The 56728-nt window shown below is 68.0% G+C and carries 58 protein-coding genes, 1 tRNA gene and 1 rRNA gene (1 of these 60 cut by a window edge); 16 read left to right on the top strand and 44 right to left on the bottom strand.

The genetic code is table 11. The features are described from left to right. From ACJJV7_RS01520 to ACJJV7_RS01490, 7 genes are all read right to left on the bottom strand, one after another. Positions 1-978, bottom strand: partial view of an aldo/keto reductase gene (locus tag ACJJV7_RS01520; RefSeq protein WP_405372341.1) — the 5' portion only. 12 nt of this gene lie to the left of the window's left edge; the window shows 978 of its 990 coding nt (coding positions 1-978); its start codon is at positions 976-978; its stop codon lies off the left edge, out of view. Between the two features lie 50 nt (positions 979-1028). After that, positions 1029-2696, bottom strand: a complete 1668-nt coding sequence (locus ACJJV7_RS01515) for a cation:proton antiporter (RefSeq protein WP_405372339.1) — start codon at positions 2694-2696, stop codon at positions 1029-1031. A gap of 95 nt (positions 2697-2791) precedes the next feature. Next, positions 2792-3733 carry an alpha/beta hydrolase gene (locus ACJJV7_RS01510; RefSeq protein ID WP_405372338.1) on the bottom strand — a complete coding sequence of 314 codons (942 nt, stop codon included), beginning with the start codon at positions 3731-3733 and terminating at the stop codon, positions 2792-2794. A 129-nt stretch (positions 3734-3862) separates the two neighbouring features. After that, on the bottom strand, positions 3863-4279 hold the full coding sequence (locus tag ACJJV7_RS01505; RefSeq protein WP_405372336.1) for an HIRAN domain-containing protein: 417 nt from the start codon (positions 4277-4279) through the stop codon (positions 3863-3865). Between the two features lie 106 nt (positions 4280-4385). Continuing rightward, the gene (locus tag ACJJV7_RS01500; RefSeq protein WP_405372335.1) at positions 4386-9662 is read right to left on the bottom strand and encodes a GDSL-type esterase/lipase family protein; all 5277 of its coding nucleotides are present in this window, start codon (positions 9660-9662) and stop codon (positions 4386-4388) included. 220 nt (positions 9663-9882) lie between these two features. Next, on the bottom strand, positions 9883-11133 hold the full coding sequence (locus ACJJV7_RS01495) for an MFS transporter (RefSeq protein ID WP_405372333.1): 1251 nt from the start codon (positions 11131-11133) through the stop codon (positions 9883-9885). A 63-nt stretch (positions 11134-11196) separates the two neighbouring features. Beyond that, complete coding sequence (locus ACJJV7_RS01490; RefSeq protein ID WP_405372331.1) at positions 11197-11703, bottom strand: DUF6301 family protein; 507 nt, start codon at positions 11701-11703, stop codon at positions 11197-11199. Positions 11704-11768: 65 nt separating this feature from the next. Here ACJJV7_RS01490 and ACJJV7_RS01485 point away from each other — a divergent pair, with 65 nt between their 5' ends. Further along, entirely contained in the window at positions 11769-12473 is a 705-nt protein-coding gene (locus ACJJV7_RS01485; protein ID WP_405372329.1) for a hypothetical protein, read from the top strand. Positions 12474-12518: 45 nt separating this feature from the next. Here the strand turns inward: ACJJV7_RS01485 and ACJJV7_RS01480 are convergent, their stop codons facing one another. The 7 genes from ACJJV7_RS01480 to ACJJV7_RS01450 form a co-directional block, all read right to left on the bottom strand. After that, positions 12519-13301, bottom strand: coding sequence for a polyprenol monophosphomannose synthase (locus ACJJV7_RS01480; protein WP_405372327.1), 783 nt, complete (start codon positions 13299-13301; stop codon positions 12519-12521). Positions 13302-13316: 15 nt separating this feature from the next. Continuing rightward, positions 13317-14933 (bottom strand): glycosyl hydrolase family 8, encoded by a 1617-nt coding sequence (locus tag ACJJV7_RS01475; RefSeq protein ID WP_405372326.1) that lies wholly within the window; start codon positions 14931-14933, stop codon positions 13317-13319. Then, entirely contained in the window at positions 14933-15832 is a 900-nt protein-coding gene (locus ACJJV7_RS01470) for a DUF4397 domain-containing protein (RefSeq protein ID WP_405372324.1), read from the bottom strand. The genes ACJJV7_RS01475 and ACJJV7_RS01470 overlap by 1 nt, the downstream gene beginning before the upstream one ends. Before the next feature lie 48 nt (positions 15833-15880). Continuing rightward, positions 15881-17893, bottom strand: coding sequence for an ArnT family glycosyltransferase (locus ACJJV7_RS01465; RefSeq protein ID WP_405372323.1), 2013 nt, complete (start codon positions 17891-17893; stop codon positions 15881-15883). Beyond that, positions 17890-19269: a glycosyltransferase gene (locus tag ACJJV7_RS01460; protein WP_405372321.1), complete on the bottom strand. Its 1380-nt coding sequence runs from the start codon at positions 19267-19269 to the stop codon at positions 17890-17892. Before ACJJV7_RS01460 ends, ACJJV7_RS01465 begins: the two co-directional genes overlap by 4 nt. A 125-nt stretch (positions 19270-19394) precedes the next feature. Beyond that, positions 19395-19868 (bottom strand): GtrA family protein, encoded by a 474-nt coding sequence (locus ACJJV7_RS01455; protein WP_405372320.1) that lies wholly within the window; start codon positions 19866-19868, stop codon positions 19395-19397. Between the two features lie 216 nt (positions 19869-20084). Next, on the bottom strand, positions 20085-20678 hold the full coding sequence (locus tag ACJJV7_RS01450; RefSeq protein WP_405372319.1) for a hypothetical protein: 594 nt from the start codon (positions 20676-20678) through the stop codon (positions 20085-20087). Between the two features lie 146 nt (positions 20679-20824). Here ACJJV7_RS01450 and ACJJV7_RS01445 point away from each other — a divergent pair, with 146 nt between their 5' ends. Continuing rightward, entirely contained in the window at positions 20825-21370 is a 546-nt protein-coding gene (locus ACJJV7_RS01445) for a hypothetical protein (RefSeq protein ID WP_405372317.1), read from the top strand. Positions 21371-21949: 579 nt separating this feature from the next. Here the strand turns inward: ACJJV7_RS01445 and ACJJV7_RS01440 are convergent. Further along, on the bottom strand, positions 21950-22411 hold the full coding sequence (locus ACJJV7_RS01440) for a hypothetical protein (protein ID WP_405372316.1): 462 nt from the start codon (positions 22409-22411) through the stop codon (positions 21950-21952). Positions 22412-22550: 139 nt separating this feature from the next. Between ACJJV7_RS01440 and ACJJV7_RS01435 the strand changes: the two genes are divergently transcribed. Next, positions 22551-23633, top strand: a complete 1083-nt coding sequence (locus ACJJV7_RS01435) for a type II toxin-antitoxin system HicB family antitoxin (RefSeq protein WP_405372315.1) — start codon at positions 22551-22553, stop codon at positions 23631-23633. Between the two features lie 185 nt (positions 23634-23818). After that, positions 23819-25056 (top strand): IS3 family transposase gene (locus ACJJV7_RS01430; protein WP_405372313.1). Its coding sequence is split into 2 segments (ribosomal slippage): positions 23819-24098 and positions 24098-25056, totalling 1239 coding nucleotides; the frame shifts between segments, so codons are not numbered across the junction. A gap of 172 nt (positions 25057-25228) precedes the next feature. Here ACJJV7_RS01430 and ACJJV7_RS01425 read toward each other — a convergent pair. Together ACJJV7_RS01425 and ACJJV7_RS01420 are read right to left on the bottom strand one after the other, a co-directional pair. Further along, positions 25229-25708, bottom strand: coding sequence for a TIGR02391 family protein (locus tag ACJJV7_RS01425; RefSeq protein WP_405372311.1), 480 nt, complete (start codon positions 25706-25708; stop codon positions 25229-25231). Then, on the bottom strand, positions 25701-26399 hold the full coding sequence (locus tag ACJJV7_RS01420) for a DUF5343 domain-containing protein (protein ID WP_405372309.1): 699 nt from the start codon (positions 26397-26399) through the stop codon (positions 25701-25703). Before ACJJV7_RS01420 ends, ACJJV7_RS01425 begins: the two co-directional genes overlap by 8 nt. A gap of 426 nt (positions 26400-26825) precedes the next feature. Between ACJJV7_RS01420 and ACJJV7_RS01415 the strand changes: the two genes are divergently transcribed. From ACJJV7_RS01415 to ACJJV7_RS01395, 5 genes are all read left to right on the top strand, one after another. Next, positions 26826-27098: a hypothetical protein gene (locus ACJJV7_RS01415; protein WP_405372307.1), complete on the top strand. Its 273-nt coding sequence runs from the start codon at positions 26826-26828 to the stop codon at positions 27096-27098. A 15-nt stretch (positions 27099-27113) separates the two neighbouring features. Further along, the gene (locus ACJJV7_RS01410) at positions 27114-27806 is read left to right on the top strand and encodes a hypothetical protein (protein WP_405372305.1); all 693 of its coding nucleotides are present in this window, start codon (positions 27114-27116) and stop codon (positions 27804-27806) included. Between the two features lie 53 nt (positions 27807-27859). Further along, positions 27860-28351 (top strand): hypothetical protein, encoded by a 492-nt coding sequence (locus ACJJV7_RS01405; protein WP_405372303.1) that lies wholly within the window; start codon positions 27860-27862, stop codon positions 28349-28351. Positions 28352-28422: 71 nt separating this feature from the next. Continuing rightward, positions 28423-29379: a DNA-methyltransferase gene (locus tag ACJJV7_RS01400; protein ID WP_405372302.1), complete on the top strand. Its 957-nt coding sequence runs from the start codon at positions 28423-28425 to the stop codon at positions 29377-29379. After that, positions 29376-30323 (top strand): hypothetical protein, encoded by a 948-nt coding sequence (locus ACJJV7_RS01395; protein WP_405372301.1) that lies wholly within the window; start codon positions 29376-29378, stop codon positions 30321-30323. The genes ACJJV7_RS01400 and ACJJV7_RS01395 overlap by 4 nt, the downstream gene beginning before the upstream one ends. A gap of 133 nt (positions 30324-30456) precedes the next feature. On the opposite strand, the gene ACJJV7_RS01390 is transcribed toward ACJJV7_RS01395, so the two are convergent. The 7 genes from ACJJV7_RS01390 to ACJJV7_RS01360 all read right to left on the bottom strand — a co-directional run bounded on the left by ACJJV7_RS01390 (position 30457) and on the right by ACJJV7_RS01360 (position 34751). Next, complete coding sequence (locus tag ACJJV7_RS01390) at positions 30457-31317, bottom strand: trypsin-like peptidase domain-containing protein (protein WP_405372300.1); 861 nt, start codon at positions 31315-31317, stop codon at positions 30457-30459. Positions 31318-31613: 296 nt separating this feature from the next. Beyond that, complete coding sequence (locus ACJJV7_RS01385; RefSeq protein ID WP_405372298.1) at positions 31614-32282, bottom strand: hypothetical protein; 669 nt, start codon at positions 32280-32282, stop codon at positions 31614-31616. Next, on the bottom strand, positions 32279-32767 hold the full coding sequence (locus ACJJV7_RS01380) for a hypothetical protein (protein WP_405372296.1): 489 nt from the start codon (positions 32765-32767) through the stop codon (positions 32279-32281). Before ACJJV7_RS01380 ends, ACJJV7_RS01385 begins: the two co-directional genes overlap by 4 nt. Beyond that, positions 32764-33219 carry a hypothetical protein gene (locus ACJJV7_RS01375; protein WP_405372294.1) on the bottom strand — a complete coding sequence of 152 codons (456 nt, stop codon included), beginning with the start codon at positions 33217-33219 and terminating at the stop codon, positions 32764-32766. Before ACJJV7_RS01375 ends, ACJJV7_RS01380 begins: the two co-directional genes overlap by 4 nt. Beyond that, positions 33216-33494, bottom strand: coding sequence for a hypothetical protein (locus tag ACJJV7_RS01370; RefSeq protein WP_405372292.1), 279 nt, complete (start codon positions 33492-33494; stop codon positions 33216-33218). Before ACJJV7_RS01370 ends, ACJJV7_RS01375 begins: the two co-directional genes overlap by 4 nt. A 142-nt stretch (positions 33495-33636) precedes the next feature. Further along, positions 33637-34449, bottom strand: coding sequence for a hypothetical protein (locus tag ACJJV7_RS01365; protein WP_405372290.1), 813 nt, complete (start codon positions 34447-34449; stop codon positions 33637-33639). A gap of 59 nt (positions 34450-34508) precedes the next feature. After that, positions 34509-34751: a helix-turn-helix domain-containing protein gene (locus ACJJV7_RS01360; RefSeq protein WP_405372289.1), complete on the bottom strand. Its 243-nt coding sequence runs from the start codon at positions 34749-34751 to the stop codon at positions 34509-34511. Between the two features lie 216 nt (positions 34752-34967). On the opposite strand from ACJJV7_RS01360, the gene ACJJV7_RS01355 reads away from it, so the two are divergent. Then, the gene (locus ACJJV7_RS01355) at positions 34968-35516 is read left to right on the top strand and encodes a hypothetical protein (RefSeq protein ID WP_405372288.1); all 549 of its coding nucleotides are present in this window, start codon (positions 34968-34970) and stop codon (positions 35514-35516) included. A gap of 28 nt (positions 35517-35544) precedes the next feature. Further along, positions 35545-36840 (top strand): tyrosine recombinase XerC, encoded by a 1296-nt coding sequence (xerC, locus tag ACJJV7_RS01350; protein ID WP_405372287.1) that lies wholly within the window; start codon positions 35545-35547, stop codon positions 36838-36840. Positions 36841-36858: 18 nt separating this feature from the next. On the opposite strand, the gene ACJJV7_RS01345 is transcribed toward xerC, so the two are convergent. Further along, positions 36859-36932 (bottom strand) — tRNA-Pro (locus tag ACJJV7_RS01345). Positions 36933-37036: 104 nt separating this feature from the next. On the opposite strand from ACJJV7_RS01345, the gene ACJJV7_RS01340 reads away from it, so the two are divergent. The 3 genes from ACJJV7_RS01340 to ACJJV7_RS01330 all read left to right on the top strand — a co-directional run bounded on the left by ACJJV7_RS01340 (position 37037) and on the right by ACJJV7_RS01330 (position 38546). Then, complete coding sequence (locus ACJJV7_RS01340; protein ID WP_405372286.1) at positions 37037-37612, top strand: GNAT family N-acetyltransferase; 576 nt, start codon at positions 37037-37039, stop codon at positions 37610-37612. Continuing rightward, entirely contained in the window at positions 37612-38115 is a 504-nt protein-coding gene (locus ACJJV7_RS01335; protein ID WP_405372285.1) for a macro domain-containing protein, read from the top strand. Before ACJJV7_RS01340 ends, ACJJV7_RS01335 begins: the two co-directional genes overlap by 1 nt. Positions 38116-38183: 68 nt before the next feature. Then, a complete protein-coding gene (locus tag ACJJV7_RS01330; protein ID WP_405372351.1) occupies positions 38184-38546 on the top strand; it encodes an RNA-binding S4 domain-containing protein in 363 nt (120 codons plus the stop codon). On the opposite strand, the gene ACJJV7_RS01325 is transcribed toward ACJJV7_RS01330, so the two are convergent. The 18 genes from ACJJV7_RS01325 to ACJJV7_RS01240 form a co-directional block, all read right to left on the bottom strand. Then, positions 38537-38965 (bottom strand): DUF2809 domain-containing protein, encoded by a 429-nt coding sequence (locus tag ACJJV7_RS01325; RefSeq protein ID WP_405372283.1) that lies wholly within the window; start codon positions 38963-38965, stop codon positions 38537-38539. The two genes, ACJJV7_RS01330 and ACJJV7_RS01325, sit on opposite strands and share 10 nt — an antisense overlap. Next, the gene (locus ACJJV7_RS01320) at positions 38944-39768 is read right to left on the bottom strand and encodes an NUDIX domain-containing protein (RefSeq protein ID WP_405372349.1); all 825 of its coding nucleotides are present in this window, start codon (positions 39766-39768) and stop codon (positions 38944-38946) included. Before ACJJV7_RS01320 ends, ACJJV7_RS01325 begins: the two co-directional genes overlap by 22 nt. Positions 39769-39911: 143 nt before the next feature. Beyond that, positions 39912-41435, bottom strand: coding sequence for a ribosome biogenesis GTPase Der (gene der / locus ACJJV7_RS01315; protein WP_405372281.1), 1524 nt, complete (start codon positions 41433-41435; stop codon positions 39912-39914). Further along, complete coding sequence (gene cmk / locus ACJJV7_RS01310) at positions 41432-42109, bottom strand: (d)CMP kinase (RefSeq protein WP_405372279.1); 678 nt, start codon at positions 42107-42109, stop codon at positions 41432-41434. The genes der and cmk overlap by 4 nt, the downstream gene beginning before the upstream one ends. Beyond that, positions 42102-43217: a prephenate dehydrogenase gene (locus ACJJV7_RS01305; RefSeq protein WP_405372277.1), complete on the bottom strand. Its 1116-nt coding sequence runs from the start codon at positions 43215-43217 to the stop codon at positions 42102-42104. Before ACJJV7_RS01305 ends, cmk begins: the two co-directional genes overlap by 8 nt. Further along, complete coding sequence (locus ACJJV7_RS01300) at positions 43214-43987, bottom strand: pseudouridine synthase (protein ID WP_405372275.1); 774 nt, start codon at positions 43985-43987, stop codon at positions 43214-43216. The genes ACJJV7_RS01305 and ACJJV7_RS01300 overlap by 4 nt, the downstream gene beginning before the upstream one ends. Next, entirely contained in the window at positions 43984-44589 is a 606-nt protein-coding gene (locus ACJJV7_RS01295) for an SMC-Scp complex subunit ScpB (protein WP_405372274.1), read from the bottom strand. The genes ACJJV7_RS01300 and ACJJV7_RS01295 overlap by 4 nt, the downstream gene beginning before the upstream one ends. Next, a complete protein-coding gene (locus ACJJV7_RS01290; RefSeq protein ID WP_405372347.1) occupies positions 44579-45415 on the bottom strand; it encodes a segregation and condensation protein A in 837 nt (278 codons plus the stop codon). Before ACJJV7_RS01290 ends, ACJJV7_RS01295 begins: the two co-directional genes overlap by 11 nt. Positions 45416-45440: 25 nt before the next feature. Further along, positions 45441-46274: a ParA family protein gene (locus ACJJV7_RS01285; RefSeq protein WP_405372345.1), complete on the bottom strand. Its 834-nt coding sequence runs from the start codon at positions 46272-46274 to the stop codon at positions 45441-45443. 160 nt (positions 46275-46434) lie between these two features. Further along, positions 46435-47358: a site-specific tyrosine recombinase XerD gene (gene xerD / locus ACJJV7_RS01280; protein ID WP_405372272.1), complete on the bottom strand. Its 924-nt coding sequence runs from the start codon at positions 47356-47358 to the stop codon at positions 46435-46437. A gap of 6 nt (positions 47359-47364) precedes the next feature. After that, positions 47365-48000, bottom strand: coding sequence for an NUDIX domain-containing protein (locus ACJJV7_RS01275; protein ID WP_405372270.1), 636 nt, complete (start codon positions 47998-48000; stop codon positions 47365-47367). 7 nt (positions 48001-48007) lie between these two features. Further along, entirely contained in the window at positions 48008-49702 is a 1695-nt protein-coding gene (locus tag ACJJV7_RS01270; RefSeq protein WP_405372268.1) for a CTP synthase, read from the bottom strand. A gap of 71 nt (positions 49703-49773) precedes the next feature. After that, positions 49774-51468 (bottom strand): DNA repair protein RecN, encoded by a 1695-nt coding sequence (gene recN, locus ACJJV7_RS01265; protein WP_405372266.1) that lies wholly within the window; start codon positions 51466-51468, stop codon positions 49774-49776. Further along, positions 51465-52382, bottom strand: coding sequence for an NAD kinase (locus ACJJV7_RS01260; RefSeq protein WP_405372264.1), 918 nt, complete (start codon positions 52380-52382; stop codon positions 51465-51467). Before ACJJV7_RS01260 ends, recN begins: the two co-directional genes overlap by 4 nt. Next, positions 52379-53182: a TlyA family RNA methyltransferase gene (locus ACJJV7_RS01255; RefSeq protein ID WP_405372262.1), complete on the bottom strand. Its 804-nt coding sequence runs from the start codon at positions 53180-53182 to the stop codon at positions 52379-52381. The genes ACJJV7_RS01260 and ACJJV7_RS01255 overlap by 4 nt, the downstream gene beginning before the upstream one ends. Further along, positions 53179-53340: a hypothetical protein gene (locus tag ACJJV7_RS01250; protein ID WP_405372260.1), complete on the bottom strand. Its 162-nt coding sequence runs from the start codon at positions 53338-53340 to the stop codon at positions 53179-53181. Before ACJJV7_RS01250 ends, ACJJV7_RS01255 begins: the two co-directional genes overlap by 4 nt. 55 nt (positions 53341-53395) lie before the next feature. Beyond that, positions 53396-54427: an HAD-IIA family hydrolase gene (locus ACJJV7_RS01245; RefSeq protein WP_405372259.1), complete on the bottom strand. Its 1032-nt coding sequence runs from the start codon at positions 54425-54427 to the stop codon at positions 53396-53398. Continuing rightward, complete coding sequence (locus tag ACJJV7_RS01240; RefSeq protein ID WP_405372258.1) at positions 54427-55224, bottom strand: hypothetical protein; 798 nt, start codon at positions 55222-55224, stop codon at positions 54427-54429. The genes ACJJV7_RS01245 and ACJJV7_RS01240 overlap by 1 nt, the downstream gene beginning before the upstream one ends. Positions 55225-55230: 6 nt before the next feature. Between ACJJV7_RS01240 and ACJJV7_RS01235 the strand changes: the two genes are divergently transcribed. Together ACJJV7_RS01235 and ACJJV7_RS01230 are read left to right on the top strand one after the other, a co-directional pair. Continuing rightward, on the top strand, positions 55231-56001 hold the full coding sequence (locus ACJJV7_RS01235) for a hypothetical protein (protein ID WP_405372256.1): 771 nt from the start codon (positions 55231-55233) through the stop codon (positions 55999-56001). 18 nt (positions 56002-56019) lie between these two features. Next, a complete protein-coding gene (locus ACJJV7_RS01230; protein WP_405467800.1) occupies positions 56020-56562 on the top strand; it encodes a hypothetical protein in 543 nt (180 codons plus the stop codon). Positions 56563-56606: 44 nt separating this feature from the next. Here ACJJV7_RS01230 and rrf read toward each other — a convergent pair. Next, positions 56607-56723, bottom strand: a 5S ribosomal RNA gene (gene rrf, locus ACJJV7_RS01225). Positions 56724-56728: the final 5 nt, after the last annotated feature.

Below are 56728 nucleotides of genomic sequence, written 5' to 3'. Positions count from 1 at the left end.
GTGGATGTCCGCCCTCAGAAGACGGTCGTACACGTCGCGGACAGCGGTGGAGAACGCGGAGAGATCGGTGGTCTCCATGACCTGCCCCGCGGCGGCGTTCGACTCCGCCTGGCGCACGTTCCTCGCGCCCGGGATGACGCTCGTCACGCCGGGGAGCGACGCCGCCCATGCGAGCGACGCCTGCGGCAGGGTCACGCCCTCGGGGAGCGCCTCGGACAGCTCGGATGCCGCCTGGAGCCCGGTCTCGTAGTCGACGCCGGAGAACGTCTCGCCCCGGTCGAAGGCCTCGCCCTGCCGGTTGTAGGACCGGTGGTCGTTCTCGGCGAACGTCGTCTCGCGCGTGTACCGGCCGCTCAGGAGACCCGAGGCGAGAGGCACCCGCGCGAACACGGCGACACCGGCGGCATCCGCTGCGGGGAGCACCTCGTCGAGCGGCTTGAGGCGGAGCGGGTTCAGGATGATCTGAATGTTCGTCACGTTCGGGCGCGCGATGGCCGCCAGCGCCTGCGCCGTCGTCTCGACGGACACCCCGTAGGCCCCGATGGCGCCCGTCGCAACGAGGACGTCGAGGGCGTCGTAGGTCTCATCGGCATCGATGACCGTGGCGGGCGGGCAGTGCAGCTGGACGAGATCGAGGGTGTCGACCCCGAGGTTGCGCCGTGACCGTTCGGTCCAGGCCCGGAAGTTCTCGGGCGTGTAGTTCTCGCGCTCCTGCGGGAGGCGTCGACCCATCTTGGTCGCGACGGTGATCCCGTGACCGGGCCGTCCGTCGAGGAAGGTCCCGATGATCGATTCGCTACGGCCGTCGCCGTACACGTCGGCCGTGTCGAAGAGGGTGACGCCGGCGTCGGCGGACGCCGCGAGAACGGCGTGCGCGTCGTCCTCGGAGACGTCACCCCAGTCCGCGCCGAGCTGCCAGGTGCCGAGTCCGATGGCCGAGACGGTGCGGCCGGTGCGTCCGAGGGTGCGCTGTTGCATGAGCCCAAGGCTAGCGAGGCGGCGGGCTCGCCGGGCCTCCGGAACCGACTTCAGTGCTGTCCGCGGCGGAGCTCGATCGCGATCTGCGCCGCATCGAGGATCGCGAGTTCATCGGCGAGGATGTCGGCGTCGAATGCTCCCTCGTCCCGTGCGTCGAGGAGCGCGGCACGCTGCGCGGCGAGCACCGCGAGCCGGTGCCGCGACTGGACGTCGAAACGCTGGGCCTCGGTCGCGTCATCGCGGCGGACGGGCGCGGGAACGCTGTCGCCGCTCCGGCGCATCAGCGCGAGCACCTCACGCCGGTCGTCCGCTGCGCGGGCGTCGATGCGCTGCGCCTGCGTCTTGCTGCCGACCCTGCGTACGAAGAGGGCGACCGTCGATCCCTGTCCGAGGAGCGACAGTGCGGCGACGGCGAAGGCGATGAGGATCAGGACGGGCCGCTGCGGGGTCTCCTCGGGAAGCGTCTGCGCGGCCGCGACCGTGATCGCGCCGCGCATCCCCGCCCACACCACGACCGCACCTTCGCGCCAGCCGAGCGGGGCGCTCAGGAAGTACCGGATGTCGGAGAGTCCCCGCGTGACGCGGAGGGTGAAGCGGGCGAGGTCGTTGTCGCTCGTCCGTCGCCCCCGACGCTGGAGCTCCTCCCGGACGCCCGCGGTGCCCTCATCGCTGTCGAGCCGCTGCTGGATTCCCTCGAGACGAGGGCGGAGCTTCCCCACTCGGCGCGCTCGGAGGGACAGTCGCGAGAGCAGGGGCACCACATACGCCGCCCGCACGAGGATCGTGAGCACCCACGCCCCGACGGCGATGGCGATCGCGATGTGCACGCCGCCGTGGTCGGACTCGACGTCGGCGATGATCGCGCTGAGCTGCAGCCCCATCAGGAGGAAGACAGCTCCCTCGAGCACGAGTTCGACGGTGCGCCAGTTCTGCGCATCGGACAGGCGGTTCTGCGCCGAGAGCTGCCGAGGCGCACGGATGCCGGTGACGAGCCCGGCGGCGACGGCGGCGACGAGGCCCGATGCGCCGAGCAGCTCCGCTGGCACGGCCGCCAAGAACGGCACCGTGAAAGAGATGACCGTGTTGACGGTGGGATCGGTGGCGCGGCGGCGGACCACGAGGTTCGCCCAGCCGACGAGCCCACCGATGCCGATCGCGATCGCGACGGAGTAGGCGAACGTGCCGACCGCGCCCCAGAACGAGAACGATGCCGCTGCCGCGACGATGGCGGTGCGCAGCAGCACGAGCGCGGTCGCATCGTTGAGGAGGCTCTCCCCCTCGAGGATCGCCACCACACGTGTGGAGACCGGGGTCCGCTTGATGATGGACGTCGCGACGGCATCCGTCGGGCTGACGATGGCGCCGAGTGCGACGCCCCATGCGAACCCGAGGCCGGGGAGCACGAACATGAAGAAGAGCCCCAGCACGAGAGAGGTCGCGATGACGAGGAACACCGACAGGCCGCCGATCGCGGCGAACTCGCGCCTGAACCGCATCGCCGGCATCGAAACGGCCGCCGAATAGAGCAGGGGCGGAAGGATGCCGGTGAGGATCCATTCCGGGTCGAGCTCGAAGTCGGCGAAGAAGGGCAGCAGGCTCCCCGCGACACCGAGCCCCACCAGGAGCACGGGGGCGGCCACGCCGACGCGAGGGCCGACGACCGCGGATGCCGCGACGAGCAGCAGGCCCACCACGAGGATGACGAGAGTTTCAGTCACCCGCCCAGCCTCGCAGACGATGCGGGATCGGGCGCGACGGCTGTCGCCCGCTGCCGGCGACGCGCACGAGCGCCCGGCTCACGGCATCCGAGAGGTCAGCGGGGCGAATCGGCCGCGGCGGCCCTGAAGATCTCGGTCATCCACGCGCGAGCGCGACCCATGAGCGATCGTGCGGGCGCGGTGTCCGCCGCCCAGTTCTCGAACCCGTGCGGGGCCCCTGCGACCACGTCGAGAGTCGTGGGAACGCCCGCGCGTTCGAGCCGTCTCGCGTACTCAACGTTCTCGGCGGAGAACAGCTCGATGTCGCCGACGGCGAGGTACGCCGGCGCGAGCCCCGAGAGGTCGGGGCGCCTGGCCGCCGCCGCGTACTCCGGCACGGCCGCGGTCCCGTACGTGCCCGGCAGGTACCCGCTCCACCCCATTCGATTGAGGCGGTTGTTCCACACCCAGTGATCGACGTCGTCGAGGGAGCGGTCCGCCGCGGTCGAGTCGTCGATCATCGGCGCGAACAGCCACTGACCGACGGGCTGGATGCCGCCGTCGTCGTGGATGCGGTGCACGAGCGCCGCCGCCAGTCCGCCGCCGGCGCTCTCGCCGCCCACGATGATCTGCGCGGGGTCGACACCGAGCGAGGCGGCGTTCGCCAGCAGCCAGCGCCACGCGGCGAGCACGTCGTCGTGCGCGGCGGGGAACGGGTGCTCCGGCGCAACGCGGTAGTTGACGGAGACGACCGTGACCCCGACGTCGCGCGCGGTCTCGGCGCAGATCCGTTCGTCCTGCTTCGCGTCCCCGAACAGCAGTCCGCCGCCGTGAATCCACAGGAGGGCGCCGCTGGTGCGGCGGGCGGCGGGCTCATACACGCGCGCCCGGCGGCCTGCGGCCACGACGGTGCGGACGCGGACGGTCGGAGTGACGGGGGGCCGCATCAGACGGATCGCGACGCGCATGACGGTCCGGACCATCGGATTGCCGGGGTTCAACGACGGCAGCCGCCTCGTCAGGTCGCGGAGTTCCGGGTCGACGAGCTCGATGTCCATGGGTCCCCGTTTCCGCGATACGACGTCTTCGCCGTCTTCGCCGTCTTCGCCGTCTTCATGATGACAGCAATTCGCAGTCGGGAATAGCACCGGCGCGAGACGACCAGCGGCCGGCGGACCGGACGTGCGTCAGCAGGCGGTGCAGAGCGTCGCGCCGGCGGTGTATCCGCGCAGAGCGTCGACAGTGGGCACATCCACGCGGAGCGTGATGCTGCCGCGCTCGCTTCCGGCGCCGTTGACGACGGCGGCTCCCCCGAGCTGGTCGAGGTAGGGCGCGAGCGGCTCTGCGGCAGCCGGGGAGAGATACCCGACGCTCCGACCGTTGGAGTAGACCGCGACGGCGGCAGGATCACGTCGGGAGTCGGGTTCGCGGCGCAGAACGTAGAGCCGATCATCCTGCGTGCGGCGCTCGCGATCGTTCACGAGGTAGTAGGTCCGTTCGACGGCGACGCGCTCCGAGGGGAGGTCGCGCAGGTCGGGCAGGGAGTCGTGGGCGCTGGAGCGCCCCGTGACGGCGTGGATGAGCTGTTCGAACCAGGTGGGCACGAATGCCCCCTTCCTTACTCCCACCGCGAGATCCGCAGTGCCCTTCCAGTGTGTCACGGGGCGCCTGGCAGTCCCCCGAGGGTGACCACCAGGCGCTCCCGTGAGGTCAGCGGACGACGACCGTGATCGGGGCCGACCGGGTCTTCCCGGCCTCGTTGGCGAACTCGGCGACGTACTCGTACGTCCCCGGCGTCCGGCCCGTCACGGGCGTCTGGGCACGCTGAGCCTTCGGCGACGCGGCCGTCAGATCCTGAGTGTCGATCGCCTTCCCGTTCTCGAACAGGGTGTAGCCGGTCGCGTTCGTCCCCCACCACAGGTTCGTGGTCAGGACGTAGCGGCCGTCGCCGTCGCTGTTGTCATGCGACACCACCGGAGGGGCCGGAGCGGCATCCTTCACGACCACCGTCGTCGAGGTGGTCTTCGTGACGCCGGCGGCATTGACGAGCTCGCCGGTGTAGACGTACGTCCCGTTCGACCGTCCCGCCACGTCGACCGTGGCGACCTGCGCGCGCGGCGAATCGGCTGTCAGGACGCGCGTCGCGATCGGCTCGCCGTTCTCGTAGAGGCGGAACACCGACCCGTTGACTCCCCACCACAGGTTCATGGTGACGGCGAACGTCCCGTCGTGGAGGCCGTCGTCCCATCCGCTGTTCGTCGACAGCGCGCCGCGCCCGGGAGCGGTGGTCGACCCGTCGTCGGCGAACACGAGGAAGCGGGTCTCCGCCGTGGCGACCAGGCCGTCGTGGTTGACGGCACGGACGGTGAGGACGTGCTCACCGACCCGTCCATCGAGCTCGATGACGGCATCGGCGGCCACCGGCTCGCCGTCGAGCGCCACATCGAGGTTGCGCACGCCCGACTCGGGGTCTTCTGCCGTGACCGCGAGTCGCAGCTCGTCGCTCTCCGCGAGCAGAGCGTCCCGCGGCGGGAGGCCCGAGATGACCGGAGCCGTCTCATCGCTCGCCCCGCTCGCGTCGCCGGTGACGGCGATCGAGGGCATCGGTGCCGGGTCCATGCCGTCGCCGATGAAGAAGCTCGGGTGCGGCGGCTGGTTGTAGCCGGTGTTCTGCCAGGCCACGGCGACCCGGTACTGCATGTCGTGCATGAGTGTCGGGATCCTCAGCTCGGTCTCGTCGCTGGTCGAGTAGATCCGCAGCTCGGACGAGTCCGCCGAACGCCACACGATCTCCTCGCGCCAGTCGCCGAAGAGGTCTGCCTGCAAGTTCGGAGTGCCCTTGGTGCCGTTATTCGACCGCGCGCCCTCGTCTTCGAGGATCACCTTCTCCATGCCCGCCTCCCAGTCCCACTTCGAGACGGTCGGCGTGCCCTGTGACGTGCTCGCGTTCCAGGAGTGGTCGACGATCTCGCGCAGTGGGTCCCCGTCGAACCACGCCAGGAAGTTCGCCGCTGGGATCTGGTCTCCGATGCGCTCTCCGGATGCCGAGACGAGGCGCCCGGTGCGGGAGTTCCACGCGGCGTCGCCGCCGACGGCCCAGCCCTCTGCGCCCGGATGGCGCGGATCGATGTCGCCGGAGGCCGCTCGGCCGGTGTCGACCGTGGCGGGGATGTCCCAGAGGATCTCACCGGTCCGGGCGTCGCGGAAGGTGGCGCCCCGGTTTCCCGACGCCGACATGGTCTCGTGGGCGGCGAAGATTTCGAGGCCCGGTCGCGACGGGTCGAGGTCCGACACGTGCAGCGCGTCGCCGTGGCCGAGTCCGGTGGAGTACAGCACCTCGCCGTCGTCGTCGATCGTGGCGGACCCGAAGACGATCTCGTCCTTCGCGTCACCGTCGACGTCGGCCACCGACATGGAGTGGTAGCCCTGCCCGTAGACCGCCTCGGACCCGTCGTCGTCGGTGTCGAACACCCACCGCTCGGACAGCTCTTCGCCGTCGAAGTCGAAGGCGCCGATGACGGCTCGGGTGTAGTAGCCGCGGCTGAAGACCGCGCTGGGGCGCTCGCCGTCGAGATAGGCGACCGACGCGAGGAACCGGTCGACGCGGTTTCCGTAGGTGTCGCCCCACGAGCCGACGTCACCGCGCTGCGGGACGTAGTCGATCGTGTCGACCGCCGCCCCGGTGAGACCGTCGAAGACCGTGAGGAACTCGGGCCCCTGGAGGACGTAGCCCGAGCTGTTGCGGTGATCGGCACCGGCGTTGCCGATGGGCCGGCCCGCGCCGTCGATCGTGCCGTCGGCGGTGCGGGTGATCAGCTCAGCCCGGCCGTCTCCGTCGAAGTCATAGACCATGAGATCGGTGTAGTGGGCACCGGCCCGGATGTTCACGCCGAGGTCGATCCGCCACAGCCGCGCGCCGTCCATGCGGTAGGCGTCAACGTAGACGTTTCCCGTGTAACCGCCCTGCGAGTTGTCCTTCGCGTTCGACGGGTACCACTTGACGATCAGCTCGTACTGTCCGTCACCGTCGACGTCGCCCACCGAGGTGTCGTTCGCGGAGTAGGTGTACGGCTGGCCGTCCCGGGTGTAGTCGTCGGCCGGTTTCTGCAGCTCGAGCGACCGATAGGCCGCCGTCTGCACGCCGACCGGGTCGGACTCGGTCGTCTCGACGACGTCGTCGCCGGAGCCGCTCAGGCGGGTGACGAAGTAGGTCGAGTCATCGGCGCCGTCCTCGTCGAGCAGATTCGTGGAGTCGGTCACCGGTGATCCGGTGATGCGCTTTCCGTCGCGGTAGACGTGGAAGCCGGCGTCCGCAGGATCGGTACCGAGCAGGCGCCACGACACGAGCACACCGGCATCCGTCTTCGTGGCCGCCACGCCCCGGTCGAGGTACTCGGCCTGACGCTGGAGCACCGTGGGCGCGGGCGTCTCGAACTGATCGGATGCGGCGCCGGCGCCGCCCGCGTTGACCGGTACCACGGTGTAGAAGTAGGGCACGGTGGTAAGGACGTCCGAGTCGATGAAGCGCGCGACGTCGGCGGTGCCGACGAGGTCGCCGCGTTCCCCTTCGGTCTCGGAGCGGAACACGAGCGCATACACCGCGTCGGTCGGGGAGGTCCACGACAGTTCGATCTCGCGCTTGTCGACGCGCTCGGCGGTCACCTCGCGGGGCGCAGCGGGGGCCTCGACGCCCGGATCGACGAGGCTCGTCTTCACCGTCTTCGAGGGCACCGATTCGAGGTTCGTCTGGTCGATCGCGGTGACGTGATAGCTGTAATCGAGTCCGACCCGCGCCGTCCGGTCGATGTAGCGAGCCTCGTCGGTGTCTCCGATCAGGACGGGGGCCGTGTCGAACATCGATGTGCGGTAGACGTTCCAGCGGAGCCCGGCTTCGGTCTCCCACTCGAGTTCGATCGTCGGCGCGGCAGGATCGGCGTCGATGCCGGCGACGGCGAGTCCGGTGGGACCGAGGAGGATCGGAGTGACCTCGAGGCCGTTGAGGCGCGTGCCTGCCGCGGCCCCGTATGCCTCGATGTTCAACTGGCCGTCGGTCACGAGGAAGGGACCCCGGAGCACGGTCGCCACTGCGCCGCGTCCGGCGTTGCCGGAACCGGCATCCTTCCCCTCGACCCGGAAGCTCGTGCGCGTCGAGCCGATCCAGTCGCCCGAGAAGGTCTTCACCGAGTAGGTGCCGTTCGGCACGTCGAGCGCGAAGGTGGAGCTGTCGCCCGGGAGGACGAAGTCGCGGACGAGATCGTTCGAGCCGTCGGCCGCGCCGCGGTCGCGACCGGCGTTCGCCGGGAGGGTGTTGGTGAACCCGAAGCCGCGTTCTGCGGAATAGGCGAGATTCGGCGTGACCTCGGTGTACCCGGCGGCCAGGGGATTGCCGGTCAGCTGGAAGTCGAAGCGGTAGGCGGCCTGCTTCGTCGTGAACTCGACGATCGCCGACGGATCGGACTCCCCGCGGCCGTTGACCGCGACGACCCGGTAGCGGAATGTCGCACCCTCGGTCAGGCCCTGCACGAGGGTCGTGGGCTGGGTCACGGTGCCGACCAGCGTCCAGGCATCGGCCGCGTCGCCGGCAGCCTGCCGGTAGACCTTGTAGATGTCGGCCGCGGGAACCGCGTCCCACCGGAGGGTCGCACCTCCGTTGCTGATGCCGCCTGCGACGAGATTCTGCGGCGACGCGGGAACGGCGGCCGGCTGCTCGGTGTCGGTCACCTTCGCCGCGAGCGGGTCGTCGAGCTCGGCGATCCCCTGGGCGACGAGCCTGGCCATCTGGATCGCGCCGTACTCCTGGAAGTGCGTGTCGTCGACCGTGCCGCCGGGACGGTTCGGGAAGACGCCCGGGTCGACGTGGAGGAACACGGCCTTGGCCGCCTCGGGCCCGATCTCGTCGAGGTAGGCGCGGCTGGATGCCGACAGGTCGATCAGCGGCACGTCCTCCTCGGTCGCGAGCTCGGTCATCTTCTCGACGTACTCGGGGAAGCTCACCCGGAACAGGCCCGTCTCGGGGTCGAAGTTCCGCCGCGATACCGGCGTCACCAGAACCGGAGTCGCACCGCGCTGGCGGGCCCCGTCCACGTAGACCCGGAGGTACTCCTTGTAGTCGGCCGGCGACGCATACCGGTCGTCGACACCCTGCGTCGCGTCGTTGTGCCCGAACTGGGTGAACAGGTAGTCACCGGGACGGATCGTCCGCAGCACCTCGTCGAGACGCCCCTGGGTGATGAAGTTCTTCGATGACCGACCTCCGATCGAGCGATTGGTCACGGCGACGTCGTCGGTGAGGAAGCGGTCGAGCATCTGCCCCCAGCCAGCCTGCGGCGCGTAGGCCGTCGCGTCGTAGGTCTGCACCGTGGAGTCGCCGGTGAGGTAGGTCGTGGGGATCGCCCCCGCCGTGCGCTCGGGCAGGCGGGTGATCGTGAGGGCGCCCAGGGATGCCGCCGCGCCTCCGATCTGAAGAGTCAGACGCCCGTCGACGAGGGCGATGGGGAACGCCATCTCGAGGTACTCCCCCGCGGCTTTCGTGGTCGGCTGGACCTTCGCCATCCCCTCGGCGGTCACGGAGATGTCCGTCGCGCCCTCGGCGTCGCCTGCCACGATCGCGACGGAGTAGTCACCCGCGCCGAGTTCGATCTCGAACGTGCCGCCCTGCGCGGCGACGAAGTCGGAACGCACGGCGTCGTCGCCGCCGCGGTCGACGTCGGCCGGGTCGGCCGACGGGGCGGTCGAGAACCCGTAGCCCCATTCGGCGTCGAAGGTCGTGGCCGCGGTGACACCGATCGCGCCGTCGGCGACGGCACCCGGTCCGAAGTCGAAGGCCACGACGTCACCCGTCGGCAGCGGACGGGGGTCGCCCGCTGCCTCGGCGGTCGCAGGGGATGCGGCCAGGAGCGTGGCGATGAGGACGGCGGCGGACGTCGTCGCGAGGGCCGACCGGATCGGCCGGGGGCGGGCGGGGGCGTCGAGATGGCGTGCAGCCAAGGGGTTCCTCCTGGACATCGTCGGCGAGAAGGCATGCCGATCAGCCCGGACCTGACGGTCGGAGGGCAGCGCAGCAGGCGGGTGCGTGTGAACGAGATCACGCGGAAGGACGCCGCGCATCCACCGTTGGAAAGCGCATTCCGTCCTCGTGGACAGATACTCGCACGGCTTCGCCGCGCGGCGCAACCGATCCATCCGATCGAATGAATCGTGTCAATGGCTACTGCAAGGCATCCGTCTCATCGTCGACGACGGGCGCGGCGGCGATGTGAGAGATGGGCCGCCAAACGAGCAGCAGTGTGAGCGCCGCCCCGACGAACGCGAACCACCACGGACCCGTGAGTCCCCAGATCTGCGCGATGACGCCTCCGAGCGCTTGGCCGATCACCAAGCCGCCGAAGACGCCGACCATGTTCACGGAAGCGATCCGCCCCTGCAGCTCATGCGGTACGAGCCGCTGGCGGACGGTCGTCGAGATGGTCGCCCAGACGAACGCGTACGCGCCGAAAGCGATCATGATGACGAACGCGACCGCGCCGGAGGTGGTGAGCGCGAACGCGAGGTGCATCAGCACCTCGGCGCTCAGACAGACCCGCATCAGTGCCGTGAAGGTGAATCGCCGCTCGAGCCATCCGAAGCTCACCGTCGACAGCAGCCCGCCGATCGCGGACGCGGTCGTCAAGGCGCCGTATCCGACAGGCCCCATCTGCAGGTAGTCGGTCGCGTACAGCACCAAGACTCCCCAGGGCGCCGCCCAGGTGATGTTGAACGTGAGGATGATGATCACCAGGGTCCGCACCGGGGGGTTCCGCCAGAGCCAGCGGACCCCCTCCCGGATGTCGGTGTGGACGGCCGTCCGAGGGCGATCGGGGACGGGCACCCGAGTGGTGGCGATGCGGGAGATGAGCACGACGGCGAGCGCGACGGCCAGTGCCTGCACGGCGAACGGCCAGAACGATCCGACCGCGAACAAGAACGCGCCGAGCGGCGGTCCGCCGAACTGATTGGCGACGAGGAAGCCCGCCTGCAGACGGGCGTTCCCGATGCCCAGGTCGGCCTTTTTCACCATCATCGGCAGCAGGGTGCTGCTGGTGGTGTCGACGAACACCTCGGCGCACCCGTAGACGAACGCCACGACGAGCACCACCCAGATGTTGGCCACGCCGGTGAGGAGGAAGGCGCAGAGGGCCACGAGCACGAGGGCGCGGGTGCCGTTCGCCACCATGATGAGCACACGACGATCGACGCGATCGGCGATCGCGCCCGCGTGCAGCCCGAACAGCAGCCACGGCAGGAACTGCATGATGGCGCCCGACGCGACCAGCACGGGCGAATCGGTCATCGACGCGATGAGAAGCGGGGATGCCGCGAGCGCGATGCCATCGCCGACGTTGCTCGTCCACGACGAGGCGAGCAGCCAGCGGAAGTCCCGCCCCAGCCGCTTCGGCGCGACCCACTCTCCGATGCCCACCGCACGAGCCTACGATGGGCGTCCCCCAGCGGCGACAGCGGGCCGTCGGGCAACCGAAGATCGTCAGCCGATGTCCTCACCAGCGTCCGCCGCGCGACCGGCATCGATGCCCAGCCGCTCCTCGCGCCGCTCCACATCGGCGAACCGCTGGTCCTGGACGACGAGCAGCACTTTCTTCGGCACGGTCCTGAGCCAGATCCGGCCACCGTTGCCCAGTTCCCAGTGCGCGTCGTCGCCCTGCACATCGTCGGCCGCACCAAGGTGCCCGTTCAGCACCGACCGCAGTTCGCGCGCGGCACCCCGCAGTGCGATTCGGTCGTCAGTCTTATCGGAGACCGCGATCACGACCTGTGAGACCGCGTCGTCCGCGACCAGGGAACGAACAGTCGGCAGGTTCACGGAATAGCCAGAACGGTGCTGGATACCGCTGGAGGTCTCCAGCTTGGGTTGCCAGCCCAGGCGCCCGGCGAGTGCCCGGAAGTCGTCGCGGCCCAGCGGCCATGACACGGACGCGAAGGCTTCGCACACGGCATCGATCTGCGCGTCCGTGGCTCTGACAAGCGCGTTCATCCGGTCATCCTATGACGGTCTCCGCACGGGCTTGACCGGCGACGAGCGAGAACATCGATACGTCCATGACCGGTCCTTTCGTCACTCGTGCCCTCGGTCGAGGTCTCGCTGCCGGCTTCGGCGCACTGCAGGCGCTCCGGCATCCGAGGCCCATCCATTCGCGAGGAATCATTCTCGAGGGCGATATCCGGTGGGTTGCGGGCTCGGCCCGGTCGGGCGTCTCGTGGATCGACGCCCAGCCCGCCGGCCGGAGCGCTCCCGTCATCGGGCGACTGTCGCGCTCCCTCGGACTCCCCGCTCCGGTTCCCGACATCCTGGGTCTCGCGCTCCGCGTCGAGACCGGAGAAGGCACCGCCGACCTCGAGTTCGCCTCGACGGGGAGCGGACTGCCCCTGCGCTTCGCGCTCCTCCCGCATACCCGGCCCTCCGCGGCGACCTTCGGCATCCTGCTGCCCTATCGCGGCACAAGCGGACCCGTGCTGCTGCGCGCCAAGCCGCTCGGCACCCCGCTCCCCCCGGGCGGGGCGGCTCTCGACGACGCCCTCACACGCGCGGACTGGCGACTGCAGCTGTCGTTCGCGTCTACCGCCGGGCCGTGGCGTCCGTTCGCCGTGATCACCCTCCGAAGGGCGCGGGATCAGACCGACGCCCTCCGGTTCGATGCGGGAACGCGGCTGCTGCCGGGCGCCGGCATGTACCGCTGGGTTCGCGCGCTGCGCCAGCCCTCCTACGACCGGGTGCAACGCGGACGGAGGTCGCTCTCCCGATGATCCGTCCTCGGCGCCGCCCGTCGGGCGATCGGCGGGAACCCGCACTCAGGAGGGGGCGAGGCGGCGCGAGTTGGCGCGAACGGACGGAAGGCGCCGGTGATGGAGAAGCAGCTCCCGCGCAGCGGTCAGCCTGCGGCGGATCCCCCACATGGTGACCATCAGCAGCGACTCCCGGACGATGCTTCCGCTCATCTTGCTCACGCCATGCTCACGCTCCACGAAGGTGATGGGGACTTCGACGACCTGAAGTCCGCTCTCGAGTCCTCGCCAGAGCAGATCCAGCTGGAAGCAGTAGCCCTGAGAGGCGACGCCGTCCACACCGATCGCGTTGAGAGCGGTCGTGCGATAAGCGCGGTAGCCTCCGGTCGCGTCGCGAACGCTGATTCCCAGCGCGAGGCGCGCGTAGACGTTGCCGCCGATGCTCAGGACCTTCCTGTGCAGCGGCCAGTTCACCACTCTGCCGCCCGGCACCCACCTCGACCCGAGGACGATGTCGGCAGAGCTCAGCTGGTCGAGCATCGTCGGGAGCGCCTCGGGCTGGTGCGAACCGTCGGCATCCATCTCGACGAGGACGTCGTATCCTCGGGCGCGACCCCAGGCGAATCCTGCGAGGTAGGCGCGACCCAGTCCTTCTTTCGCCGTTCGATGGAGGACGTGCACGCCCGGGTGCCTCGAGGAAAGTCCGTCTGCGACGTGACCGGTGCCGTCAGGCGACGAATCATCGACGATGAGGACGTCGGAACGTCCCACGGCCAGCACGCGGTCGACGATCCATTCGATGTTCTCCCGCTCGTTGTACGTCGGGATGATGGTGAGCGTGGTGTGCATGTCAGAGCCTTTCGTTCACTGTTCCGTCGACGCGACCGCGGTCACGACGATGTTGTCCTCGTAAAGCCCGGTCTCGCCGCTGATGGGCCCGCCGCACGTGACCAGTCGGAGCTCCGGAGTGGGGACGGGCGCGTAGATCGATTCCGTCGGGAAGGTGTGTTTCTTGACGCTTTGCGTACCGGTGACGACGAACTCTGCGACCGTGCCGTCGCTGCGGGAGACGGACACCGTGTCGCCTGGAGCGAGTTTCGACAGATCGTGGAAGATCGCGGCGGCCCACGGCGAGTCGACGTGCGCCGCGATCACCGCAGGGCCGACGTCGCCGGGGACGACCCCGTCTTCGTACCAGCCGACGTCGTTGTAATCCGCGGGAGCTTCGATCCATCCGTCGTCGCCGCGGCCGAGCCCGATCAGGTCGGATTCGACCCCGATCGCCGGGATGGAGACATGTTCGGGGACGGCGTCCGATGCGGCCCGGGCCGGCACAGGATCCTGGAGGGCACCGGCATCCGAGCGGGATGATGCTCCTTGTGCGTCCGCGGATGAGACGTCGAGCCGGGGACATCCACCGAGGGTCGCGGTGGTGAGCATCGCATCCGCCAGCGCGGCCCACGCGTCGCCGAAGTACGTCGGGACGCGTGCTGCAGTGTCTTTCATCCGCGCGAGGTCGGCGGCTGCGTCCGCGCTGCGCTCGTCCGCAGCGTAGGCGGCGGCCCGGGCCGCGTAGGCGACCGGGTGCTGGTCGGTTGTCAGCGATCCACCGCCGGAGTCGATCTCTGCCGGCAGCACGTCATCCGCAGGAAGGGCGGTGGCGATTCGAGCGGCGAGCTCGACGTCGGCAGCGGTGCAGGACTCGGCGTAGCGAATCGAGGCGCGGGCGGCGTCATATCCGAAGGAGGGCTCGCCCGTTCCGTCTGCGGCGCCCGCGATCGCGACCGACCCGTCGTCCGCGATGGTCGCCCAGTTGGTCGGCAGGGCGTTCGCGTCCCACAGTGCCTTCGTCGCGGCTCGACTGCCCTCCGCGAGCTCGGCCCACCGCGGATCCCCCGACGCGTCCGACATCACCGCGTAGGCGACGGGCGACGCGTACGACGGGTTGTACGCGTGCGGCGATGTGGTCGCCCATGGTCCAGGGAGGAGGATCCGCCCGAGGGCGGTGGTCGCCGTCATCTCATCGAGAAGGGCGTCGCCGAGCTCGACACCGTCAGCGCGAAGATCGGGTCGATCGAACGCCTCCCCCGCGAGCACGAGCGCACGCGCCGCGTCGAGATCGGCGTCGGAGGCGGGTTCGTCGTCGACGATCGCCCCGTCATCCCATCGCCACGCCAGCAAGGAGTCATCGCGCTGGATGTTGGCGGTGGTCCACTGCCAGATCTCGTCGAACCGCGCCTCATCGTCGGCGACGACCGCGAGCAGCAGACCGTACGCCTGACCCTCGCTCACCGTGTCGCCACCCTGGTCCGTGCGAACGACCCGACCTTCCTCGAGGTACTCGTCGAGGAAGGTCTCGGCGGAGGTGTCGTCTTTCGCCGGCGCGGAAGGGTCGGTCGGGCCGGCGCCCGCGCAGGCGGTGAGAGCCAGAGCGACGGCGACGGTCGCCGAAGCTCCCGCAAGCATCCGCGAGTTTCGCATCAGCTGCTCTCCTCGATTCCCCGGCGACGACGTGCGGCGATCGAGAAAGCGACGCCTCCCAGGACGAGAGCAGCCACCGCGATCGAACCGACGGGGGCGTTCTGCTCGCCCGCCGTCCCGCCTCCACCGGTCTCGATTCCGCCGATCGGCATGTCCGCCAGCGTCGCGGAATCCGTCACCGCCTTGGCGGTGAGAGCGCCCGCGGCATTGTCGAGGACGAACAGCGTCGACACGGAACCCGCCGGGAGATCGACGTCGGCAGATGACATGTCCGCCGCTCCTGCAAGTTCCAGGTTCCAGGATCCCGCGGCGACCGAGGCGTATCCGGTGGCGGTCCCGGTGGGAACGTCACGCGCGATCGGCTGGCCTTCTGCGGTATCCACGCTGACGGTCGGTTCGAGCGTCGAGGCCTGGATCACGCGGACACGCGCCTCACCCCGGGCGGGAGCGGAGAGGTCGTCCTCGAACACCGCGGTCTTGAGGTCGGAGTTGACACCGTAAGCGGCGACGGTCACCGGGTCGCCGGCGGCCACCTCGACGGACTGCTCCACGACCGGTTCGGCATCGTCGCCGGCATCCGAAGGCACCATCGAAACGACATACGTCCCTTCAGCGAGCGGGATGTAGTCGCTGACCGCGCCGTATGCGACATCGTCGAGTTCGTACACGACGGCGCCGCCGGCAAGTGCTGTCATCTGCACATCGACGGACTTGGTGTCCGGCGACAGATGCGCGACACGTGCCCATCCGCCGGGGTCGGCGGGGGCCGCCGAGGCGGCCGGGGCTGCCGCGACGACGAGAGCGAGCGGCACGGCCGCCACTGCCGCGAGAGCCAGCCCTCGGGCAGCGCGTCGGGGGGAACGGGCCGCCGAGTGGAGGGGTGAGGTGTTCCGGATCATGGTTCGCCTTTCTTCGGGATCGACCGGCCTGTCAGACCGGTTCGGGATTCACGCCGCAGGACGCGGCAGGAGGGTGGCCGGCTCGACCGGGTCGAACGTGATCACCACACCCGCATCGCTGCGCTCGGTGGACAGGGGTGCCAGCGCGCCGCTCAAGGAGTCGTAGAACCTGAGCACGTCGTCGGAGCCGGCGCCGCTCCCGCGTGCGTCGCGCCCGGCGAATGAGCTGATGACCAGCTGGCGGTGCACGCCGGAGGGGTCTCCGTCGAGTTGCTCGATCGCTGCGATGTCGAGCTTGCCCGTCGCAGCCAGCTGCGCCACGCTCAGCAGGATGCGACTGTCGACGACGCCGGCGGTCATCAGCTCCTGAGCCTCTGCAGGGACGCCGACGTCGGGGTTGGTCAACAGCTGCTGGCCGGCGAGGGAGCGCGCCGCGTAGAGCTCATCGTCGCCTGCCTGCGCAAGTCCGGACTGATCGCTGTCGACGTATCGGATGTCGACCTGTTGCGCGCCCTCCCCGAAGGAGGCCACGACGACGCTGTTGTCGATGGCTTGCCGAACCGTGGGGAATTCTGTCGGGAACGTTCGCATCGAATCCGTCGTGATGACGTAGTCGTAGTCTCGCCATCCACCCGGCGCCAATGCTTGGACATCGGAGTCGGTGTCGGCCTTGTAGTACCAGACCACGTTCTCGCGGGTGAAGCCCTCGTCGACGAGATCGACCCACATGGCGTCGTCCACCAGCATCCGCGAATCAGGCGCCGCGTTCGTCTGCATCCAGAGCTCCGCATCACGAAGCGGACGGTCGAGGTCGGCGAGAAGGAAGCCTCGCAGCTGGGTGGTCCACAGGGGTCCGGCCGCGGCCAGGGCCACGACGAGGCCACCTGCGAGAACCGCTCCACCGGCCCGCGAGATCATGCGGCGCGTGCTCGACCTCGCCCGCAGCCATTCGACCGCGACCTGGCCCATCCCCGCCACCACCAGGGCGGCGAACGGCAGCAGCATGATGACGTACGGAACCGGCAGATACCCGCCGCGGAACATGAAAGCCGTGAGCGCGAGGAGCACGATCGCCCACGGCCGCAGACGCCGCACGAGAAGCGCTGCGACAGCCGAACCGAGCGCGGCGACGATCAGGACGGAGTCGAGCTGCCACCACATGCCGACGGTGCGGGACATGAGGCTCTCGGGGTCGAGGAGGGAACCGCTGCCCTCACGGGAGGCCAGCTGGAAGGCGAGCCCTTCGAACAGACTCACACGGTCATCGCCGGGCATGACCTCGCCCTTCACCAGAGCGAAAGCGACGTAGCTCAGGCCGAAGAGAGAGAGGACCGCGGCAGCAACGGACAACGTGTACCGGCGCGTGGTGCGGTCGGCGCCGCGCCACATGAGCCACGCGACCAGCGGGAGCGCCAAGAGGTACGTCTCTTTGGTCAGGACAGCGATGCCGAACGCTGCAGCGGCGCCGATGTAGCCGAGGAGCTGCTTGTGTCGACTCATCGCGAGGAGGAGCGCGCCGAGCAACCATGCCGTCGCGATGTTGTCCAGGTACACCTGGCGGTGGAACTGGACAGCCAGCGGCGACAGCAGGAAGATCACTGTCGCGACGGATGCCGTGGGGCGAGCGAACCCGATCCGGCGGACGAGCAGCCACAGCAAGATCGCTGCGATGACCGTCGCGACCAGCATCGCCTCTCGAGCAGCGATGACGGCGACATCGTGGCGATCCCACGCTCCGGTGAGCGCGGCGTAGCCCGCTATCTGGATCCAACCGAGTGGCGGGTGGTCGTACCAGTACGTGTAATGGGTGAGTTCGCCGAGGTTGCCGATGGCCCAGGCCTGGGCCGTATACGTGCCTTCGTCGTCGATGCGCTGTGGTGATCCACCGAGGTTGATCGCGTTCACGACGATGCCGACGACGAGCGCGGGCAGCAGCCAGGCGAGGTCGTGCAGCCGTGACCGCCACCACGGTGAGTGCGGTCCGCGAGTGGTGCCTTCCCGGCCCGACGCGGTCGCCGGTCGATCCACGATCGCCGAGGTTCGGTTGAGTGTCGATGTCACTTTTCCGCCTCCACGGCCGCCGCAGGAACGAGATCAGCCGAGCTACCCGATGCTTCGGGGGTGGAAGTCTCCGTCACGCCGCGGTGGGCGCCGGTGTGCTCCGTCTTCTCCCAGCTGCCGTCGCCTTTCAGCTGTCGGATCACGGAACGAACGGCCGCCGCGGCGAGGAAGATCTGATAGGGCACGAGGCCCAGGACGAGCCGCACGTAGTCGCGCACCCGGACCTTCTTGCCGTACACCCGGCCGAACTCGGCCAGACCTGCGGCTTCGACGACCAGGGTGACGATCGTCGGGATCAAGGGCAGGAAGGTGATCAGCGCGACGATGGTCGGCACCTTCACCAGCAGGATGAAGGCGATCGAGATCGGGATCAGGACACCCGTCGCCGCCTGAATGAAGGGCATGTTGAGCAGGTAGCGGGCGTACATGCGCTGACGCAGGGTGGGGAGCTTCTTCCACTCGCCCTTTCCGAGCACCTGCAGGAACCCCTGATTCCATCGCGTGCGCTGCTTGTAGAGCGACGTCAGCGTCGGTGGAGTCTCTTCGCGCGTGACGTATTCGGGGTTGTATGCCACGACGACGTTCGCACCGTCGCTCGACAGGCGCACCCCGAGCTCGCAGTCTTCCGCGAGGCACTGGTCATCCCAGCCCTCAGACCATTCGAGCCGGTCGCGGGTGACGAAAACGGTGTTGCCGCCCAACGGGATGAACTTGGAACGGGCGTGGAAGTGGAGGCGCGAACGGAACCAGAAGTAGTACTCCAGAACGTTTCTCAGCGACCACCAGCTCGTCTCGAAGTTCATGAGCTGCACGCCGCCTTGCACGACATCGGCGCCGGTTTCCTGAAACTTCGAGTCGACGACCGTGAGCAATCCCGGGTGCACCTCGTCTTCCGCGTCGAACACACCGACGATGTCGCCCGTGGCGATCTTCAGCGCGCGATTGAGAGCTTTCGGCTTGTTCTTGGGGACGCTGTCGTCGACGACGACTTTGATGAGATGCGGATTACGGGCGGCCGCTTCCCTGACGACCAGTTCGGTTCCGGGGTCGTCGTGACCGACGATCGCGATGATCTCGAAGTTCGGGTGGTCCTGCTGCGCAAGGCGGTCCAGGGTCTGACCCATCACTTCTTCCTCGTGCCGACCAGGCACCAGAAGGGTGAAGCGGTGCTGCGCGGGGCGGGGAGAGGCGCTGAACTGCGTGGCGCGCAGATCTGCGGCCGACCGCCATGCGTGCAGCATCCACCACAGCGTCGTCACGGCGATCGCCGTGAGCACGATCGCGAGGAGGACGATCCCGCTGTACCCGATCCACTCCCCGACCGACCAGTCGGGAAAGAACCCACCCGTCGATGCGGGAGCGGTGATCTCCGGCACCGACGGGTCTGTCTCGTTCAGCGGAGCTTGCCCGGGGGGTGGCGCTACCGGTGTCAGGAGAGGGTCAGGAGCGGCCCCGGCGTGACGGGGATGAGCGGGCAGGATGCTGGTGTCGCGGGCGGGGATCACGAGTTACCTCCGATGTCCAGAGCGGGTCGGCGAGCAGAGCGAGGGAGCCGCAGAGTGCGGGCGCGGGGCGAGAACACCAGCCACCTGTACGCGGCGAAGCGGAAGGCCGTGCCGAGGACGAGACCGATGCCGTTTCCGGAGATGTTGTCTGCGAGCTGCGAGGTGAACCCGAGCATGTAGTGCGAGACGAACAGGCACGCGGCTGCGATGAGGAGGCCGACCACGTTGACGATGGCGAAGAGCACGCCTTCGCGGAACGCGTGCGGGGATCGCTCGCGGCGGAAGGTGAGGTACCTGTTCCCCAGCCAGGCGACGATGGTCGCGACGGCGACGCTGGCCACCTTCGACCAGATCGGCGACTCTTGCAGAACGCTCGCGCGAAGGACGTTATAGACCGTCAGGTCGACCACAAACGCGATGCCGCCGATGAACCCGAAGCTCGCGAGCTGGCCGACGAGTCGCGAACGCAACGATCGCGGAGCACGAAGGGCCCTCTCCGGGCCGGGAGCATCGGTCGGATGTGAGGGAGGAAGCGGAGCGGCTGCGGTGGCGCTCCGGTCGAGTGTCTCGTTTTCGGTATGGGTGTTTTTCCGCACGAACGGTCATCCGGAGCGGATTGGTCCCCGGTTTGGAACGGTCAGGCGCCTCCCAGGGTCACGTAACCTGCGGGTCATCCGACGCGCCGCCTACTGTTCGTCGACGAACTGCTCCACGGGTCGGTCCATCTCGTCGAGACATGCCTGTTCCTCATCGGGCGGGCACATGATGATGCTCGCCGGCAGCGTGTCACGGTAGGTCTTGTCCTCGATCCGGTAGGTGACCTCGACGCCGCGCCGAACGGACATCTCCGTGATCACACCGCGATACCCGATCAGGATCTGATAATGCCCCGACCCCGCGGGGATGCGTGCGCCCTCCGCCTCGAAGGTGTCGGCCTCGATTCCCTCCACCGGCGGATAGGCGTCGAAGGACTGCCAGGTGCCGTTCTCCCCCAAAGGGCCGGAGACCAGCGTGCCGATCACAGTGACCTCATCGGAGTCACCGACAGAACGGATCGACTCGATGACCACGTCGGCGTCATCGGGTGCGGCAAATGTCTCGAAGCCGTCGGTGAACTCCATCTCCGTGCCGTCGATCATGTACACGTAGGCATGCGGGCTGTCGGCGACCTCCTCGAACAGAGGACCGACCGGCGGGCTGCCGGCACCACACGCGGACAGCAGCGGCAACGAGAACACCGCAGCTGACACGAAGACCAACGACCGCCGACGATCTATCACGGAACCAGTCTCCTCGGTCTTGGTCGCGTTCTGAGAGATCGTCGATCGGGCCCGATTGCACGTCAGGGTCGCAGTTGCGGCTCCGACGCCGACAGGTGGGGCTACTCCTGTGGCCGACTGTCCGGCTCGTCGCTACCGTGGGGGTCATGGTCTTCCCCCGCGTCTACTTCTCCGCGACCAAGAGCGAGGCCCAGTTCCTCGCCGACTATGAACCCGCGCACGCGACGTGGGCGGACGAGGACGGACTGACGCTCCTCATGCGAGCTCTTCGCAACGGCGATCCCGCCAGCCGAGTCGCGATCGCCACTCGACTGCTCGACGACGGTGCGGATGCCAGCGCCGCCACCGACAGCAACGTGAACGCGTTGCACGTGTTGCTGAGCGCAACACAGCACGATTTCGCCGCCGAAGCTCCCCTGCTCGCCCGCTTGCTCGATGAAGGTGCGGACATCAACGCGGACAGCGGTAGCCAGTGGGGCACGCCCCTGCAGACACTTAGTAGAACCTTCAAGTTCTCCGATGAGGACCTCGCGCCGTTCTACGATGTTCTGTTTGGTCGCCCCGAACTCGATGTGAGCGCCGCGAGCGGCAAGGGGCAAAGCATCACCGAGAGCGCCCAGGCCGCGGAGGAGAGCCGCGCGGATCTCCTCGCGCGCTGCCACGCACACGCGAACCAGCACGGGCCGCACTGAGCTTGAGCCCGCGCCCGCTAGTTCCACCGTCGCATCGATCGCTATCGGTGGGACCATGGGCGGCGATCTGAAGGCGTGGCGGAAGGCCCTCCGCACGCGACGGCATGGTTCGGGATGTCAGCGCGGACGGGATCAGAGGTCTCGTCGCTAGCGACCGGCCCGAGAATCAGTCGTCGATCGGGCTCGATTGCATGTCCTGGTCGCAGTTGCGGCTCGATGTCCGTGCTGGCACGTATAGCGACCGCTGGGGCATAAAACGAGAAGGGCACTGGCGCGAAGCCAGTGCCCTTATTCTCGACCGGCGGCCGTTGGCAGAACCTGTCCTGGTGCGGATCGCGGCGATGGGCGGTTTCCGCGTTTCCTTCAGACCGCCCTCCGCTTTCCTGTAAGCCAAGTGCTCGCGGCCACCCTTGCATCAGCGGATTCGCGCAGCGCTCTCACCGCCTGTCCGCACCGCCTGTGTGCCAGGTGCGGCGACAGAGTCATGATCGAAATGGATCGGCATTGATATCGGATCGTAGAAACGCTCCGAGCCCGGCGTCTGCTGGCTCTGCGGAGAGGCCTACGCGCTGGGGTCCGCTACGAGACGCCGCCGGTCCGACGTTTCTTGGCATTGAGCAGTTCCTCATCGAACCGGGCGAGTAGCTTTTCGGGGGGAACCGTTCCCGCATACCAGTCCATCATCACGAGGTGGAACGCTCTGGCCGCCTCGGGCGCATCGCGGCGAGATTTACCTGCCGCGCGCGTGTTCACATCCCAGAGATGTCGTCGGTCTGCCTCATCGCACTCAAGCATCAGACGTGTCATTGCAGCGCTCCGCGCGCTGTACGCCGATACGAATGCCGGGTCGTCATCCATCATCAGAGCGGCGACCCCCGCGGATGTCGTCTCGATGACTTCGACCATCGCAGTCCTTCGGTGCTCATCGCGAGCGCGCTTGGCTTGCGACCGCTCCGCAAGAGATTCTCGAACCCACGGCACCACCGACGAGCCGATCAAAGCGATGACGGCACCCAACACAACGGCCCAACCCGAATCCATCCCCGAACTCTACTTCCGCAGCAGCTCTGACCGACCGGGTGCTTGCACAAAGGCGCGCTCGGCAGCAGAAACAGATCGCGCGCCCTGTCGCGCCAAGCTCACTGTTCGACGCTGCTACCACTACCTCTACTCTGATTCCGTGCCTGCTGAGCCGCTCGAACCGGGAACACATAGCCGCATTGCTGTCGCCGCAGCCTCGGAGGGGATGCGAGCGGAGGGTGCTTTCGTCGCCCAGGCTTGGGTGCGCCCACTCGACGGCGGCGCAGTCAAGCTCGCCCGGAGGTTCGGAGAGACTGAAGACGACGCTCTCGACGCGCTCCGCGAAGCCATCGAGACACACATTCGGACGGTCGAGAAGCCGTCAGCGCCGCTCGGCGAGCCAGTCCCCACGCCAGCGTCCGCGGCGGACCAAACCATCATCAACGCTCGCGAGGGGATGAGGCGCTTCGCCGCTCTCATCTACCGGTCGCACCGGTATGTCGCACCCGATTCGGACGCGGCGGCCGATCAGGTGCTCTCGGGGAGCGATGTCGTGCCCGTGACCGTCGTGGACGGCTTCGTCTCAGCCATCGTGGACCACTTAGCGGCCTGGGTAGACAAGACGGGTGGTCGCGAGGAGGAGCCAGCGATGTGGCTGAGTCTATATAGCGACTACACGCTGTTCAGACCGGTCCTGGAATCTCTCGCCGCCGCAGTTTGGGTGCTCGGACCGACGGACGGACGAGAGCGAGTGAAAAACGCCACCAGGCTGCTCGCAACTGAACTGAGCCAGGGGAAAAAATACGCGGACCGCGTTCGCCGGTCCGGTCAGCCTGACGAAGAGGCGGAGAAGGTCAACCTCGGACTCGATCGCATCCTCAGCGAGGTGTGCACGAAGATGGGCTTCGACAAGAAGAAGATGAGCCTTCCGGTGGAGCCGTCTACTCTTCCGGACAAGGCGAGCCGGTTCATCCCCGGCTCGGATAAGAGGTTTTACCGTCTATGGGCCATCTGCTCGGCTCATGCGCACGCTCAACTCTTCACTGTGATGAGGCACGGTGCTCGGTCATCCGGTAGCGGACCGCACGGTGACTGGACATACGTCGAAGCGGACTCGGAGGCATTCGCGGAACTCGTACGCTTCACCGCGGATGGCCTGAATGTGCTGAGCAAGCTGCTAAACGAGCGCGGACATTCCCTCGATGCGGAAACCGGACCGCGGCCGGGCGGGGGCCCTCGCTAGCGCTCACATTATTGGGGGTGCAGGCTTGCATAGTCTTCGAGCAGCGTCGCGTCACCACCTCAACGGCCGCAGATCTGGACGACTGGGTCGAGGGACTGCACGCCAAGCCGAGGGCCAACGGTGGACAGCGCGCCGAGTGAATCGGCCTGACTTTCGTTCCGTTCTTCAAGCAAGGATGGAACACGATGAACAAGAAGTATTCGCCGGAGATGCGTGAGCGGGCGTTGCGGATGCTCGCGGAGACGCGGCCGTCGCACCCGACGATGATGAGCGCGGTCCGGCATGTGGCCGGGCTGCTGGGAATGAGTCCGGAGACGTTGCGGTTGTGGCAGCGCCGGTACGAGGTCGACGCCGGTGTGAAGCCGGGGCTGACGACGGATGCGGCGGCGGAGATCAAGCGTCTGCAGACGGAGAACGCCGAGCTTCGCAAGGCCAATGAGATTCTCAAGGCTGCGAGCGTGTTTTTCGCGAAGGAGCTCGACCGCCCCTGATCGAGATGATCCGGTTCATCAACGAACACCGGGATCGTTTCGGGGTCGAGCTCATTTGCCGGGTCCTCAGACCCGCAGTTCAGGGGTTCCTCACCTCCCGCGGTTATCGCGCCGCAGTGGGTCGTGAGCCGTCCGCGCGGCAGCTGAAGGACGAGCTGCTGGTGCCGGAGGTCGCGCGGCTGCATGCGGAGAACTACGGCGTCTATGGGCGCCGGAAGATGCACGCGCTAATGCGCCGCCAAGGATGGGACGTCGGCCGCGATCAGACCGAACGACTGATGCGCCTCGCCGGCGTGGAGGGCGTGAAGCGGTCCAAGCGGGTGTTCACCACGAAGTCCGATCCGGCAGCGGAGAAACCCAGAGATCTCGTGCAGCGCCGGTTCACCGCTCCCGGCCCGCGTCGACTCTGGGTCGCTGACGTGACGTATGTCGCGACCTGGTCCGGGTTCGCCTACGTCGCGTTCGTCACCGATGTCTACTCGCGTCGCATCGTGGGCTGGAACGTCGCCTCCACCCTGAGATCCGACATTCTCCCGCTCCGGGCGCTCGATATGGCCGCATGGGCTGCGGGTGGTCGCCTGGATGGGCTGATCCATCACGCCGATCACGGGCCTAACTACCTCGCCGTGGTCTACACAGATCGGATCGAGGAACTCGGCGCGAAACCCTCGACCGGCACCGTCGGCGACTCGTTCGACTACGCCCTCGCCGAGGCAGTCAACGGCCTCTACAAGACCGAGCTCATCCGCCAACGCGGTCCCTGGCGGACCGTCGAACAGGTAGAACTCGCGACGCTCGAGTGGGTGTGGTGGTGGAACAACCAGCGCCTCCACGGCGAGCTCGACATGCGCACCCCGCTCGAGGTTGAGCAGGCGTACTACGCTGACCTCGAATCAGCCCAGCCGGCACTCGCCGGACAAGCCTCACCATAGGAACGAAAGTCAGGCCGATTCAAGTCAGTTGTAGGCCGCAGCCTGCGAGCGTCGCGAACCGCGGACGGCAGCGAGTGCTCCTGCCGGTGAACGCTGACAAAGTCGATTGACCAAGCGTTCCCCGCTCCCGTCACGGGTGGAACTCATCCGGCGCCGGTCGTAGCGGTGGCGGCTAGCGCACCCCGGAGTCGTCAAGCTTGCGGAGCAGGATCGATGCGACAGATAAGTGATCGAGACAAAGGTCCGGCGAATCAGTGAGGTCGGTTTCATGCCCGCGCGGATTCCTGATGCCCGACTGCGCCCCGGCAAAGATGTAGCGGTACCCAAACTGCTCATCCTTATCCGAGTCCGTCGCCATCCCGTTGAGATGAATTAGGGGCGCCTGTTCGTTAAACGCCGCCATCATCAGTTTGTTGCCTGTGAGACCCCGGTTTCCACTTATCCGCTTGACCTCCTTCTCTACGTACTTAAACGCCTCAAAGGCCGACTCCGGGTAGTACCCGTCGTCGTACAGCCTGCGGACCTTGGCGGGCAGGTCGGGATGAATGTTTCTCGTCTCGAACGGGTGGAGCTCTATCCCCTCGTCTGCACTCGTCTCATCGTAGGCATGTGCCCGCCTCACGACCTCCTCGAACCAGTCGAGGCTATTCACGGTCGATGAGATTCTTTCGAATGCTGGCGAAGATCGCGTCATAGACCTCGGGCGTCGCGGCGGCGGGGAGATTAACCTCCACTCGAACCGACAGTCCCACAGACCCATTTGCGGCCGGAATGTTCCGCTTGTCGGGCAGAGTGAGAGGTGACTCTTCGGCCGGGGTGGTAGCAACCGAGTTGGCCGCAGAGGAACCGGTCGACTTAGGCTTCGGCTTAGGCGCTGGCTTCGACGCTGCAGTCTTGGTGGTTGGAGCAGGCTTGATCGGCTCACCGTGACCGGCGAGGGCCGCGAGTGTCAGAAACGTGGAGGCCTGTCTGCCACCGATCAACTCCGAGGTCTTGTCCTTCACTCGGAACCAGGTGGTCAACGAGTCCTTGCCCTCATCCCACGCATTCGCTCCATGCTCGGCGAAGAGATCGGCATAGGCCGCAGAAACGAGTCCTTCTAGCCCTGATTTGAAGGACTCCTCGCCGTGGAAAAAGATTTCCGTCGTCGCGTCAACCTTCTTGCCGTCGTCGTCAATCAGACCCAGGAATCGAAAGATGTTGATGACATAAGACTCGTTGGCGGGGGCGATACCGAATCGCTTCAGCGTGGAGGCGTCGAGGACTGGCGGAAACGCTTTACGAAACTGGTCGAACGCCTTAACGAGCGCTCCTTGGCCCGATGTGTATGGATAGGACGCCACAGATTTCCCCCAGTTGATTGGGTCGCTCTTGTACGACCGCTCTGCATCGCAGCTGTCGGATCCAAAGACCACACACAGGGCGACACGCCGAGCTCGATCTTTGCCTAGTGGGAGTCTCTTAGGAGCCCTCGACGATTGGCGAACATGCAGAAGGCCCGGAACCTCTGGTGAGATTCCGGGCCTCTTCCGGTCGGGATGACAGGATTTGAACCTGCGACCCCTTGACCCCCAGAGAGCGCCCCGCCGTGACACGTGGTGACATCGCGTGCCGGGGAGTAGTCGAGAGTGGACTATCCCCGGTGCCGATGCCCTTCCCCATGACAACCCGTGACAGGCAATAGTCGGCAGTGTGCACAACATGATGCACAACAAGAAGGGGCGTTGCCCGCCCTACCGTTGCCCGCCTATCGACACGCGAGAGGACACATGATGCTTACCTTCGACGATGCGCTTCGAATCGATGAGGCGCACTTCGGTGAGCCATTCACTCGTGACGGCTTGGAAGATGAGGGCCCGTTCCTTGTGACGCCACAGCGGATCGTCGACGATGAGCGGCGCGGCCTGTTCCTGATCGGCGGTGGCTGGATCGCCGTGGATCGCGCCTCGGGAGAGATTCAGTCGTGGCCGCATCTCCCGCATCTCGACCGCGTGCGCGGGATGCGGCGCTGCCGCGTGCCCCTTCCTCGCAGCAACGCTTAGCGACATCATGTGGCAGTGAGCACACCCGTAACTGACCAACGCCGTCTCGGCAAGTTCCTCGCCCGAGCCGAACCGATAATTGCGAACGACGCGATCGCGCAGATGGGCGATGAAGCCCTCAGCCTGACGCTGACGATGACCACCAACAAGGAAACGGGCGAGAGTTCGACGTCACTGTCTTTCCCCTCTGTGCCCGAAGACGTGCTGTGGAACTGCATCACACGCTGTCGAGTGTTCTTCGTCGAGAGCGAGGACTGTTATCTACCGAAGGTGGCTCGCGCGATCTACAACCTCGCGCCGAAGGGGAAGCGAGCGCAACTTCAGCAGTTGGTCGATCTCGTCGACGGCCTCGTCATCGACGGGAACCTCGTGGGCGCGCTTATGTATTCGGGGCGACTCGAAATGGATAACGGCGTCGGCCCCGGCAAACTGCTCGGGTCCGATCAGATGTGCATGGACTACATCTACGGTGTAGTGCTCCACGAAGACGAAGAGCGACGGGCGCGGCTCAACAACATCGAAGACCTCGAACGCGTAGAGCACGCTGTACTCATGCAAATGGCGAACCTGCTGCGCCTTGTGACGATCGTGCGCGATCAGACTTTGCTCGGCCAGGCGAACGGGTGGCTTCCCGTCGTCGAGGACACACTGCGCCTCAACCGGCGCTGGCCGGAAGCGGTGAGCGAGTCGGCGCCCGCCGCTGACTGAACTTTGCTTGCGTCGTGCGAACAATGTCGGTGCCCCCGGCTATCGTGCGCGACATGGATTGGATCGCGCCCCTCGTCGCGGTGCTCGCCGCGCTGATCGCAGGCTGGCAGGCATGGGAAGCCCGACGTTCTCGCCTCGACGCACGCTCGTCGGCGAGCGAAGCGCAGCAGCACGAAGAACGAACAGCGGCCGCGTCCGAGCGCATCGCGTCCGCGATCGAAGAACGGAACGCGCTCGAACGCGCCGAGCGCGAGCGCTACAAGAACCCGTGGACTCGGGTTCCCGTGTACGTGCAGAGCGGTCGCGCGTGGAAGTTCCACCTCGGCGGCGACGAACCGGTTACCGACGTGAGCGTGAAGATCGACGACAAGCACACGAACGAACGCCTCAGCGTGACGATGCCCGACACCGAAATCATGCGACCCGGCCAGTCGTTCCGCCTCGACTGGTGGCGCAGCATGGCCTCGCCTCCGCAGATCACCGCTGAACTGCACTGGGTGCGCGCGAACGGCGAGGCGAAGGAGTGCGTCGTCACGCTCGACTGACTGACTGACGTAGAGCAGGCTCCCTCGCGTCGCGAGTCAATGAGGTCTAAACCTGGAGATAGCCTCGATACATGCATGCGAACGCCGAGGCGATCTTCGATCTGCCGGATACTGTGTCCGACGCTGGGATGTCGACGAACTTCGTACGTCTCGACAGCGGCTACCAGCCGCAGGTCACCACAGCCTCGGGCAACGTTATCTACCAGGGCGACTCGACCGACTGGCTCAGGTCACTCCCCGAGGCGAGCGTCGACCTCATCTTCGCCGATCCGCCATACAACATCGGCAAGGCCGATTGGGACACCTTCGAGTCCCATGACGCGTACGTCGCTTGGAGTCTTTCGTGGATCGCTGACGCGGCACGCGCGTTGACGCCTTCGGGGTCGCTCTACGTCTGCGGCTTCACGGAAATACTTGCCGACATCAAGCACCCGGCGATGGCCAACTTCGCCACATGCAAGTGGCTGATCTGGCACTACAAGAACAAGGCGAACCTTGGCAATGACTGGGGACGTTCGCACGAGTCGATCGTTCACTTCCGAAAGTCGACAAAGACGCGACTGGTGAACCCCGACATGGCACGCGTACCTTACGGCGCGCACACGCTGAAGTACCCGTCTCACCCACAAGCGGCGACGTCGAACTTTGCTCGCGAGGGCGCGCCGAAGCGCGACAACTGGGAACCGCACCCGATGGGCGCCAAGGCGAAGGACGTCATTGAGATACCCACGACCAGCAACGGAATGGCTGAGTCGACGCCCCACCCGACGCAGAAGCCAGAAGAACTGGTGCGGAAATTCGTCACCGCTTCCTCCAATCCCGGCGATCTCGTGGTGGACCCGTTCTCAGGATCAGGCACGACTGCGGTCGTCGCCGAGCAGATGGGCCGTCGATGGATGACTTGCGACCTGGAGCCGCAGTACAACTCGTGGGCGGCTGATCGTCTTCGCCGTGTTCGACGGATGAGTGACCAGGAGTGGTTCGACTACGATCGGTCGATCTCCGCCCGACGCGGTGCGATCCGTTGAGCGCGCAGCAACTGGCCGCGTTCGCCGCGGACAAGACTCACTTCGAGAGCATCGACAAGTACGTCGAGTTCGCACAGCGCGTCGCCGATTTTCGCGCGGAGGGCAATCTGCAGGCCGAGATCATCTCTCGGTCGACACCCCAGTACCGCTTCTTTCAGTTCGGTGAGGATGCCGCTTATCAGTTCACCCGCCCGGTGAATACCAACCTCTTCCACCAGTCCGACCAGTTCGACGACGCGCTGCGAGTCTTCGTGAGTGCACTCGAATGTGCAAAGGACGGCGGAACGCCCACACCCGCGCAGCGCTCGATCATCCCGACGTTCGTGTACACGATGCAGCAGAGCATCGGCCTCGCGCTAGACGCACTCCCCGCTGGCCAGGCGAACAACGCCCGGAAGGTCAATGGCGACCTGTTCGAACGCCTTGTGCAGATGTTGTTTCGCGCGGTTGGCACGAAGTGCAAGTCGGGCATCATCCGTGTGCCTGTGCGCGACGACGCGGGGGCTGAACTGTTCAGCATGAGTTATCAACATGACCTGATTGTCGAAGCCGCGGGTGAGGTCAAGATCATCGGGTCAGTGAAGACGTCGTCGAAAGACCGAATGGCGAAGGTCTTCGTCGACCAGTTCCTGTACAACCGGCTGACCGAGACGAGTACGCCGCACATCGCAGTCTTCTTGAACGACGTGCAGCGCGCGGGCACCGCGCCAAACTTCCGTACGGCTCAGACCTTCCTACGAGGAACCTTCAAGGGATACACGCTCAAACTGAACCCGCTTGCTGGGGTGTACTACGCCGACATTCTGCCGATCATGCAGCAAGACCCCCTGCTCGTGGAGCACATTCACACGCTGGATCGTCTCTTCTTTGATGATCTGCCGGTGCTACTGGCCGCGGAGGGTGTCCCGGCGCACGACGCGGAGATCGAGCAGGAGGACGCCTAAAGCGCTTGACACCGAGTCAAGGGCCGAGCGCTTCTGATCTGCGGATTCGAGGGCGGCTTGCGCAGTTCGAGTGCAGCCCCTCGGGCGCGCACTGACACGCATCGCGGCCTCTATCGCTCCTGCCGCCTCGTCGCTACGCCAGATCCTCGGCGATCGGGGCGCCCCGCAGGCTGACACCGTGGATCGCCAACATTCGATCAACGCACTCCTGGATTGCACTTGCCTTGAACACGATTCCCAGATCGATCATGTCGTCGAAAGATGCAAACCCCGCGGCGGTGAACTGAATCTGACCGCGCACCTGCCGCGTGTGGACAGCCGCGATCACGCCCGCGAGATACAGTCGGGATCCGATATGCGTCGTTCCGTCTCGCGTCGTGTAACTACCTCTATCGAATATAAGCACCGGACTTCCACTGGAGCCCGGAAATACCGATGCGTCGATGAGGAACGCCGGCAACCCTTCGTAGTTGATGAAGATCGGGGTCGCCGTCTGACCACGGCGAGCAATCGGCAGCATTGACGCCCGATCAAAGAGCCCGTTCGGATAGCCGACGAACGTGACACTCTCGATCGAATCGAGGTCCGCCGCCTGATCGCTCGAGAGCAGCAGATCGCTTGGAATGGCTCGATAAAAGGCAGGGGCGCCGTCCCTCGTCATTTGGTCGAGGACCGGCGCGAAAGGCATGGTAGCGACATCGACGCGGGAGTCTTCGTGCCCGACCCATGCGTGCGGTCCGAATTCCACGACAGTGATCCGAGTTCCGGTGTTCATCGGCTGACCATCTTGCGCGCCCGCGAGCGTGAAGGACACCGTATGTGCATTCTCAAGCACGTGCTTGTTCGTGACCAGTACCGGGATGGATGAACCATCAGTCTGGTAGGTCACCAAGAAGCCGGTGCCCGTCGATGTCCCCGCCGGTGTGGCACTCTCGATGTAGACGGTCGAGTAAAAAATCTGGTCGGCGATGGTCGAAACAGGCGGACGAGTCATTGCCGCAGACTACACATTGGGCTCATCTACACCTATGCACCTCCAGGGCGCCGGGGACAGCGCGGACTACCGCCAGAGCGAGCGACCATATCCGGGGTCGCGACCCCACGCTGTGTGTGCCGCCGCCCACGGCCAGATGCCGCCCGCGACGATCGCTGCGTGCGTGTTATTCGTGTGAGCGTTCAAGCCGTCGCCCTCCTAACTTTGTTCGCGCGATAGGAGCGAGAGGCAGGTGGGGGTGCCCCACCCGCCTCTCGCGGATACAAGCGCGGGTGACCGACGCGCTCGCACTGGCCTCACAGCGCGGTGTTCGCCGATCCGAGTAGGCGCCCGATCGCCGCCGCGTCGATCTCTCGCTCGGCGGCTTCCACGAGGGAGTATGCGCTCGGGTCCACCCGGTAGAGCGCTGTCTTCGAGCCCATGCCGGCCAGCCCGTACTGCCCGATGTCTTCGAACACTGCCGCCCACGCCTGTGCGGGTTCCGCTGCCGCTTCGGCGTCGATCACGGCGCGGGCATCGTCGTCGATCTCGGCGAGCCGATCGAAGATCGCGGCTTTACGCTCGGCGATGATCGCGTCGCCGTGCGCACTCGCGAGCACGTCATCGGCGACCTCGACGTCGTCGAGAATCGCCGCGAGCCGGGATCGATCGGCGGTCGCGATGATCGCCTCGATCGGCTGACCAGCGGCTCGACGTGCAGTGACCTTCTCGCATTCGCGGGCGGCGAGCGCGAGGTCGTCAGCGGTCCGCGGCTTCAAGGCGTCGAGCACAGTAGACCGGTCAGGCACCTTCGGCACACCGATCGTGATCTGTGCGAGATCGTGCCGCCACCGCACGGTCTCGCTGCGCTGCCAGGCTGCGAGCCCGCCAGGGGTCAGGTTCGGATCGGTTCGGGTCGCGATCCGGTTCAGGTCGGTGATGCGCTCGTGGTAGCGCTTCGCGTTCTCAGCGTGGTCGTAGTTCACTTCGATTCCTCGATTCTCTTGATGTCCTGCTCGCTGTCGGCGGGCAGAGATTCGTCGGCGTCAACATCCGCGGCAAGAGTCGACGCCCACGCCTTCAGCACCGCCCGGAACTCGTCGACGCCGGTGTCCTCGATGCGCTCGTGCAGCCCCATCAGCCGGGCGCGGCGGTCCATGATCGCGAGCACCCTGTCGATCGCCCACAGATCGGGCGTCTTACGGTCGAGCACGAGCGCCATGATCTTGGCCTGGACTGCGTCGAGCGTTTCGAGTTCCTGGGTGCGGAGTTGCTTCGCGTGCTCGCGCGGCACCTTCGCGACCTCACGCTCGACGGCGCGGTACGCGTTGCCCGGCGACGAGTACCCGAGCGCCTGCGCGATTTCACGGTACGTGTGCCGTCGCAGGCGCATCTGCAGGGCTTCGTCGGCGCGCTGCGCCGCGGTGAGGCGCCGGCCGATGTTGGTCGTTTTCGGTTCATTCGTGGTCACTGCTCAGTTCCTTCCATTCGTGCCGCTGTGCGGCGTGCCTGTCGCTGCCCGCGCTCACGCGCGCGGTAAGCCGGGTCGACGCGGTGCCGACGTTTGATGTCGCGAAGTCGGACGCGGCGACAGCCGATGCACTCCCCCTTCGAGTCCTTGCCGAAGGTCAGCCGGTAGTGCCCACGCGGGCAGTAAAGCCAGTCGCCGCCGTGATCCATCTGCGCGTTGTGTGAGTAGCAGAGGGGGGCGTAGTCCCTCGGATCCCGCGACCACCGCACCAGCACGTCATCAGGGAGCCCGTCGTTGTTCTTCATGCCGAACACGAGCCCTTCGCCGACGAGCCCCCAGCCGTCCGCGAGGCGATCGCAGTCCGGCGCCGCACAGGGCCGACCGACCGCCGACCCGCGGATGCGCTTGAGGTCGTCGTGAACACGCCGATACTCGCTCCGGTAGCCGCTCACCGCGAACCCCCGATCGGGACGCCGAGCAGCGCGGCGAGCAGTTCCCGCAGTTCGCGAGCCTCGGCGCGGTTCGCTGCTGTCTCATCCGACAGTGCCCGTGAATGCGCGAGCACCGCCGCCTCGTCATGCGGGGACAGTGCTCGGAGTGCGTCGCGATAGCGGTCGATCGTGGCGCGGCGGGCGCGTTTGGCGTCGCGCAGCGACTGCCGGTCGGTCGGTTCAGCGACCGACCGGCGTGCATGCTGCACGAGCGTTCGGAAGTCGTCGTCGGTCACCGCGGTTTCCTCTCGTCGGGCCCCTGACTTACCGTCAAAGGCGGTCGTCTGTGATCTGGGGTTTCATCGACGGCTTGCGCATGCGGTGTGCAGGCGATCGACAGCATCATGCTCGTGGCGGCGGCGATCTCGCCTCTGAGGCTCATGACGCCTCGCCTTCGGCGCCGAGGTACCTCGCGAACGCTTCGGCGTTGCGCTCAGATTGGGTCTTTCGCTCGCGTCGGGGCGTCGGCAGGTCATCGGCCCACCGCGACGACGTGAGCCACCCGACCAGGCCGGGGACGTATCGCATAGCCTCGGGCGTCGCCCAGTCGCCTCCGACGTAGGCGGCACCGTGAGCGACGATGTCGTCGGCAAGCCCCCGCGGCCCCCGCGGGTGACGTTTCGCGGCATCCTCGAAGGCGGCTTCGGCTTCGACCCGGCGCTCGCGCTTCGGCCATGACTGCCAGGCCGTGTCGAAGTAGTCGACTTCGACGATCTCGGCCTCGACAATTCCGTCGTCGCGCGTTTCTCTAGTCTCAGAGATAGAGACTTCAGAACTACTAGCCTCGCCTCTCCTAGCCTCTCCTGTGCTGTCCCGGGGGACATGTCCCGGGGATGCTCCCGGGGATTCATTGGCAGACTTCGCCGCTCGCTGACGACGCTTCTTCTCCCGGTCGGCTCGGCGAGCGTTCTCCAAGACCTCGAAGTCGGCGCGACTCGTCTGCGTGCTCAGGTAGTCGGCGATGATCCACGTGTCGCCGTCGCCGACGTTCCACAGTTCGGCGTCGACGAGTGCGTCGACACTTGCGGCGTCGAACGTCGGGATCAGCGCGATATCGTCGCGCTCGATTCGCCCATCGGTGCGGTTCGAGACAGCCCAAAGCGTCGCCATGAAGTAACTCGCACGCGCCGACGCCGACAGGCGAACGATGCGCCTGTCCATGAGATAGCGCTCTGGGATGCGTGCGTCCATGTGGTGTGTTTCGCTCCGTCGAATGACTGCTGCTCGGTTGGTTGGTGGATCGGCGGGCGTCAGCCCTCGCCGAGCCACGCGATGAGCGCAGGCACGGGCACTAGCAGGCGGCGCCCGATGCGCTTCACCGGGAACGTGTCGCCCCGGCGAGCGCTCGCGTAGGCGTTCGAGCGTGATACGCCGAGCACCGAAGCGGCCTCGTCGACCGAGATCGTCGCGCGCCCTCGCACGTCGTCGAGCGTCAGCGTGCCGCGAGCGAGCGCGGGTGTCGCGGCGTCGTGCTTAGTGTCTGTGGTGGTCATGTTGTCCGCCTCTGTTGGGGTGTCTAGCCATGACACTATGTGTTGTGATATCCATGAAGTATGCCCACTACTAAAAGAGTAGGACTACCGATCGACGAAGTGATCGGAGCCCGTATCAAGCACCTACGCACGACGGCCAGGCCGAAGCCGCTCACGATCGAGCAGTTCGGTGATGAGATGCGCAGGCGCGTGAAGCGAGGTTGGTTTCCGACCGCCGTGCTGAAGGTTGAAGCAGGGCAGCAGCCCGTGCGCTTCTCGGAACTCGTTGCGATTGCGGGCATCTTCCACTGCACCGTCGCCGACATCGCGAACACGACGGAGCCCGTGCATCTCGGCGGCGACGACGAGATCGCGACCGTGCCTCGTCTCGATGCCGCCGTAAGTGGTGACGGGTCCATCCCCGAGTCGGTCTCCTTCGACCGATTCGAGCGCGCAGCCGAGGCGCTCAACGACCTGCGTCACGCTGAAGCGCGCTACCGCAACGAGATCGACGCCGTGCGCCGCGTCCTAGCCCGCGACGACGAAGTGAGCGAGTCCGTTCGCGCACGCATCCAGGCTCGACGACGCGGCGTGATCGACGCGCTGCGCCCCGAACTCGAAGCACAGCACGCCGACGACGTCGAGCACGCTCGCATGGCCGGCGAAGAGCCCCCGCCGATGTGGGAACCGCTCGTGCCCGTGACCGTGGCGGCAAGAGACGCACTAGACGACGTCGCGCTCCCAGTCGAGATGTGGAGACGCGCGCGCAACCGTCCGTCCAACTGAGACGGCCAACCGAGAGAAAGGAAGACAGATGATCTACCGCAGATGCTCCTGCAGGCGCCCGGACACCCGGTCGCCGTACGGCACGCTGCCTGAGAAGCCGACGGAGAGGCAGGTCGACAACGCGTGCCCGCGGCTGCTCAGCGACCCGAAACACGGGAAGTGGGGCTATTACCTCAGCCGCGGATTCGACGCATCAGGCAGGCGGCTACAGACTCGCGTCGCGAACTTCGACAGCCGGCGAGCAGCACAGTCCGCGCTCGCCAAGGCGCGCGCCGAGCACGATCGCGGCGAGTTCGTTGAGACGAGCCGAGTCAAGTTCGGGCAGTGGCTCGACGAATGGCTCGACGGGCGCGAGCAGCGCGGCGACATCAAGCGCAGCACGCTCGACAACTACCGCCGATACGTCGCCGCTGACATCAAGCCGACCGCGCTCGGCAGACTGCGCCTTACCGACATCAAGCGGGCGGACGTCCGGCGGTTCATTGACGCGCTCATCGCAGACGGACGCGGCGCGACGACCGTGCGACGCATAGTCGCTGTGGTTCAGGGCGCCCTCACCGCGGCCATGCGTGACGACATCATCGCGACAAACCCGGCCCGCGGTGTGCGTCTCCCGGTCGTCGAAGCCCATGAGTTCGAACCGTGGTCCCCAGCCCAAGTCGGGGCTTTCCTCGACCGGGCCGCGCGGCACCGCGTCGGCGCCCTGTTCGAGATCGCCGTGCTGACCGGTCTGCGGCGCGCGGAACTGCTCGGGCTGCGATGGGGCGACGTCGACCTCGCACGACGCGAACTGACCGTGCGGACAACGCGCGTGCAGACGCTCAGCGCCGTCGTGGAGAACTCGCCAAAGACGAGCGCCGGGCGACGAGTCGTGCAACTCGACGACGCCGCGGTCGGCGCGTTCGTCGCCTGGCAGATCGTGCAGGACGCCGACCGGCTGAACTGCGGCACCTTGTGGGAAGGCGACGGCCACGTGTTCACGTACGAGAACGGGACGCCGCTGCGCCCTCAGTACGTGACCCGCCTGTTCGAGACGCTGCGCAGCGAGATCGGGCTGCCCGATATGACACTGCACGGGCTGCGGCACATGCACGCATCGCTGCTGCTCGCGAGTGGCACCGACATCGCGCTCGTGTCGAAGCGTCTCGGTCACTCGTCGATCTCGATCACGAGTGACATCTACACGCACCTGATCGGCGACGCCGGTCGACGTGCAGCGGAGAGCGCTTCGGCACTCATCCCGCGAGCCAGTGCACAACAGGTGCACAACGAGCCGGCCGGGGCAGGCATAACAAAAGCCCCGGAACCCGCACGAACTGCGTGATTCCGGGGCTTTCTCCGGTCGGGATGACAGGATTTGAACCTGCGACCCCTTGACCCCCAGTCAAGTGCGCTACCAAGCTGCGCCACATCCCGGTCCATTGCCCTCGCGGACAACTCCCCAATCCTACCCGGTCGGAGGCGGCTCCGCGAACCGCCACCGCCTTCCGCGTGTCCGGCCTCGGGGCTACCCTGCCCGCATGAGTGAGATCACGATCGAACCGGCGACATCCGACCGCCTGGCCGACGTCGAACGGGCACTGACCGGCGGCGGCGACGGCGCAACATGCTGGTGCCAGTGGTGGATGCTGGCGCCCAAGGATTTCGACGCGCTCACCCACGATGAGCGCAAGGAGCGGCTCGCCGGCGATCTGGCGGCACCCGTGGCATCCGCTCTTCTCGCCTACGTCGAAGGCGACGCGGCGGGCTGGGTGAAGGTGGCGCCGCGTCCCGACCAGCCGAGACTCGCCCGCACCCGGGCCGTGCAGAAGTCGCCTGAGCCCATGGCCGACCCCGACGTGTGGGCGGTCACGTGCTTCGTCGTACGCAAGGAGCATCGCGGCCTCGGCGTCGCGAACGCCCTGCTGACCGCCGCGGTCGATCACGCACGGCGGCACGGCGCCCGAGTGGTGGAGGGGTACCCGATCGACACGTCGGAACGCACGGCATCGACGAACGACCTCTACCACGGCGCACTGTCGAGCTTCGTGGCGGCAGGGTTCGTCGAGACGGTGAGGCCCGGTGCCTCCCGGCCGATCGTCGCCCGGGAGGTGTGATGCCCCACCTCACCGCGGTTCACGGCGACATCACCGAGCAGCACGTCGACGCGATCGTCAACGCCGCCAACCGGGCGATGCGAGGCGGCGGCGGTGTCGATGGCGCCATCCACCGTGCCGGCGGACCGGGCGTGCTGGCCGACTGCATCGCCCGCTACCCGCGCGGCCTCCCGACCGGCGACGGCGGGTGGACCACGGGCGGCGCCCTGCCCGCGCGATGGGTGATCCATGTGGTCGGTCCGAACTTCCGCGCCGGCGAGCGCGACCGCGCCCTGCTCGAGTCCTGCTACCGGCGGGCGCTCGAGATCGCCGACGATCTGGGCGCCGAGACCATCGCGACTCCGCTCGTCAGCGCCGGCATCTACGGCTGGCCGCAGGTCGATGCGGTAGATGCGGCGGTGTCGACACTCCTCGAGACACCCACCCGCGTCCGCGAGGTGCGCATCGTCTCGTTCGACGCAGCAATGCACGACCTCGTGACGGGACGACTCGAGGGCACCTGAGCCGTTCTACGATGGTCCGGGTCGACGAGCGCGCGCTCGTCACCCACCGCGACCACCAGGAGGACCAGATGGCGGATGCCGTTCGCGTCGACGCCTGGTTGTGGGCCGTGCGCGTCTACAAGACGCGCTCCGCCGCCACGACCGCGTGCCGCGCCGGACACGTCCGGGTCAACGGAGACAAGGCGAAGGCCGCCCAGCAGGTCCGCATCGGTGATGAGCTCCGCGTGCGCATCGCGGGATTCGACCGCATGCTGGTCGTCCGCCAGATCATCTCGAAGCGCGTCGGCGCGCCCATCGCCGCCCTCGCGGCCGAAGACCGCACGCCCGTCCGGGAGCCGGTCGCGATGGTGGCTGTCAGAGATCGGGGCGCCGGACGCCCCACCAAGCGCGAACGACGCGACATCGAGAAGCTGCGCGGCCGTCAGGACTGAGCGCCGGCGGCACGAGACGACAGTCGCAGATCGACGGCGCGCCGCGCGCCGGCATCCGCCACCATCACGACGAGCACGGCGACGGCGTAGATCACGAGGTCGCGCGGGTCGAAGACGGTACCGAACACGAGCAGGGCGGGCGGAAACTCCGACCCCCACCGCGACGGCAGTCCGGTGAGCTGGAACAGCTCGACCCCGATGCACCAGCAGAGCACCACCGCTCCGACGAAGCGTGTGGACAGACGAGGCGCGACCACGACGAGGGCCGATGCGACCGCGGCGACGTAGAGCGCGTCGCCGGCGATGTCGGATGCCGGCGTCTCCGGCGCCCAAAGGTGCACCGCGAGCCCGGCGGCGACGACAATCACGACCGCGACGAGCGCGGCCGCACGCCGGATCAGAACTGTGCGCGAAGCCATGACACCGGGCGCGCCGCAGCGCCGACGGCGGCGACGCGGTCGGCGAGGGCCCGGTCGCTCGTGACCACGATGACCCGGTCGCCGCGGGCACGGCGCCTCTCCGCCTCGGCGACGAGCGCGTCGTCACCCTCCCCTGCGGCACGGACGATCTCCACGTGCGGCGAGGCGTCCGCCGCTCCGCGCGCCTCGCCCTCGAGCACGGCGACCATGGTCGGAAACCAGGTCGAGCCGGGCAAGCCGAACTCCTCCGCGGCAACACCCGTCACCGCGACACGGGCCAGGTCGTCCTGCAGACGCGTCGCGGCTCCGGAGCGGTCACGCCACCACCCGTCGGGGCGCGACCCGACGACGTTCGCCGCGTCGACCACCACCGTCGCGCGCTCCGCGAGCAGGCCGCGCAGCATCGGCCACGAACCGGCGAACCCGGGATGGAGGAACAGGTCGTCGACCGCGTCGACCGGCACCCACTCGAGGGCCGTGCTCTCGGGATCGGCGATCACCGGCTCGAAGGGCGTGGCGACGCGCGCGACGAGGGTCGTGTACGTCCAGACGCCGAGATCGAGCACGCTCGTCAGAAGCGGGGTCAGCGATCCGCTCGGAACGCCCGCCTCCTCGTGCGACTCGCGCAGCGCGGCATCCGTCGCCGACTCGCCCTGATGGCGCGCGCCTCCGGGTATCCCCCAGGTGCCGCCGTGATGGCTCCATGCGACGCGGTGCTGCAGCAGCACTCCGCGATCCGGATCGTGGGCGAGGAGCCCCGCCGCACCGAAGCGCCCCCAGTACCGTTCACCGGTGCCGGACACCACCCACGCATCACCCGGATCCCGCGGCCCGGTGGGCCGGGGCGGAGTTCCAGGGTGGTCGAGGGTCACGCGTCCAGCTTCTCACGCGGCCGATGGCCGACAGGCGGCATCCGTCATCCCACGGAACAACGGATGCCGACCGCTCAGCGCTGGCGGCGTTCGCGCACGCGCATGTTCGTGACGATCGGGGTGCCCTCGAATCCGAACAGCTCGCGGAGGCGACGCTGGATGAATCGCCGGTATCCCGGGTCGAGGAAGCCGGTCGTGAACAGCACGAATGTCGGCGGACGCGTCGACGCCTGCGTCCCGAACAGGATGCGCGGCTGCTTTCCACCGCGCAGCGGGTGCGGGTGCTCGGCGACGAGCTCGGCGAGGAACGCGTTGAACTTGCCGGTCGGGATGCGCTGATCCCACGACTCGAGAGCGGTCTCGAGCGCCGGGACCAGCTTGTCGAGGTGACGACCGGTGCGGGCCGAGAGGTTGACGCGCGGGGCCCACGCTACGTGCGCCAGGTCCTGCTCGATCTCGCGCTCGAGGTACCGGCGACGGTCGGCGTTGTCCATGTCGATGTCGTTCAGACGGTCCCACTTGTTGAACGCCAGCACCAGCGAACGGCCCGACTCGAGCACGAGGTCGATGATGTTGAGGTCCTGCACGCTGATCGACTCGGTCACGTCGAGCACGACGACGGCGACCTCGGCCTTCTCGAGGGCCGCCGTGGTGCGGAGCGAGGCATAGAAGTCGGCACCCTGCGAGAGGTGCACACGACGACGGATGCCGGCGGTGTCGACCAGGCGCCAGAGCTTGCCGCCGAGCTCGACGACCTCATCGACCGGGTCGCGCGTGGTTCCCGCGAGCTCGTTCACGACGACGCGCTCCTCACCGGCAGCCTTGTTGAGGAGGGACGACTTGCCGACGTTCGGCCGGCCGAGGATGGCGACGCGGCGGGGCCCGCCGAGCTCGTTCTTGGCCACCGCGGAGATCTCCGGCAGTACGGCCATGACGGCGTCGAGCAGATCGGCCACTCCGCGGCCGTGGATCGCCGAAACCGGGTGCGGCTCGCCGAGACCCAGGTTCCACAGCGCGGCGGCTTCGGGCTCGTGGCGCGCATCGTCGATCTTGTTGGCGACGAGGAAGACCGGCTTGTTCGACTTCCGGAGCATCCGGACGACCTGCTCATCGGTCGCCGTGGCGCCGACCATCGCGTCGACCACGAACAGGACGACATCGCAGAGGTCGATGGCGATCTCCGCCTGGGCGGCGACCGAGCGGTCGATGCCGCGCGCGTCCGCCTCCCAGCCACCGGTGTCGACGAGGGTGAACGAGCGATCGAGCCACTCCCCCTTGTACGTCACGCGGTCACGCGTGACGCCGGGGGTGTCCTCCACGACGGCCTCGCGGCGGCCCAGGATGCGGTTGACGAGCGCGGACTTGCCCACGTTCGGTCGACCGACGATGGCGATCACCGGGAGCGCCGGAAGCAGCTCCACGACCTCTCCGCCCGCGGTGAAACCGGCCAGCAGGTCGGCGTCCTCCTCGTCGAGCTCGTACTCCGACAGCGAGGCGCGCAGTGCCGCCGCCCGCTGGTCGGCGAGCGTCTCGTCGAGGTTGGCGAGCTTCTCCTCGATCCGGTCGGGGCCTGCGTGGTATTCGTCTTCGGCGCTCATCGTGAGCCTCCCGTTCCCGACCGCACGACAGCCAGGACGGCGTCGACGGTCTGTGCGAAGTCCAGGTCGGTCGAGTCGACGACCGTCACGCCGGGGGCGGCGGTGAGGAAGTCGACGACCTGGGAGTCGGATGCATCGCGCTTGTGCAGCGCAGCGGCGACCGCCGCGGCATCCTGAGTGGTCAATTCGGCGCTCCGTCGCGCGGCCCGCACCTCGGGGGCCGCGGTCAGCAGGATGCGCACAGGGGCGTCGGGGGCGACGACCGTGGTGATGTCGCGGCCCTCGACGATGACGCCGGGCCGCTCGGACTCGGCGACGAGTCGTCGGAACATGCCGTTCACCTGTTCGCGGATCACGGGAACCCGGGCCACACCGCTGACGGCGGACGTGACCCTCGGATCGCGGATCGCCTCGGTCACGGTCACGTCTCCCACACGTACCCAGTACTCGTCGGGGTCGAGGGAGATGGCGTAGTCGAAGTCGCCCGCGGCGTCGACGACAGCGGCCTGATCGGACGTGTCGGCGCGGTGCTCGAGAACGTGCCACGCGAGGGCGCGGTAGGCGGCGCCGGTGTCGAGGTAACCGAACCCGAGCGTGCGGGCGACGGCCTTCGACACGCTCGACTTGCCGCTGCCCGCGGGTCCGTCGATAGCGATGGTCAGGGGTTCAGTCATTGAGACTCGCAATCTTCCAGCCTCGTGCGGCGAGGCCATCGGTGGCCACGGTCACCGCCGAGGGCACGACACTGATCTCGCCGAGCCCGAACTGCGCGCCCGGCGAATGTTCGAGGCGGAAGTCCTCGACGTTGACCTCGAGCTCGCCGAGGTCCCCGAAGAGCTTGCCGAGCTGTCCGGGAGTGTCGTCGACCATCACCACGACGGTGTCGAAGCGACGGTTCTGCCCGTGCTTACCCGGAAGTCGCTCGACTCCCTCGTTACCGCGCCGGATGGTGTCGGCGACGGTGCGCCTCGATCCGGGGCGATCGGGAGCCCGCAAGGCCGACGACACCGCCCGGAGATCGTCGGCGAGGGCGTCGAGCACGTCGACGACAGGATCGGCGTTGGCTCCGAGGATCTGCACCCACAGTTCGGGCGCCGATGCCGCGATGCGCGTGGTGTCACGGACACCCTGCCCGGCGAGGCGGAGCGACCCCTCCTGGGCGCCGACGAACCGGCCGGCGAGGAGGGAGGCCACGAGCTGGGGAACGTGCGAGACGAGGGCGACCGAGCGGTCGTGCTCGACCGGACTCATCTCGATCGGCGTGGCGCCGAGGTCGAGAGCGAGCCCTTCGACGACGGCGAGGTCGCGAGCGGTGGTCTCACCGTCGCGGCAGATCACCCACGGCCGGCCGATGAAGATGTCCGCGCGTGCCGAGATCGCTCCCCCGCGCTCGCGACCGGCCATCGGGTGCGATCCGATGTAGCGGGTGAGGTCGACGCCGCGGGAGCGGAGGACCTGAAGCGGGTCGAGCTTGACGCTCGCCACGTCGGTGACGACGGCCTGAGGGTGAGCGGCGAGTTCGCGCTCGACGACGTCGGCTGTCACGTCGGGCGGAACGGCCACCACCACGAGTTCCGGGCGGTCGCCGTCGGCGGAGTGACGGCCTGCGCCGTAGTCCACCGCAAGACGCAGCTGCGCCGGAGACGCGTCGGAGAGCACGACATCGACGCCGAGCGCGCGGAGCGCATGTCCGATGCTGGATCCCAGCAGTCCTGCGCCGACGATACGAACGGTGCCGGTCGTGCGGACGGCGCGAGCGCGCGCGTACGTCACGTCGGTCACAACTGCTCCTGAGTGGGCTCCTCGGGCGGAGTGTCCGCCTGGCGCGCCAGAGTGAGCAGCGCGCCACGTTCCACTGTAGTCAACTCGCGGGTCCGTCCCGCTGAGAGCGTGCCCAGGTGCAACGGGCCGAACTGGCGCCGCACCAGCTCGACCACGGGGTGACCGACCTCGGCCATCATGCGGCGGACGATGCGGTTGCGCCCCGAGTGGAGCGTCAGCTCGACCAGGCTCGTGTCGCCGCTCTGGTCGAGGAGGCGCGCCTTGTCGGCGACGATCGGACCGTCGTCGAGCTCGACACCCTTCGTGAGGGTGGCTATGGTCTGCGCGGTGACGCGGCCTTCGACCTTCGCGATGTAGACCTTCGTCACGCCGAACGACGGATGAGCGAGCACATGCGCCAGATCGCCGTCGTTGGTCAGGATCAGCAGGCCGCTCGTGTCGGCATCCAATCGGCCCACGTTGTACAGGCGCTCGGGCCAGTCCTCGGTGAAGCGCCGGAGGTCGGGACGACCCTGATCGTCCTTCATCGACGACACCACGCCGGTCGGCTTGTTGAGGACGACGTACCGTTTGCTCGTGTCGAGCTGGATCGCGGTGCCGTCGACGTCGACCAGGTCGACCTCGGGGTCGATCCGTGAGCCGAGCTCGGTCACGACCTCCCCGTTGACGCGCACGCGACCCTCGACGATGTACTGCTCGCAGACGCGGCGCGAGGCCACCCCCGCGTTCGCCAGAACCTTCTGCAGTCGGATGCCTTCACTGTCGGTCATCGGAGTACCTCCCCGTCGAAACCCGCAGAGCCGTCGTCGAGCAGCGGGGAGATCGGCGGCAACTCGTCGAGCGAGTTGATGCCGAGGTGCCCCAGCAGGGCGTCGGTCGTGCGGTAGTTGATGGCCCCGGTCTCGGGGTCGGTGAATGCTTCGGTGATCAGGCCCCGGGCGAGGAGCGTGCGCACGACCGAGTCGACGTTGACGGCGCGGATCGAGGCGACCTGGCTGCGCGAGACGGGCTGCTTGTACGCGATCACGGCGAGTGTCTCGAGGGCCGCCTGCGACAGGCGCGACGGCGCCTGTCCGTTGACGAAATCGGCGACCAGCGCGTCGTGCTCATCACGGACGTAGAACCGCCAGCCGCCGCCCACCTCTCGAAGCTCGAAGCCGCGCCGGGGCCCGGATCGCTCGCCGTCGTAGTCGGCGACCAGGTCGTCGACGGCCGCGCGGACAGCCGCGACGGGAGAACCGACCGCGGCAGCGAGCGCGACCAGGCTCTGCGGCTCGTCGACGATCATGAGGATCGCCTCGAGCCTCCGGGCGATCTCGGCGGTCGTCCGGGGCGCGGCCGCCGCCTCGACCTCGGTGACGTCATCGGTCATAGTCGGCCCCCAGTGTGGCGAGGTTCTCTTGGGACCAGCGTTCCGCGGTCCAGCGCAGGGTGAGTTCGCCGAGCGGTTCGAGCTGCTCGAACGAGAGTGCGGCGTGACGGTAGAGCTCGAGCACTGCGAGGAACCGCGCGACGACGATGCCGGGCTGCACCGCGCCGGCGATCAGCTCACGGAACGTCAGCTGGCCGGCATCCCGCACAAGGGTCACGACGATGGCGGCCTGTTCGCGGATGGAGACCAGCGGGGCATGCAGGTGGTCGAGCCCGACGTGCGGGATCTCCTTCGGAGCGAACGCGAGAAGGGCGATCGCCGCGAAATCGGATGCCGACAGGGTCCACACGAGCTCCGGCACTGCCCGGCGGTGCTTGGCGTCGAGCCGGACCGCACGCACGTGACGGCGGCTCTCCCGATCGAGGCAGCGGGCGAACCAGGCGGAGACCTCCTTGAAGGCCCGGTACTGCAGCAGCCGCGCGAACAGCAGGTCGCGCGCCTCGAGCAGCGCCACCGCCTCGGCGTCGACGAGCTCGCCCTGCGGGAGGAGCCCGGCGACCTTCATGTCGAGCAGCGTGGCAGCGACGACGAGGAACTCGGAGGCCTGCTCGAGGTCGGCATCGTCGGTGAGGCCTCGCAGGTATGACAGGAACTCGTCGGTGACCTTGCTGAGCGACACCTCGGTGATGTCCATCTCGTGTTTGGAGATGAGGGTGAGGAGGAGATCGAAGGGGCCGTCGAAGTTGCCGAGGCTCACTCGGAATCCGGGTTCCGCCGCGCCCTCGTCGACCACCGCGACGGATGCCGCAGCGCCGGAGGGCGTGATCGGGTCAGCCTGTGCGGGGGCCTCGTCAGGCGACGGCGCCACGGGACACCAGCTCCCGAGCGAGGCGCAGATACGCCTGCGCAGCGGAATGCTCCGGCGCGAACTTCGTGATGGGCACGCCCGCAACGGAAGCGTCGGGGAACTTCACGGTACGGCCGATGACCGTCTCGAGCACGTCGTCACCGAAGGCGTCGACGACGCGTTCGAGCACCTCGCGCGAGTGCAGCGTGCGCGGGTCGTACATCGTCGCAAGAACGCCGTCGAGAGTGATCGAGGGGTTCAGTCGGTCTCGGACCTTGTCGATGGTCTCGATGAGGAGCGCGACGCCTCGGAGCGCGAAGAACTCGCACTCGAGCGGGATCAGCACGCCGTGGCTGGCCGTCAGCGCATTGACCGTCAGCAGCCCGAGCGAGGGCTGGCAGTCGATCAGGATGACGTCGTAGTCGGCGGCCACCTTGCGCAGGACGCGGGCGAGGATCGTCTCGCGGGCGACCTCGTTGACGAGGTGCACCTCGGCGGCGGACAGATCGATGTTCGCCGGGAGGATGTCGAGGTTGTCGACCGACGTCGAGACGATGACGTCCTTCGGGTCGCGCTTCGGGTCGAGGAGAAGGTCGTAGATCGTCAGACCCTCATGGGTCTGCACACCGAGACCGGCCGACAGCGCACCCTGAGGATCGAAGTCGACCGCGAGAACGCGGCGACCGTACGAGGCGAGCCCTGCCGCGAGGTTGATGGTCGTCGTCGTCTTACCGACGCCGCCCTTCTGGTTGCAGAGCGAGATGATGCGCGCGGGGCCGTGGCCGTCGAGCTTCGGAGGGGTGGGGAACCCGTGGTACGGGCGACCGGTCGGTCCCATCGGAGCGTCGTCCGACACCACCGCCTCGCCTGTCGTCGTGCCCCGCTTGCTGACCGCCACTGATCTCCTGCCTTCACCGTGCGTCCCCCGATTCTAGTCGGCGGGAGCGGCCGCCGCGGGAGGCCGCCGCCGCGCGCCGCGATCCTGCCCGGCCGGGTGCTCAGAGCGCGCGCGGGTGCGAGGTCAGATACACGTCGCGGAGCGCGTCGACGGTCACGTGCGTGTAGATCTGCGTCGTCGCGACGGAGGCGTGTCCGAGAAGCTCCTGCACCACGCGCACATCGGCTCCTCCCTGGAGGAGGTGGGTCGCGAAGGAGTGCCGGAGCGTGTGGGGCGACACGTGGGCAGTGAGGCCGGCACGCTCCGCCGCCTGCTGGATCACGAGCCAGGCGCTCTGCCGCGACAGCGGTGCCCCCCGCGCGCCGAGGAACGCGCGCGGCGTCGCCCTCCCCCGCCGCGAGAGCTCGGGGCGGGCCCGCGTCAGGTAGGCGTCCACGGCTGCCTGGGCGAAAGAACCCACGGGAACGATCCGCTCCTTGTCGCCCTTGCCCCGCACGCGGAGGACCTCGCCGTGCCCGAGGTCGTCAACGTCGAGCTGGACGATCTCCGAGACGCGCGCGCCCGTCGCGTACAGCAGTTCGAGGAGAGCGCGATCGCGCATGCCGATCAGGTCACCGGGCGCGGCATCCTCCGGCGCAGGACCGGATCCGTCGAGGAGCCGCACGACGTCGTCGACCGACAGCGCCTTCGGCAACCTCATCGGCGCCTTCGGCGGCCGGAGCTTTCCGGTCGGATCTTCCGGGGCGATGCCCTCGCGGGCAAGGAAGCGGTGCAGGCTGCGGATCGACGACTGCACCCGGGCCAGCGAGGTCGCCGCCGGCGGGGGCTCCGCCGATGCGCGCTCTGCCGCGAAGTCGCTCACGAGCCCCGGGGTGATCCCCTCGACCGTGACGACGTCGTGTTCGGCGAGCCAGCTCGCGTACCCGGCGAGGTCACGCCGGTAGGCGTCGATCGTGTGCGACGAGAGCCCGCGCTCGATCGTGATGTGCCTCAGATAGGCGTCGATCGCGCGCGCCAGCTCCACCGGGCGTTACTTCGAGCCGACGGGACGGCTCCGGCCGGGCCACTCGGCATCGGCCGGACCGAGCGTCGACCAGTCCCGTTCGCGTCCGACGTGCGCGGCGAGAGCCGCGATCGCGAGCGAAGGATTCTGCAGCCGGCGCGCCACGACGCCATCCACCACCTCGTCGAGGGCCACCCACGACACCTCGATGTCGGCCTCCTCCTCGGTGCGGGCGAAAGCCTCCGTGGTCGCCGTGAGGTCGCGGGCGAGGTAGATGCGGATCGCCTCGTCGCTGCCGCCGGGGCTGGTGAAGAAGTCCGAGAGCACGTCCCACCTCTCGGCGGTCAGGTCCGCTTCCTCGGCGAGCTCGCGCTTCGCAGCCTCGAGCGGGTCTTCTCCGGGCACGTCGAGGAGTCCGGCGGGGATCTCCCACTCCCGGAATCCGACCGGATGCCGGTACTGCCGGATCAGCAGCACGCGGCCGTCCTCGTCGAGTGCGAGCACCGCCACGGCGCCCGAGTGGTCGACGTACTCGCGCGTGATCGAGCCGTCGCCGTAGGCGAATTCGTCGCGGCGGATGTTCCACACCCGCCCGGTGAACACCGTCTCGGTGCGGGTGACCTCGACCGCGGCACGCTCGTCGCTCAGCGGAGTGTGCGTCATGACGACCTCACTCGCCGTTCTCGACGTCGAACAGTTCGCTCGACCGGTGCCGGTCGAGCGCCGCGGCGATGAGGCCACGGAACAGCGGGTTCGCCTCGGTCGGGCGGGAACGGAGCTCCGGGTGCGCCTGCGTCGCGATGTAGTAGGGGTGGACGTCGCGGGGAAGCTCGACGTACTCGACCAGGTCGAGCTCGGGGTTGAGTCCCGAGAAGACGAGGCCGGCCTCGGCGATCTGCGCGCGGTAGGCGTTGTTCACCTCGTAGCGGTGACGGTGGCGCTCCGTTGCGCGGGTGGCCCCGTAGACCTCGGCCGCCACCGAGCCCTCTGCAAGCTCCGCCTCGTAGAGTCCGAGCCGCATCGTGCCGCCGAGGTCGCCGCGATCGAGGATGTCCACCTGCTCCGCCATGGTCGCGATGACCGGGTGGGGCGTCTCGGGATCGAACTCGCTCGACGAGGCGCCCTCGATCCCGGCGACGTGACGGGCGTACTCGATGACCATGCACTGGAGGCCGAGGCAGATGCCGAGTGTCGGCAGCCCCTGCTCGCGGGCGAACTTCAGGGCGCCCAGCTTGCCCTCGATACCGCGGATGCCGAACCCGCCGGGAACGACGATGCCGTCGACGGCAGAGAGGGCCTTGGCGGCGCCTTCGGGCGTCTCGCACAGGTCGGAGGGCACCCAGGTGACCGTGACCTTCGTCTCCTGCGCGAAGCCGCCGGCCTTCAGCGCTTCGGTCACCGACAGGTAGGCGTCGGGCAGGTCGATGTACTTGCCGACGAGGCCGATCGTGACTTCGTGCTTCGGGTTGTGGACCGCGTTGAGCACCTTGTTCCAGCGAGTCCAGTCGACCTCCGCGGCCTTGCCGAGCCCCAGCGCCCGAACGATGTACTCATCGAGTCCCTGCTCGTTCAACATCGTCGGGATGTCGTAGATCGACGGCACGTCGACGGCGTTCACGACGGCATCCTCGTCCACGTCGCACATGAGGGCGATCTTGCGCTTGTTCGACTCGGTGACCGGCCGGTCGCTGCGGAGGACGAGCGCATCGGGCTGGATGCCGATCGAGCGCAGCTGCGCAACCGAGTGCTGCGTCGGCTTGGTCTTCTGCTCCCCCGATGCCCCCATGAACGGGACGAGCGAGACGTGGACGAAGAACACGTTCGTGCGGCCGAGCTCGTGACGGATCTGGCGGGCCGATTCGATGAACGGCTGCGACTCGATGTCGCCGACGGTTCCGCCGACCTCCGTGATGATCACGTCGGGCCGGGGATCCTCGGTGGCCTGCAGCCGCATCCGCCGCTTGATCTCATCGGTGATGTGCGGGATGACCTGCACCGTGTCGCCGAGGTACTCGCCGCGGCGCTCCTTGGCGATCACCTGGGAGTAGATCTGCCCGGTCGTGACGTTGGCCGCCTGGCTGAGTTCCACGTCGAGGAAGCGCTCGTAGTGTCCGATGTCGAGATCGGTCTCCGCGCCGTCGTCGGTGACGAAGACCTCACCGTGCTGGAACGGGTTCATCGTTCCCGGATCCACGTTGAGATACGGGTCGAGCTTCTGCATCACGACGTGCAGTCCGCGCGCCGTCAGAAGGTTGCCGAGGCTGGCCGCCGTCAGGCCCTTCCCGAGAGAAGAAACGACACCGCCCGTCACGAAGATGTGCTTGGTGGTGTCGTTGTTGCGTCCCGCGCCCGAAGTGTCCGTCACGGGCTTTCACTCTATCAGTCCCTGCGGACACCTCGTCCAGAAGCGGATCGAATGTCGGGCTCGGGATGCCGTCAACCCGCCGACCCGAGTGCGAGCAACTCTCGGGCGTGCACCAGCGCGGCATCCGAATCGGCCATTCCCGACAGAAGCCGCGCCATCTCCGCGGCGCGTTCGCCTCCCTCGAGGCGCCGGACGCTCGAGGCGGTGACCGAGCCGTCGTGGGCCTTGACGACCGACAGGTGATTGTTCGCAAAGGCCGCGACCTGGGCGAGGTGGGTGACTGCGATGACCTGGCTGTTCTGCGCGAGCTGGGCGAGGCGCCTGCCCACCTCGATCGCCGCGGCGCCGCCGATGCCGGCATCCACTTCGTCGAAGACGAACGTCGGCACCGGATCCGTCGCGGCGATGACGACCTCGATCGCGAGCATGACGCGGCTCAACTCTCCGCCCGACGCGCCCTTCGCGACCGGCCGAGGCTCGGCGCCCGGATGGGGCGCGAGCAGGATCGTGACGTCGTCGCGACCGGATGCCGTCTCGCTCCCCTCTTCGACCGCCACCGTCAGACGCGCATCGGGGAGCGCGAGGTGACGGAGCTCGGTCGTCACGGCGTCGGCGAGCCGGACGGCGGCCGACCGGCGCGCGGCCGTGAGCGCGGCGGCCGCGGCGTCGAGGGCGCTGCGTGCGTCGTCGCGCTCGACGGTGAGCCGGTCGATGCGGTCGGAGTCGTCGTCGAGCTCGACGAGCCGGGCCGACCCTGTCTCCATCAGCTCGAGGGCAGCGGCCAGCGATCCGTGGGCGCGCACGAGGCCGCTGAGTGCCGCGCGCCGTTCCTCGACCGCAGCGAGCTCGTGGGGTCCGCCCTCGTCGAGGTCGGCGAGATAGCCGCTGAGGTCGCCGGCGACGTCGGCCACCCGGTATCCGAGCTCCTCCAGCGCCGCGGCGTGCACCTGCAGGCTCTCGTCGGCGCCGGCTGCGCGGTCGAGTGCCCGCCGCGCCTCGGCGAGGAGGGCGAGCACGTCCGGCTGATCCTCGTCGCTCGAGAGGGCCGAGTGGGCCGAGGCGGCCGCCAGGCGCAGCTCTTCCGCGTTGGCGAGCCGGTCGGCGCGCTGGGCGAGGTCGAGATCTTCGCCGGGCTGCGGGTCGATCGCTTCGATCGCCGCGATGGCATCGCGCAGCTCCGCCGCCTCCTGCGCGCGCGCGTCGCGGGCGGCTGTCAGCGCGGCAAGTTCTGCCGCGGCGCTGCGCCAGCGGTCGAAGAGCTCACGGTACTCCTGGAGCGGCGCCGCGACCGTCTCGCCCGCGAACCGGTCGAGTGCGTCGCGCTGCGCGGTCGCCGACTTCAGCCGGAGTTGATCCGACTGGCCGTGCACCACGACGAGCTGGTCGGCGAGGTCGGCGAGCACGCCCGCCGGTGCGGTGCGGCCGCCGACGGTCGCGCGGCTGCGGCCTTCGCTCGAGAGCGTGCGACCGAGATACAGTTCGGCCTTGCCGCTGCCGAGCGGCTCGACGTCACCGCCGGCGTCGCGCACGCGCTCGACGACGGGCCCCTCCTCCGGAACGATCCAGACGCCCTCGACGGCGGCCTGCGCGGCGCCCGAACGCACCGCACCGTAATCGGCGCGCTGTCCGAGCAGGAGGCCGAGACCGGTGACGACCATCGTCTTGCCCGCGCCGGTCTCACCCGTGATCGCGGTGAACCCCGGACCGATCGGCAGGGTGGCCGAGGCGATGACGCCCAGGTCGCTCAGCTGGATGTGCTCGATCACGGCGCGACCTTCACGTCCCCACGCCATCCCGCGACAGGCAGCTGGAACTTGCGGACCAGCCGGTCGGTGAACACCGACGGATGCAGCCGCGCGAGCAGCACGGAACGCTGCGAGCGGCGCACCACCACGGACGCACCGGGCGGCAGGTCCTGCGACCGCCGGCCGTCGCACCACAGCACGCCGCGGCCCTGATTGCGCTCGAGGACGTCGATGCGCACCGACGTCTCCGGTCCGAGGACGAGCGGCCGGGCGAAGAGCGCGTGGGCTGACAGCGGAACCAGGCACAGCGCCTGGACCGACGGCCAGACGACGGGTCCGCCGGCGGAGAAGTTGTAGGCGGTCGATCCCGTGGGGGTGGCGACGACCACGCCGTCGCAGCCGAAACTCGACAGCGGGCGGCCGTCGATCTCGATCATGACCTCCAGCATCCGTTCGCGCGAAGCTTTCTCCACGGTGGCCTCGTTGAGGGCCCACGTGTCGTAGACCACGTGGCCGTCGCCGTCGTGCACCTGCACCGAGAGGGCCATCCGCTCGTGGACGTCGTAATCGCGGGCGATGACCCGGGCGATGGCTTCGTCGATGTCGTCGGCCTCGAGCTCCGCCAGGAAGCCGACGTGGCCCATGTTGATGCCGAGGATCGGCACGGCGGCGGTGCGGACGATCTCCGCCGCGCGCAGGATCGTGCCGTCTCCCCCGAGGACGATCGCGACCTCGATGTCGGTGATGTCGACGGTGTCGCCGAGCACCGCGGTCTCGAGGTCGGCGACGACGGCCACCAGGTCGGGATCGTCACCGGGGAGCACCGGCCGCGCTCCCGCCGCGTCGATCGCCGCGATCACACGGCGTGCGCCCGCGACCGTCGTGTCGCGGTGCGCGTGCGCGACGACCAGGATGTTTCGCGTCGCGTCGGTCATGCGGCTCCCGCCAGTCGGTTCACGGTGTCCAACCATTGTGTCGGATTGACGTCATCGGTCGTCCCGGCTGTGAAATGCGCGAGGAACTCCCGGTTGCCGTGGGTCCCCGCGATCGGGGACGAGATGACTCCGCGCGTGCCGAAGCCCACGTCCCAGGCGGCCCAGAGCACCGTCGCCACCGCATCGGCGCGCCTGCCGGCATCCGTCACCAGGCCCTCGCGCACCCCGGTCCGGCCCACTTCGAACTGGGGTTTCACGAGCAGCACGAAATCTGCCGCAGGACACGTCGCGGCGACGGCCGGCAGCACGTGAGTGAGCGAGATGAAGGAGAGGTCGCCGGTGACGAGCGACGGCGATTGCGCGACACCGCTCGCGTCGCTCAGCGACGTCGCGCTCATGTGCCGGACGTTGAAGCCTTCGACGGAGATCACTCCCCGATCGGCTGCGATCTCCGGTGAGAGCTGTCCGTGACCCACGTCGACGGCGATCACCGTGGCCGCGCCGCGCTCGCGGAGCACCTGCGTGAACCCGCCGGTCGACGCGCCCATGTCCAGGGCGACGCGCCCTGTGGGGTCGACACCGAACGCGTCGAGCGCGGCGAGGAGCTTGTGCGCCGCCCTGCTCACGTAGTGGTCGGATGCCGCCACATCGATGATCTGATCGTCGCCGACCTTCGCCGACGGCTTCACGACGGGTTCTCCGTCGACACTGACAAGACCCGCATCGATCAGCTGGGCGGCATGCGTGCGGGAGCGTGCGAGACCGCGTGCGGCGACGGCCGCGTCGAGACGGGCCGTCATACCGTGCGATCGCGCGGAGCTGATTCGAGCCGGCGGGCCAGGTCGTCGGCGAGCATCGCGTACGCCGCCGCGCGCTGTCCGAGCGGCTGATCCTCGATGACGTCGAGCGTCGAGACGAGGTCTTCCCGGCGGGCGTCGTCGTCGGCATCCATCGTCATGCCTCCACGATACGCCGACTCCCCCGCCGTCGGCGGGAGGCCGGGCGGGGGTTGATCAGCGGCGGTGGAACGGGTCGGCGTAGAGGCGCTCCGGGACGCGGAAGCCGTAGATGGCACGGCCCGTTCCCCAGATCGCGGCGGCTCCGGCGCGCACCAGGTCGATCGGGCGATCGCCTTCGGCGACGATCCGCACATCGGGTCCGTCGATGCGGACCGAGGCCTTGCCCACCGACGTGACGTCGCCCTGGACGATCGTCTCGGGGTACGGCTCGTGCAGCTCGCGGAGGTCGCCCAGGATGTACGTCGGGCGAGCATTCAGCGGTGCGGCGAGCACGTGCTTAGGACGATCGATCCCCGTCAGCACCAGCACCGAGTCGATGTCGGCGGCGTGCGCACCGGCGATATCGGTGTCGAGCCGGTCTCCGATGAAGAGCGGATGCCGGGCCCCGAACCGGGCCACGGCCTCATCGAAGATGGGTCGCTCAGGCTTACCCGCTACCGTCGCCAATCGGCCGACCGCTGTGTGCACCGCGGAGACGAGCGTCCCGTTGCCCGGCGCGATGCCTCGCGCCTGCGGAATCGTCCAGTCAGTGTTGGTGGCGATCCAGGGGATGCCGCCCTCGTCCTCCGGAAGGGTGAGCGCATAGGCGGCTTCGGCGAGATGGACCCATCCGACATCGGGCGCGAATCCCTGCAGAACCGCCGCGGGCGCGTCGTCCGCGCTGCGGGTGACGATGTAGCCGGCCTTTTCGAGCTCGAAGACCAGACCGTCTCCCCCGACGACGAGGATGACGGCGCCCGGTGCCACCCGCTCACGAAGGAGTCGGACGGCGGCCTGCGGGCTGGTCACGACTTCGGTCGGCGCGGTGGGAAGGCCCAGGTCGGTCAGGTGCGCAGCCACCACGCTGTCGCGACGGGACGCATTGTTGGTGATGTAGGCCAGCCTCCGCCCGGAAGCGGCCCGAGTCAGCGCGTCGACGGCGTGCGGGATCGCCCCGTCGCCCGCGTACACGACGCCGTCGAGATCAGCGAGGACGAGGTCGACGTCGGAGAGCGGCGTCGGGCGCACGCGCCCGAACAGCGCCATCAGCGCTCGTCCTGAGCGGGGGCGTCATCCTCCGCTGCGACGGCGTCGCTCTCGACCGGCTCGGGCTCGGCGGCCGACGGGGTCTCCTCCGTCAGCTGTGTCTCATCGACCGGCTGGGCGTCATCGACAGACGGCGATGCGTCCTCCGCGGGCTCGGGCTCGGGCTCGGGCTCGGGCTCGGGCTCGTCGTCGTGATCGATGTGATCGTCGTGATCGACGTGATCGTCGTCGATGATCATCTCTTCGATTTCGTCGAGCTCGACGGTCTCGGAGTCGGCATCCTGCGCGTCGATCACATCGGCGGCGATATCTGCGCGGCGGAGCCATTCGGCCGCCTCGTCGTGGCGGCCGAGTTCTTCGAGGACGGTCGCCCGTGCGGCGAACAGCGCGGGGCTCCAGGAGAAAGCGCGATCGGGATCGAGCTCGGGGATGTCGAGTTCGTGCAGCGCCCGTTCCGTCTCGCCGAGGTCGAGGCGAGCCCCCGACATCGCAATGGCGAGCTCGACGCGAACGTCGACGGGCAGTGCGGAACGGTCGGCCGCACGGCCGACCTCGAGCGCGCGGTCGGGGCGCCCGACCCCTCGTTCGCTGTCGACCATGAGAGCGATCTGGTCGTCCTTGCCCGAGATGCGCCGGTAGGTGCGCAGCTCGCGAAGAGCGAGCGCGAAGTCACCCGTGGCGTATGCCGTGATCGCGACCGTCTCGCGGACCACGGCGATGCGGCCGGCGCTCCGCGAGGCGGCGAGAGCGTGCTCGTGTGCGAGCTCCGGGTCGTCGTCGATCAGCTGGGCGGCCATTGCGAGATGACGCGCGACCTGCTCAGCATTGTCTTTGCTGAGGGTCTTCAACTCGTTGCGAGCGGGACCGTTCAGGTCGCGCGCGGTGACCTCGTCAGGCACTGTCGGGCCCGCAGACTGCAGACGCCGGTCGGAATCCTGAGGCGGACGCGAGGAACGTCGTTCGTACGAACCCCCGTCGCGGTCGCGCGGAGGGTACGGACGCGAGTCACCGTCACGCTTCTGATACGGACGCGAATCGCTATCCCGACGTTGGTATGGACGGGAGTCGCCATCGCGGCGCTCCGACGGACGCGAGTCACCGTCGCGACGCTGGTATGGACGCGAGCCGCCATCGCGACGCTCCGACGGACGCGAGTCACCGTCACGGCGCTGATACGGCCGCGAATCACCATCTCGACGCTCCGACGGACGCGAGTCACCGTCACGACGCTGGAAGGGACGCGAGTCACCGTCACGGCGCTGGAAGGGACGCGAATCACCATCGCGACCCTCAGCCGGACGCGCGGCACCGTCACGACGCGGGTACGGACGCGAGTCACCGTCACGCTTCTGAAAAGGACGGGAGTCACCGTCACGCTTCTGGAAGGGACGGGAGTCACCGTCACGCTTCTGGAAGGGACGGGAGTCACCGTCACGCTTCTGGAAGGGACGGGAGTCGCCATCACGGCGCTGGTACGGACGCGAGTCGCCATCACGGCGCTGGTACGGACGCGAGTCGCCATCACGGCGCTGGTACGGACGCGAGTCGCCATCGCGACGCTCCGACGGGCGTGAGTCACCGTCACGACGCTGGTGCGGACGGGAGTCCCCGTCACGGCCCTGGTACGGACGGGAGTCACCATCACGGCGCTGGTACGGACGCGAATCACCATCGCGACGCTCCGACGGGCGCGAGTCACCGTCACGACGCTGATACGTACGGGAGTCACCATCACGCCGCTGATACGGGCGGTCGCCATCGCGACGCTCCGAGGGCCGCGAGTCGCCTTCGCGACGTTGATACGGACGCGAGTCACCATCACGACGCTGATACGGACGCGAGTCACCATCACGACGCTCCGAAGGCCGGGCGTCACCATCGCGACGCTGGTGAGGACGCGAATCGCCCTCGCGCTTCTCGTAGGGACGGGCGGCGCGGTCTCCCCGTTCGGCGGAACGCGAACCACCATCGCGCTTCTCAGAGGGACGCGAACGCGGGTCATCCCCGCCGCCACGGGACGTGCGGGGTCGATCTCCTCGAGAGTCCGACGACGATGGGGTGAACTTACGCTTCCCGCCGTCGCGGCGGGGCTGCTCGTCCTCAGTCATTTCGTCATCCTCTCATTGGCGCGTTAACGCAAAATGGCCACCCAGCATTGGGTGGCCATTTCACAGAAGAAGTCCGGCGGTGTCCTACTCTCCCACAGGGTCCCCCCTGCAGTACCATCGGCGCTGTGAGGCTTAGCTTCCGGGTTCGGAATGTAACCGGGCGTTTCCCTCACGCTATGGCCGCCGAAACACT

The sequence above is a fragment of the Microbacterium sp. Ld4 genome (assembly GCF_045066555.1).
In the GTDB taxonomy this organism is placed as follows: domain Bacteria; phylum Actinomycetota; class Actinomycetes; order Actinomycetales; family Microbacteriaceae; genus Microbacterium.
The sequence above is the reverse complement of the archived record's forward strand: the minus strand, read 5'-3'. Positions and strand labels throughout refer to the sequence as shown.

What these genes read in the sequence shown, in the direction of transcription:
- ACJJV7_RS01510 (WP_405372338.1), bottom strand. Translation starts at nt 3,733, where the DNA reads ATGGACATCGAGCTCGTCGACCCGGAACTCCGCGACCTGACGAGGCGG.
- ACJJV7_RS01490 (WP_405372331.1), bottom strand. Translation starts at nt 11,703, where the DNA reads ATGAACGCGCTTGTCAGAGCCACGGACGCGCAGATCGATGCCGTGTGC.
- ACJJV7_RS01485 (WP_405372329.1), top strand. Translation starts at nt 11,769, where the DNA reads ATGACCGGTCCTTTCGTCACTCGTGCCCTCGGTCGAGGTCTCGCTGCC.
- ACJJV7_RS01480 (WP_405372327.1), bottom strand. Translation starts at nt 13,301, where the DNA reads ATGCACACCACGCTCACCATCATCCCGACGTACAACGAGCGGGAGAAC.
- ACJJV7_RS01475 (WP_405372326.1), bottom strand. Translation starts at nt 14,933, where the DNA reads ATGCGAAACTCGCGGATGCTTGCGGGAGCTTCGGCGACCGTCGCCGTC.
- ACJJV7_RS01470 (WP_405372324.1), bottom strand. Translation starts at nt 15,832, where the DNA reads ATGATCCGGAACACCTCACCCCTCCACTCGGCGGCCCGTTCCCCCCGA.
- ACJJV7_RS01445 (WP_405372317.1), top strand. Translation starts at nt 20,825, where the DNA reads ATGGTCTTCCCCCGCGTCTACTTCTCCGCGACCAAGAGCGAGGCCCAG.
- ACJJV7_RS01440 (WP_405372316.1), bottom strand. Translation starts at nt 22,411, where the DNA reads ATGGATTCGGGTTGGGCCGTTGTGTTGGGTGCCGTCATCGCTTTGATC.
- ACJJV7_RS01415 (WP_405372307.1), top strand. Translation starts at nt 26,826, where the DNA reads ATGATGCTTACCTTCGACGATGCGCTTCGAATCGATGAGGCGCACTTC.
- ACJJV7_RS01405 (WP_405372303.1), top strand. Translation starts at nt 27,860, where the DNA reads ATGGATTGGATCGCGCCCCTCGTCGCGGTGCTCGCCGCGCTGATCGCA.
- ACJJV7_RS01400 (WP_405372302.1), top strand. Translation starts at nt 28,423, where the DNA reads ATGCATGCGAACGCCGAGGCGATCTTCGATCTGCCGGATACTGTGTCC.
- ACJJV7_RS01390 (WP_405372300.1), bottom strand. Translation starts at nt 31,317, where the DNA reads ATGACTCGTCCGCCTGTTTCGACCATCGCCGACCAGATTTTTTACTCG.
- ACJJV7_RS01365 (WP_405372290.1), bottom strand. Translation starts at nt 34,449, where the DNA reads ATGGACGCACGCATCCCAGAGCGCTATCTCATGGACAGGCGCATCGTT.
- ACJJV7_RS01360 (WP_405372289.1), bottom strand. Translation starts at nt 34,751, where the DNA reads ATGACCACCACAGACACTAAGCACGACGCCGCGACACCCGCGCTCGCT.
- xerC (WP_405372287.1), top strand. Translation starts at nt 35,545, where the DNA reads ATGATCTACCGCAGATGCTCCTGCAGGCGCCCGGACACCCGGTCGCCG.
- ACJJV7_RS01340 (WP_405372286.1), top strand. Translation starts at nt 37,037, where the DNA reads ATGAGTGAGATCACGATCGAACCGGCGACATCCGACCGCCTGGCCGAC.
- ACJJV7_RS01335 (WP_405372285.1), top strand. Translation starts at nt 37,612, where the DNA reads ATGCCCCACCTCACCGCGGTTCACGGCGACATCACCGAGCAGCACGTC.
- ACJJV7_RS01330 (WP_405372351.1), top strand. Translation starts at nt 38,184, where the DNA reads ATGGCGGATGCCGTTCGCGTCGACGCCTGGTTGTGGGCCGTGCGCGTC.
- ACJJV7_RS01325 (WP_405372283.1), bottom strand. Translation starts at nt 38,965, where the DNA reads ATGGCTTCGCGCACAGTTCTGATCCGGCGTGCGGCCGCGCTCGTCGCG.
- der (WP_405372281.1), bottom strand. Translation starts at nt 41,435, where the DNA reads ATGAGCGCCGAAGACGAATACCACGCAGGCCCCGACCGGATCGAGGAG.
- cmk (WP_405372279.1), bottom strand. Translation starts at nt 42,109, where the DNA reads ATGACTGAACCCCTGACCATCGCTATCGACGGACCCGCGGGCAGCGGC.
- ACJJV7_RS01300 (WP_405372275.1), bottom strand. Translation starts at nt 43,987, where the DNA reads ATGACCGACAGTGAAGGCATCCGACTGCAGAAGGTTCTGGCGAACGCG.
- ACJJV7_RS01295 (WP_405372274.1), bottom strand. Translation starts at nt 44,589, where the DNA reads ATGACCGATGACGTCACCGAGGTCGAGGCGGCGGCCGCGCCCCGGACG.
- ACJJV7_RS01285 (WP_405372345.1), bottom strand. Translation starts at nt 46,274, where the DNA reads ATGGGACCGACCGGTCGCCCGTACCACGGGTTCCCCACCCCTCCGAAG.
- ACJJV7_RS01275 (WP_405372270.1), bottom strand. Translation starts at nt 48,000, where the DNA reads ATGACGCACACTCCGCTGAGCGACGAGCGTGCCGCGGTCGAGGTCACC.
- ACJJV7_RS01260 (WP_405372264.1), bottom strand. Translation starts at nt 52,382, where the DNA reads ATGACCGACGCGACGCGAAACATCCTGGTCGTCGCGCACGCGCACCGC.
- ACJJV7_RS01255 (WP_405372262.1), bottom strand. Translation starts at nt 53,182, where the DNA reads ATGACGGCCCGTCTCGACGCGGCCGTCGCCGCACGCGGTCTCGCACGC.
- ACJJV7_RS01250 (WP_405372260.1), bottom strand. Translation starts at nt 53,340, where the DNA reads ATGACGATGGATGCCGACGACGACGCCCGCCGGGAAGACCTCGTCTCG.
- ACJJV7_RS01245 (WP_405372259.1), bottom strand. Translation starts at nt 54,427, where the DNA reads ATGGCGCTGTTCGGGCGCGTGCGCCCGACGCCGCTCTCCGACGTCGAC.
- ACJJV7_RS01240 (WP_405372258.1), bottom strand. Translation starts at nt 55,224, where the DNA reads ATGGCCGCCCAGCTGATCGACGACGACCCGGAGCTCGCACACGAGCAC.
- ACJJV7_RS01235 (WP_405372256.1), top strand. Translation starts at nt 55,231, where the DNA reads ATGACGCGCGACCTGCTCAGCATTGTCTTTGCTGAGGGTCTTCAACTC.